The organism is Candidatus Protochlamydia phocaeensis (assembly GCF_001545115.1).
GTDB classification, from domain to species: domain Bacteria; phylum Chlamydiota; class Chlamydiia; order Chlamydiales; family Parachlamydiaceae; genus Protochlamydia_A; species Protochlamydia_A phocaeensis.
In genome coordinates this window covers 57,268-114,938 of sequence record NZ_FCNU01000010.1, presented here as the reverse complement: position 1 = coordinate 114,938, position 57,671 = coordinate 57,268, and the positions used below count along the sequence as shown (strand labels likewise).

The window sequence follows — 57,671 nt, the reverse complement described above, 5'->3', positions numbered from 1 at the left end:
GCCCCGGACAGTCAATCGCCGGGCAAGAAGGCAGATTTTCCTGCGGCAGCGCGACCTCTCCCTTTTTGGGGATATTGACAATGCCTTTGCAGTCAGGATAGCGGCTGCATCCCAAAAAGGCCCCATAGCGGCCATGGCGGATTTTCATTTCAGATCCGCAAATGGGACACGATTGATCCCAATTGAAATCGGCCGCATAATCATCCTTATTAAAAGTGATCTCTTCGATGGGAGCTGAATAATCGCAGTCCGGATAGCGGCTGCATCCGTAAAAATACTTGGAACGGGCCCAAATTTTTTGCAATTTGCCTTCTTTGCATTTTGGGCAATCAATATCCGTCATCACTTTGGGGACAAAGGCTTCTTTTAAGGCCGTTTCCAAGGTTGGGTTGAACTGGTCCCAAAATTCCCTGATCAGCGACTTCCAGTCTTTGGTATTTTCCGCCACTTGCTCTAAGTTATCTTCCATACGGGCCGTAAAGCCGATATTCATGATTTGTTGAAAGTTCGACTCGAGCATTTGGGCAATAATTTGGCCCAGTTCCGTTGGTTTTAGCCGCCCATTTTCTTTAATGGTGTACTCGCGGCTTTGAATTTTATTCATGATCGTCGCATAAGTCGATGGACGGCCAATGCCGGATTTTTCCAATTCCTTAACCAAGGATGCTTCCGTATAACGGGGCGGCGGACGGGTAAAAGCCTGCTCAGCAGTCAGTTCCTGCAAAAGGAGCGCTTGCCCTTCTTGCAAATCAGGAAGCATGCGGTTTTCTTCATCTTTGTCGTCATCATCCTGCTTTTCTTCATATACCGCTAAGAAACCTTGAAATTTGATGATCGATCCCGTTGCGCGAAGAAGGATATTTTCGCCGGCAATGATATCTGCGGAAACCGTATCATAAATAGCCGGAACCATTTGAGATGCAACGAAGCGGCGCCAAATAAGTTGGTAGAGCAAAAATTGCTCGCGCGTTAGATAGCGTTGAATTTTTTCCGGGGTATTATAAACGCTTGTCGGCCGAATGCCTTCGTGGGCATCTTGTGCGCTCTTTTGAGTCGAATATTGCTTGGCTTCCGAGGGAATGAAAGAATGGCCGAACTGCTTCTGAATAAATTGGCGCGCTTCTGCAATCGCTTCGGGAGCTATGCGGACCGAGTCTGTTCGCATATAGGTAATCAAGCCTTCCGATCCCTCTGCGCCTAAGTCAACGCCTTCGTAAAGGCCTTGGGCAATATTCATTGTGCGAGCCGAAGAAAATCCGTAATGGCGGCTTGCCTCTTGCTGCAAAGTTGACGTAATAAAAGGGGGAACGGGAAAGCGCCTTTTTTCTTTTCGCTCGACCTTGGCCACTTGATAGGGCCCTTGTTTCATGCGCGAGAGAATGGCATCAGCCTCTTCCTTGCTTGGAATAAGGATATAATTCTTGCCTTCCACCGCTTCTTTCTCGAAACGCTTGCCATCCACAGAATAAAGGGCTCCGCGAAAGTGCTTGTCCTCTTTATCAGTTTTAAAAATTCCCCCTAAGTTCCAGTATTCAACTGGTTTGAAAGCCTCAATTTCTTTTTCTCGATCGACGACTAGCTTAAGGGCGACGGATTGGACGCGTCCGGCCGATAAAGAATTTTCTTTTCCTCTTTGAATGCGGCGGTTTAAAAGCGGAGAAATTTTGTAGCCGACAATCCGGTCAAGCAGGCGGCGGGCTTGCTGCGCATTGACAAGCGCAATGTCGATGCCGCGCGGATTTTCTAAAGCCTTGAGAACCGCATCCTTGGTAATGGAATTAAAAGAGACGCGCTTAATATTCGTATGAGGAGGAAGAACCTGGGTAATGTGCCAGGCAATTGCTTCTCCTTCGCGGTCGGGGTCTGGAGAGAGATAGACAACGTCGCATTGCTTGGCGGCTTTTTGCAGCTTGGCAATCACCTCTTCTTTATCAGGCATGATGGTATATTTGGGCTCAAAGTCGTGCTCAATGTCAATGCCAAACTCTCTTTCGGGCAAATCGCGGACGTGGCCAATCGACGATTCAAAAATGTAATTGGGCCCCAAAAATTTTTTCAATGTCTTGATTTTCGCGGGCGACTCTACAATAATCAGCGCTTTTGCCATCTTTTATTCGCTCCATCATGTGAAGAATTTGCTTCTTCTATTAAATTTTTTTATAAATTTTGCCAGGATATTCTTTAATTATTTTTTTTAATACTAAACTCATCAGGAGAATGCTGATTTTTGAGATGGGAAGCTGCAGCCGCCGGGCTATTTCTTCGATCGATAATTCTTCAGTCGGAAGCTGGCACAGCAATTCCATCTCTTCTTTCTCTAAATAAACCGACGGCTGAGCAGGCGGCTTATCCTGTATAGGAAAGAGAAAATTGTCATAGCAGGCGATAATATCGCGCGCGTTTTCAATTAAATCGGCTTTTTTTTCCTTAATTAAGGCATGGTTGCCGCAAAAAGTCTCTTGATCCGCCCTGCCCGGTAAAGCAAACGTGCGTCGCCCTTGTTGCAAAGCCCTTTCCATGGTTAACATTGCTCCACTCTGCCGGGGAGCTTCGATGAGAAGCGTGCCCAAACTCATTCCGCTTACAATTCGGTTGCGTTGAGGAAAATGCGTTCGATCTGGGGGGGTTGTCAGAGGAAATTCACTTATGACGGCTCCCTGCTCGCAGATTTGTCGAGCAAGTTGCGCATTTTCGCCAGGATAAAGGCGGGCAATTCCAGAGCCCAGTACAGCGATCGTTCTACCGCCTTCTAGAGCGCCTTGATGGGCAGCCGTATCAATTCCACGCGCAAGGCCACTAATAATTGTAAAGCCGGCTTGCGCTAATTCCCGGCTAATCTGCCGGGCCATTTCCATTCCATATAAGGTTGCATGGCGCGTACCGACGACAGCAATGCACCGCTGATCGTCTCGGCGTACTTCTCCTTTATTATAAAGGATTAAAGGATAATCTGCAATTTCCAATAAACGCTTTGGATAGCGCGGATCATTAAAAGCTATCAAATGAACTTGCAAGCGCTCAGCCAATTTTAATTGATCTTTCCACTCTTCGGATTCCAAGGCCTTTTGCCAAGCCGATAAAATTTTAGGGCCAAAGCCGGGCAATTCTGCTAATTGGCCAAGCGGAGCTTGCAGGGCTTGAATAGCCGAGCCGAAACATTCGATCAGCAGGCGGATCTTAATAGAGCCCAAATAAGGGATACTTGTTAAAATGACTAACGCTTCTAATTCGTTCAAGCCGCTCTCCCTTACAGGATAAGATCAATCATGCAGATTTAAAGTAATGTGAGAAGTCTTGCAAAGAAAGAAAGGGAACAAGAGTGAGCGCAATCCCTAATGGCCTACATTCCTTTTACTTGAGAACACTCTAAATCCTTCAAATCTTATGACAGAAATAAGTTCGCAACTTTTTTTAACAGGATTTGGCCAAAGAAAGCAAATACTTGTTAAAAACGCTGATTACTTTGCCAATTTTTTTTAGAAGAATCAAGCTGATTTTATTGAAACCAACAATTAAATTTAGACGCTGGAGCAACGCATTGCTTAGCCATTGGATTGGCTTAAATAATTTACTAAAGAAACTCTCTCTAGATCGGAAGGACGAGAGGTCTGAGCTTGCACTGGAGAGGAAATTTCCTCTATGGGCGCTGCCTCTTCAATAGAAGGCGCTGCCTGGGCTTCATTCTTTTGTTTTAACTCTATCTCAAAATTCCATACCTGAACAGCCCCGCCTTTAATTCCAACAGTCAACTGAGGCTTGTCCCCCATTTCCAATTTAACTTTTTCGGCAGACCCTATAGTGGGGAAAGAATGCATCTTCTGTCCCGTTTCAATGTCCCAAAGCTCCACAGCATATTGTTCTTTTGACAGGTTGACTCCTAAGGCAACAATAGAGCCTTGAATAGAAATGGGATTTTCCGTTTCAGAACTAGCTACTATTTTTGATCCATCAGGCCGCTTAAACTCTTGAATGAGCTCTCCCGCTGCAACGTCAAATACTTTAAATGTTTCCTCTGCGAGAGTAAATATTTTTCCCTCGTGAAGAGCAAAGATATCTAACGTATTAGACCTATCATCCGGATGTTCCCAGCCGACCTGAAGCTTTAAATTATGCTGCTCTTCTAATGTATCCGGATCCAATATTTTGATATCATTGTTAGAAAAGAAGACAATCAAATGATTGTCATCGGCAACCATTTTATAAGGGTGGGATTCAAATAGCTTTTCGGCAATTTTGCTGCCCGCCGCATCATATACACTAACATAATTCTCATTCATCCGATTAAAAACTGCATAGCCAACGGCCAAACGCTCTCCTAAGAAAGTGAGGCCACCTAGGCAGCTCCGATCCCTACCGTTGCGCTCATCTTGAATTTCTAGCGTATTCTTTGTTGCCGCATCGTATATTTTGATACTATCGGAAGTAAGCCCCGTAAAAGCAATCCGTTGTTTATTGCCATTCTGAGCAAATATATGCTCAATATTGGGACCAACATTCAACACATCCTGAACAATTCTTTCATTATGGCCTGCCTCATCATAATACTCGATGCCATCATCCGTTCCTACATATAGCTTGCCGTCTACAAGTACAGCAAAACCACTGGTATTATAACCAAGTCTGATGTGTCTCGTTTCTTTTGTTAACAGGTTATAGACACATACACTCTTTGCATAACTGCTCCCGTATCCATAGACGATTTGACCATGAGAAGCGTCTAGAGAAGTTATACGCGTAAATTTACCTGCTTGCTCTCCAATAATTAAAGGGTGCGAGCATATACAAAGCGCTCTAAGAGCTGGATTCAATGTATGATCTCCTGCTACTTGATGCCACTGCCTATCGACTAAACAGGCTTTGCTAAGCGAATGCGGATCAGACTTCAAAAAAGAAAAAATATACAACAGCATTTCGTCGGAAAGAGAAAGCAATGGCAATGCAGAAGGTTCAGGCTCTACTGATTTAAAAGAATTAAGACCAGAAAAATCAATTTGATCTATTGCCATATCACTTATCTTTTTATAAATTCAATTTACTTATTTTTATTTTTAGCAATAATATCAACAAATTACATTTTCGAAAATTAAAAATAATAAAAAGAATTAAAAAAGTTAGATCATCAAATTCAAAATGAATTTAGAAAACAGATGAATAAAGTTAAATTTCAATTAACAACAAGTGATTTATAAAATTAAACTATTCAAATTATAGAAGGAATTTCCCCGATCTTGGATTTATAAGCCTTTGATATGTCCCTAGATTTAGCGCTCAAGTCCTAAGCAAGCATCCCAATACGCTATTGAGTTTGTAGACAGAAGTCCGTAGAAGCTGCCCAATAAGCGTCTCTAAGCCCGCAAGAAGACATTCGCTATTTCTACGCCGGTCTTCAATTGCAAGCAAAATAAGCAGGGAAAGTTTAAAATAAGAATAAAAATAAAGAAGGCGGCTAATCGAAGATTAACCGCCCCTTAGTTTTTCTTTCGCTAGAAAGAAACGGTAATGCTTCCACTCACTTTAACGACTTGGCGCAGCCGTTGGGAGTCAGTCGAAACACTACTGATAGATAGATGTCGCACTTGGTTGAGTAGATCAAAATTTGTTTCTACTTCTGCGTGTTCATTTATCTCTTCCAGCGCGAGCGAGCTATGATGATTGCTCACGTTTATTCTCCATCTACCTTCAGAAAGGTAGTTTAAGAGAACGACCAAGACTAAACGATCGGTATGACAACCTTCCTCCCGGTTAATACGAGGCAATTAAGTTGCTTTTTCATTCCTGAACAAGCTCCAAAATAACAACATATCCTTCCAGACAAAGATGGCTTTCAGCCCAATGCTTCAGCCCTATCATCGTCCTCTCAGATTGATTCCTATCTCGCTAAAAAGCGAGTCTTATTTCTATTTTTTCTAAAAAAAAGTTTCCCAATTATTGTGGTTTCGAGCGCTTAAATAGCCTCATGTCACCTCCCTTTTTGCTCTATCGTTCCACCGTTTGAGAAGCTATAAGAAACCTCTTTTGCCTACTAAAGCTAAGCAAAAGATTTTGATCTTATTTGCATTAACTCTCAAGGAGTTAAAACAAAGAAAGAACAAATTTTTATAACTATTTTTTATATCTAACAGGCTTTGATTAATTGCGCAAGGTTCTCGTTTTCATTTCTGCTTTATTCTCAGCCTGTTAAGCAAGCCTCCCTTTTTCCATCTGAATTAAGGAGACAACGCTTGTTTGCGTTCATCGATATAATGATTTAAAGATGTTTGACCTGTTTTAAAAAGCTGATAAACGGGCAAAACGTCTACTAGATGTTTTTCAGCTTGATTTTGCAGGGCAGCCCAAGCCTCGCTTTCCTGTTGCGACTGATTAAGCTGTTGATAGAGCATGGCCAAACGGATGAGATTGAACGTGTAAAGTGTTTGTCCGAAAGCTTCCGAATCAGTCTGCTGGTCCATCTTATCTTTTAGCTGTTTAGCTTGGGCTAAAGCGTCGGAATATAATCCTTCGCCAATTAATAAAGATGTTTTGGCATAGTCTTGATAAAATTCTAAGCGATCGGGCCTTGTGCGTTGAAAAGAAGATTGGGCAAAGGGTTTGGCTTCGGATGGATTGCCCTCGATTAAAAGGGTTTGAGCCAACGCGCCGTCATATTTCGCATGCAGCTCAGGATGGCGCGCCATGATGTCTTTCAATTCTTTTAAAAGAGTTGGATTGGCGGAAGGATCTTGATTTTGCTGAAATTGAAGAAAATCGGCTTGCGCTTGAAAGAAATCTTTTTCAGCCTGCAGCGTTTGCGTAGAAAGCAAACGGTACGCAAGGACTAAGAGGGCAAACAAGCCTACGCATCCCCCTATTAAATACTGCTTATAAGCAGAGAGCCATTCTACAAAAGGATGATCCATCCATCCTTCGGAAAAATCTGAAGAGTTTAACTGAGGAGAACCAATCGATTGTTTTGTCATAACTTGCCACTCAATTTGCTTTAAATATTTGCGGACTTGCTTTAATTTGATGTGAAAAAAATCATAAATAAATCCATAATATTTTTCAGCTTTTTCTTGTAAAGAACCATTCAAATAAGAAACGATTGAAAATATTTCTAATCCCCTAGATTTCCATTCCTTGATGAAAGAACAATTTTGTTATGGATAGCTCATTAATCGATCCTCCTTATAAAGATGAATTGCGCGAAGTCGCTCTTACGCAAATTAGCGTTAATCCTTATCAGCCGCGCCGTGATTTTAAACGGGAAGATCTAGAAGAGCTGGCGCAGTCTATCAAAGCCGTTGGCCTTCTCCATCCCCCTCTTGTGCGCCCGCTTCCGGATTCTGAAGGATATGAGTTGATTTCAGGAGAAAGACGCTATAGAGCGGCGCAACTGGCCGGCCTTTCTTCTATACCGGTTTTTATCCGCCAGACCTCCTGCTCCCTTTCCGCACAGGCGGCCTTGATCGAAAATATTCAACGCGTGGATTTAAATCCTTTAGAAATTGCCAAAGCCTTGAAGCGGCTCATGCTGGAATTTGATTTTAACCAAGACCGTTTAGCCCAGCGAGTGGGAAAGAAACGCTCCACAATTGCCAATTACTTGCGCCTGCTCTCTCTTCCGGTCGCCATACAAGACAGCATTTTAAAAGAAAAAATCACTATGGGGCATGCCAAAGCGATTTTAGCTTTGGAAGAAGAAGATAAGCAGCAGTTATTGCATGACTTGATCATACGCGACCAGCTCAATGTACGCGAAGCTGAACAAGCCGCTGCTCGCATCGGCGAAAAAGCCAAAAAGCAGCAACTGACCTATGTGACCAGGGACTTTTATTTGGAACAGCTGGCTGAAAAGCTTCAGCATCGCTTGGGAACCAAAGTCTCCATCCAAGGCAAGGGAAAAAAAGGCCGCATCAGCATTGACTATTATAACTTAGATGACTTAGACCGTCTTTTACATCTGTTCGGCCTCCAACAAGAACTATAGAACGGCAAGACTTCATTCCTTTGGTATTAAGCATTTTGAAATTGCCAATAGTCTCCAAAAAAGTGTATTAAAACTGCTAATGGCTCGGATTCGAAGTTATTTTCTCTCTAAGAGGCAATATGGACAAGAACAAACTAAGCATCGAAGAACTACGCCAAGCATGGATTAAAGAAAAACAAACCTCTTTTCGCTATTTCTTAATCGCAGCTCTTTTGTCCTTTCCCTTCTTCTTTCAAATGCTGGCAATGGGTTTAGGCTATTCCTTCCCCCTTTCTTCGGACTTGCAACTGCTCTTGGCAACCATGGTGCAGATAGGCTGCGGCTGGCAATTTTATCGTTCCTCTTATTATGCTTTAAGAGCGCTTAAGGGGAATATGGATCTCCTCGTGGCTTTGGGAACAACGGCCGCTTATGGCTTTAGCTTGGCCGTTTACTTTTTGCATATGCCTCAACCTTTATACTTCGAAAGCAGCGCCATTATCCTTACCCTTACGCTATTTGGGCGCTGGTTGGAGGCTTTAACTAAGGAAGGCGCCTTTGCTGCATTAGAGGCATTAATTCATCTGCAGCCAAACAGGCTCTCTTTGGAAAAAGAGTCCTTTGCCCACTTATTGAAAGAGGGCTTTGTTCAAAAATTAGCCGATCAAGCCTCGGCTATTTTTATTCCTATTATCCTGGGAATAAGCCTTTTTACTTATCTAGTATGGAGCCTTGGGATTGAACAGCCTGCAAGTGGCTTTATCAATGCCATTGGCGTCCTCATCATCGCTTGCCCTTGCATGTTGGGAGTGGCCCTTCCCCTCGTCATTCTCATGGCTAATAGCACGGGGGCTCAGCTAGGCATTTTTTTCAGACAAGCAGCCGCAATGGAGCAAGCTGCGCGAATGAACCTCCTCTTCTTAGGCTCTTTTCATGAAATAACAAGCGCAGCCATTCAACAATTAAAAGCACGGCATGTAACTCCTATATTATTCACCAACAGTCAGCAAGAAAACACATTGTCTCTTGCTACACAAGCGGGAATAGAAGAAATCAAAACGGCACTGGAGACAGGAGAAAAAGTACAGGCCATTCAGCAAGCAAAGCAATCGGGAGCGATTGTTGGAATGGCCGGCTATAGTGGCAGTGATGTTCCGGCTTTAATGGAAGCGCACGTAAGCTTTGCAATGGGGATGGAAAGCAATATGCTTAAGGAAGCCGCCAATATTTCCCTTATGCGCCATGATTTATCAAGCCTCGCTGCCGCCATAGATTTATCCCGCCAAACGATGCGGAAAATGAAGCAGAATTTATTTTTGGCTTTCATCTATAATCTTCTAACCATTCCACTTGCAGCAGCCGGATTGCTCAATCCCCTGATTGTTGCGGGAACAATGGCGGTAAGTTTCGTGTCCGTCATTGCCAATGCCCTATTATTGCGGTATTGGAGACCTAAGTCAGTAATTTTTTCAAACTAGGATGAAAGTAATGGGCAAGCAAGTTTTTATTACAGGCGCGGCAGGCTTCATCGGTTTTCATGCCGCTCTTCAATTGCATGCAAGAGGCGACCATGTCATTGGCTATGACAACTTCAATTCCTATTATGATGTCCAACTCAAACGCGACCGTGCAAGAGAATTGACCCGACGAGGCATCAAAATTTTAGAAGGAGACATCCAACAATTCGAGCATTTGCAAGCTGCCATTGCCAATCATAACACTACTCACCTTTTGCACTTGGCCGCTCAGGCGGGCGTCCGGTATTCCCTGCAAGCGCCTTTTGCCTATTTACAGGCCAATGTCGAAGGTTTCTTAAATATCTTAGAAATCTGCCGGCAGTCTCCATCCATCAAATTGACTTATGCCTCTTCCTCTTCTGTCTATGGCCTGAATAAAAAGGTTCCCTTTTCCATTGAAGACCGTACAGATGCCCAAGCCAGCCTTTACGGAGTGACAAAAAAAACCAATGAGCTGATGGCGCAAACTTACAATCACCTTTTCGGCATCTCAGTGACAGGCCTGCGCTTTTTTACCGTTTATGGCCCTTGGGGGCGCCCTGATATGGCTTATTTTTCTTTTACCAAAGCTATTTTGGAAGGCAAGCCAATTGAGATTTATAACCGCGGAAATATGCAGCGTGATTTTACCTATATCGATGATATTGTTGATGGCATCTTGGCAGCCATCGACCGCGAAATGCCTTCGGCCGCTGTTTTCAATCTAGGACATCATCATCCCGAGCAATTGCTCCATCTAATAGCCATTTTGGAGAGTGAATTGGGTGTTAAGGCACAAAAAATCCTTATGCCCATGCAGCCGGGAGATGTCGTATCAACCTTTGCCGATATTGAAGAGAGCACGCAACAATTGGGCTTTCTCCCCAAAGTCTCTTTAGAAGAAGGGCTGGGTCGCTTTGTCCGTTGGTATAAGGATTATTATAAGCCGTAAATCTGATCCGCATGCCCTTTTAACTGGATGGGATTTCCTTCATTTGATTTAATAAAGTTTCTCCAAACTCAGGTTAATAGAGTGGCGAGCTAAATTGTGGTTTATCAGGCATAATTTAAGGAGACAATAATGGGCTTTCACATTTCCGATTTAAAACCAGGCTCTGTCCTTGTCGTTCCCCCCACTATAGAACTATTCAATCACTGTATTTTTCAAAAAAGAAATAAAATTATTGATCAAATGGTGGATCAATTATCCCAAATTATAGACGCACAACCGAAAGAGAAACTAACTTCTCGGGACATCGCCGCCTCTCTTATTGAAGCGAAGGGGGATTCTTGGCAAAAACAAGCAGCCTCTTCTAATAATAAGAGGGAAAATTGCTTTATCGCTTACATGATAAATCAGGTTAAGGCTGTTCTTTCTTCCCTTCCTCCCTTTGACTTTAAAAGAGAGATCTTAGAACAAATGAAACCACATGGCGAAAGTTGGATTGCCTTTGAAGCCTCTGTTGCTGCCAAAAAGTTATTTAAGTACTTAGATGATAGGGATTCGAATCTTGTCAATCAAATCATGAACTTTGAAGAAGATTCATCCGAATCCCGGCCCTTATTGGTATAATTTTCATTTTTTTATTTTTTTATTTTCTTTCTTCGATTAACTTGCCATATCAATCAAGATAAAAAATGAAACGAAGCTTTGTAAGAGGTGCCCTACCATGCGTAGCCTAGCGATCTGGATAATATGTGCTGCCATCATGATATTGACAAGTTGCCAACCTAAAATCGTGGGAAAAGGCCCTTGGGTGAAAAAAATTGATTCGGAAGAGCTGTCCAAGCTCGTCATCAATTTTTCCACTAAGATGAAAATAGACAAGCATTTGGAATTAGAAGACTCATGGGCGTCTTATGATGACTACATTCTCAAAATTTGTCTGCAGTACTCTTCTCAACGTCTGTTGACTTTGTACGATGCCCGCTTGCTGCTCGTTGAGCTCGTCGAAGAATTCCTCTATCGCTTGAATAATCATACGATTTTAAGCTATGAGCTAGATCATTTTCCCTTTACCGCCAACGATTTGGATGTAAGAATCAGCTTTGAGAGCTTCTACGGCCTTTATATCGATGAGCTTTATATCGGTTTAGTTTGGTTGCAAGGAGGCTGCGTGCATTTTTATGCCTTTGATCGCAAAGATCAGAGATTCAATATTGATTGGTCGCATCAGCGCTTTGAACCTTATGCGAAAAGCCGCGAGCTTGCCTTGCTAAAAAGAGAGGCTGACCTTCCTTTTGTCGAGAATAAGGATAATCCTCCTCCAAGGCCAAATACCTATACCTATGAGCGTTATTTCTCGCCTATTCCTTAAGAAATAATCCATCTAGTAAAGCCAAATTGCTTGCCAATTTGGCTTTACGGTTAGCTTTTGTTTGATTCTATCCTAATTCTATCGCTTTCATTAAAGCAAAATTGTCCCCTCATTTTTTAAATTGCATTTGATAAATATCATAAATCTGGATCGCCATTGTGGCATAACGCTTGCTTTTAAGCAGTTCTCCTCGTATTCTCTTTCTTCTTTATGTAACGTGGTCCAACCCGTTTTCGTTTATAAATGCTCCTTATGCATGAGGAAGTATTTAAATTCCGAATTTGACATACATCCTAGGGCGTATCAATTAGCCAATGACCGGGATCCGAAGTCATTTTCTCTTAAGGAAAAGAATTCGAATATGGATCTTTGGATGATTGACGAGACGCTCTCAAGATCGATCGAATTCGTAACAGGTTGTCCCGCAAAAAGCACGATGTCTTCGACCCTGATCGGCGCGCAATGGCTTGGTTTCTTATGCTAAATGATCGAAAGCGATTACTTTGTCTCTTTAGTCTGCTTTTCTTAAGCATTTGGCATCACGTATTTTCCCAAGACTTTTTCTGCGATGAGGAAGATGAACAATCTAATCTCATGCAAGATCTCCTAGTTGTTGATTACTGGAACAAGCGCCTCAATGAACGGATGCCTGTTACTTACAACCATCTGTTGCTAGGAGGCTATTTCAGCATGCCTTCCGCCCGAATGAGCAAGGAAGGCGAGATCGGCGCGGGCTACGCTTATTTCCCCCCTTATTATTCTTTTAATTTGCGGTTTCAACTAGTTGATTTTTTGGAAGTTTCGGGCAATTACCGCGTATTTAAAGGCGTTGCAGACCCTGTTTTGACCCAGTTTGGATTCGGGGACTTCTCCGATAAGGGCGCCAACGTCAAACTTTCTCTATTTAGTCCTGAAGACAGCCATTACGAGCTTCCGGGTCTGGCAATAGGACTGGAAGACTTTTTGGGAACAAAAGCTTTTAAAGCCTATTATATTGTCCTCACCCAGGTCTTTTTAAAAGAGAACTTAGAGATCAGCCTAGGTTACGGTTTTCATCGGATCCGAAAATGGTTCGGTGGAATGAATTGGATGCCTTTTCTTCACTCCCGCTGGGAATACCTGAGAAACCTTTCTTTTACCCTCGAGTATGACGCCATCCCTTACAAAGATGAAAGGATTGAAAGGCACCCTAAAGGGCATGTGAAGAGAACGCCTTGGAACATTGGAATTAAATACCGCTTATGGGATTCCATCGACCTTTCCGTGTCTTATATTCGCGGCGATGCCGTTGCCTTTACAGCATCGAGCTATTTCGATTTTGGCAATACCAAGGGATTGATTCCCAAAATTAATGATCCATTGCCTTATAAAGCGCCTGTCAACACCCAGGCCATCTGTGAATTGCGCCCTGAAGATGTTTTCATTCAAGACCTCAATTATGCTTTGCGCGAGCAAGGAATTGATTTGATGGCAGCTTGGATCAGCTATGAAGGCGAATGCAAGTGCAAGACTTTGCGTATAGAAATTTTTAATATGGTTTACCGCGAGGAGCGGCGCTTAAGAGAGCGATTAAATGACCTTTTGGCTGCTCTAACTCCGGATGACATTGATCACGTCATTGTCACAATAGACGGCATTGCCGTTCTTATTCAGGAATACCATTATGACATGCGATATATTCGCCAATTTCGCGAACAAGTAATTGGAAGCTATGAGCTTGCCACTTTAACTCCGTTGACGGAAGTGAGTTATCCCAATCTTTATACGTCTAAATTAATCTTTAAAAAGAAAACAGATTATTTCAACGTAGAATTGATGCCGAAGGTGCATACCTTGTTCGGTAGCTCGCGCGGTAAGTTCAAATACGCATTGGGATTATCCCTCGCCTTCAATGGATTTTTATATGACAATATTTATTACTCCATCAGCCTGGGCTATTTTGCTTTTTCGAATCTTTGGGATGCACAAGATGTCGACCGCTTAAATCCCTCTCAAATCATCAACGTGCGCAGCGATTTGATCAATTACTTTAAGCAAAAAAGCATCACAGTCGATGAAGCTTATATAGAGAAAATATGGAATTGGGGGAAAGGCTGGTATACCCGCTTGGGCTTTGGACTCTTTGAGCCTGAATATGGCGGAGTCGCTACCGAGTGGCTTTATTATCCCGTCAACTCGGAATGGGCCGTAGGCATGGAATTTGCCGTCGTAAAAAAACGAACGCCGGAAGGAGTGAACTTTACTAGCCGCATCCGCAAACTGCATGGCTTCCATCCGACTTACCGCAAATTCTTGGGCTCTCAATACTTTCTAAATTTATATTACGATTGGAAATGTACATCCTTGGAATTTAAATTCAGCGCGGGAAAATTCTTGGCGGATGATTTTGGCTTTAAAACGCAAATCTCGCGCTACTTTCCCAGTGGCTTGAGAGTCGGTTTTTGGTACACCTATACCAATGCAAAGGATATCATCAACGGCGAAATTTATCACGACAAAGGCGTTTTCTTCTCCATGCCTCTCGACATCTTTTATACCCATAGCAGCCGCAGCCGCTGGGGTTACGGCATGTCGGCTTGGCTGCGCGATGTGGGCGCAAGCGCTTTTACCGGAACAGAGCTATACGATCTAATCAACCAATATAGGCAGTAAGCGAAGAATAAAGAATAAAACCGGCCGTCAGACAGTTCTTGGCAGGATAAGTAATGACAAGCTATTGAACCTTTATTTTTGAATTCTATGCCTTTAAGGTGTCTCATCAATTAACCAAAAGCTCATCGTCTAATTGGCAAGACACCTTTATTAACTACTTTGCAGCTACGTCTAAAGCCGCCTCCATTGAATGGACCTAGCGATTTAACGCTTATGCAAATAGTCGGCTATTTGGCGGGCTGCATAAGTTAAAATAAAATCCGCTCCGGCCCGCCGCATTGAAAGCAGGCATTCTTCGAAAATGCGGTTGGCGTCAAGCCAGCCATTTTGAGCAGCAGCCATCACCATGGCATATTCTCCGCTCACATGATAGGCTCCAACAGGAAGGTTTGTCATTTCTTTAACCTTGGCAATGACATCCAGATAGGGAAGGCCCGGTTTAATGAGCAGCAGATCTGCCCCTTCCTGCTCATCAAGCTGGCACTCGAGCAAGGCTTCGCGAATATTGGCAGGATTCATCTGATAAGTCTTTTTATCTCCAAATTTTGGCGCTGAATGCAAAGCCTCTCTAAAAGGACCATAAAAAGCAGAGGCATATTTAGCTGCATAAGAGAGAATGCCGACTCGGCTATGCCCCGCTTGGTCCAATGCCCGGCGGATATACGCGACTCGCCCATCCATCATATCGCTTGGAGCAACAATGTGCGCACCGGCGTCTGCCGCTAGAATGGACATTTGCGCAAGAACAGGCAAAGTCAGGTCATTGTCAATTTCTCCGCGCTCATTCACAATTCCATCATGGCCATGGTCGGTGAAAGGATCTAAGGCAACATCCACCATCAAGCACATATCAGGAACTTCCTGGCGCAAGCGCATCAGCGCTTGCTGCAAAAGATTGCCTGTACGAGTAGCCTCGGATGCCGCCGCGTCTTTTTTCTCGGTTGGCACAACGCAAAATAAATCGATGGCCCGTATGCCCATTTCGTATAGCTCTATCACTTCTTTAAGGAGCAAATCGAGCGAGTAGCGGAAGATGCCCGGCATGCTAGCAATGGGCAGCTGCCGCTCTGAACCTTCTAGAACAAATAGCGGAGCGATCAACTGGCTCGGATGCAAGTGGGTTTCTTGGACTAATCCGCGGATGGCCGCCATTTGACGATTGCGCCTAGGGCGGTGAATTAGGGCTTTTTCAATTGAGGGATGAGCAATTGAAAAAGAAGGAAGAGAAGTAAAAAGAGGCTGTTCCATAGACTTTTTCCTTGGTCATTAAATGGATGCAGTCTATGGACTTAGCCTTTCCCTAGCAAGTTAAAATAAATAGATCTCTTGCCTACCTGTCAGCGCCTCATATTCGGAATTATTCTTCAATTTTGAAAAGGCTTTCCTTATAAACCGTTCTATCTGTTGCCAATTCAACGGTCAGGCAATGCGGTCCGGATTGAGAATCAGGAAGATTTGTCAAGGCCATTGCTTGTTCATAGTTCTCCGTTCCGGAATAATTTCCGATATAATACACCTGAATGGGAGAAGCCAGCTGCTCGAGAGTAGAACGGAACTCATCCATTAATACTTTACCCAGCCGATCGCCAACAGATGCGCCCGAGGTGATATAGTAAAAGCGCTGGTTGAGCGTGGAATAGCCGGAAAGGGCATTTAAAAAATTAAGGTTCTTGCGTTCTTTTCGCGAATTGCATCCAAAAAAGGTCCCTGCAATGGGAATAATGGCAATTTTTGCCCGCTTGCATTGCTCATGAATGTTCGCATAGATGGGCCCGAGATCTTTAGCTAATTGTTTGGCTTCTTGAATATAATTCTTTAAAATAAAGCGGTCTTCGCTGGTTAACACATAATCGTCGGCATGCGCCTCTATTTTATAAAGAACCTGAATCGTTTGATCGAAGTCCTGCAAAAGAATGCTTCCTTTTGGGCCGGGCTTCATAAAGGTATCCAAATGATAATGGGCGTTGGGAACAATCACAATATCTTCTGCCTGAACCTCAAATTCAGACGGCCATAATACCTGCTTGACAAATTCCCTTTGCCCCACATAGTCTTTAACAATGTCTGTCAGTCTAGCTTTATCTGCAGAGGTCTTTGTGCTAAAGGCTTTAATTAATCCCATCGCATTCATCTCATAGCCTGTCTGAATGACCGCTTCTTCAGATAATTCGCCTGCCAACTGTCTGACTAAGGCAGGAATTTGACGATTAAGATACAGTGTATTGACTCTATCTTGCAAAGAGGCAAATGCACTTTGCGTCTCTTCTATATGAGCCAATGTGTTCTCTTTTTCAGGCAGCTGAAAATACTGATACTGCCTTAAGACCATATGAGTCACCGTCAAAGAATGCCCGCTTATGAGAACCTTTGTCTTTCCCTCCGTATTCGTTAACACAAAAACATTGCCCCCTTCCCAATAGCTGCGAGTCGGCTTAATCAATGTGTGAATATTAGTAGAAACCAGTTTCGGTCCCATCATCACATCAAAATAGTCCTTTCTTGAATCTGGAGAGTATCCTTCGGATGCACGAAAATGTAATTTGCTCGCTATGGCGCTTCCTTGCATCCTATTTTTAAAAGAAGGATGCTCGGTAGCAAACGTAGAGCTCTGATTTTTTAAGTAATTTTCTCGCTTGATTAATCTCTCCAGCGCCGTTAACAAAATTTTGGGGTTAGCATCCGTCGATTTTAAAATATGGCCTTTAGGAGTGCGAACCCGGCTATCGCGCGGATAATAAAACGTCGTTGTTGCATAAACCTCAAAGCCTTCTTTCTGTCCTATTTCCTCAAAATTTTTTAGAAAAACGGTGATGACTACCCCATTATCAAAAATCTTGTCTTTGGCAACCAATAAGGATCGAATGGCCACGCCAAAATCGTCAGTATGCGCTTGATAAGTCCAACTTGATTGAGTTTGCCCTTCGCTTTCCTTGTCAAAATTAAGCCTATTTTCCAGGTATTCCCCTACAGAAAACCTCTCTGTTGATGTGTCAATCATAAAAATTCGTTTGTTAAATTTTTATTTAACTTTTTAACTATAAAAATTAAACTTGAAGAAAAACAATTAAATACAAGTGTAAAACTACCAATTAACAAGTAAAAATTCCAATACAAATCAGTAAAATTAACATTTAACACAAATTATCTTCTTTTTAACCTGAATCTGGAGTTTTTAAAAGGTCATCTTCGAATTGCTATTGCCATCTTTTTGGCTTTTTATGCTAAAATGCCTGCCATTAATAAATGGAGGCTTATGTCATCCCTTCCGCTTATTGGACAGGCAGTGCCTGCTTTTCAGACTCGCGATACAAAAGGTCAACTGATTTCCACAAAGGACCTGCTCGGGCATCCTTACGTTTTATATTTTTATCCCAAAGATGATACGCCAGGCTGTACAGCTCAAGCTTGCAGTTTTCGCGACGCCAAGCCTCTTTTCGACCACAGCCAAGCGCGTGTGATTGGCGTCAGTCCCGACAGTGCGGCCTCGCATGAGAAATTCACGGCTAAATATGGACTCAATTTTACGCTTATTCCCGATTCCACCCATCAGCTTTGCGAGCAATTTGGCGTCTGGCAGGAGAAGATGTTGTTTGGTAAAAAAGGAATGGGAGTCATACGAACGACTTTTCTTATCGACAGCCAAGGAGTGATTCGCTGGATTGAGAGTCCCGTACAAGTAGAGGGGCATGAAGGGCGCGTAATCGAAGCTTTGCAACACCTATCCGCCTCCTAGCTATGCGTTTTCCAATTAGCGTCACCATTCTGACCAAAAATAGCAGCAAGTACTTGCCCGAAGTCCTGGAGGCTTTACAGCCTTTTGACGAGGTTATCGTGTGCGATACGGGATCTCAGGACGACACCTTGACCATCGCCGGTCAATTCCCCAATGTTTCTCTTTACCAGCGTCCATTTGAAGGATTTGGGCCCACTCATAATACAGCATCGGGCCTTGCCCGCCATGATTGGATTTTGTCTATCGATAGCGACGAGGTGGTTACCCCAGAACTCGCGCAAGACATTTGCCGGTTAACGCTCAAATCTGGGTGCGTATATTCGTTTCCGCGGCATAATGAATACCGCGGAAAATGGATTAAAGGATGCGGATGGCATCCCGATCGCCAAGTCCGCCTATATAATCGCCAAGAGACGCGCTTTACCGATGCGCAAGTGCACGAATCTATCATCACCGATCATTTGCAGGAAGTTTGCTTGCAATCGCCTCTGCGCCATTATTCCTATGCACAAGTCAGCGATTTTCTGACCAAGATGCAGACATATTCGTCTCTTTTTGCAACGCAGTACTGCGGCAAAAAATCCTCTTCCCTAAGTAAAGCCCTTTTACATGGCTGCTTTGCCTTCTTTAAAAGTTATGGTCTCAAGCGCGGCTTTTTAGACGGGCAGGAAGGATTTGAAATTTCTTTTTATAACGCCGTAACAGCCTTTTATAAATACCTTAAGCTGGCAGAGGCAAATCGAGCGCTTGAATTTGCTCAAAAAGGCGGCGATGGCCGGATGAAAAAGCCCGCTGTTTCAACACGTCCTGCTCCACCCACTCTAAATCCGCCACCGGCTTCTCTTCAGAGCAAGCGAACAGAACAGGATCAAGCCGAGCCTGATAACGCGTAAAGCCTTGCATGATCGATGGGAAATGATGCTTTTCGCAGACCATTAACCCCCACTGTTGCTGGATTATTTCTCTTAATTGCTGGGAGGAAAGTCTTTCTTTTTGAGTCGGAAAAAAGGGAAATTCATAAAGATCAGACATGATTTCTCCTTTCTTCCCGCGCTTGACTAAGTAGCGGTCTTGGCAGCGAATAACGGCGACAGCCCGGTAGAGATATTCCGTTTGCGCCCCTTTGCTTTTGACGGGAAAACGGTCGACGACGCCATTGCGATAGCTAAGGCAGCTGGACCGCAGAGGGCACTCCATACAGCGCGCTTTGCGCTGGCAAACAGTTGCTCCCAATTCAATGAGCGCCTCACTGATTATCCAAGGCTCTTCATCGGGCAGCAGACTCTCTGCCAGCAGCCGCAGCTTTTTAACGGTAGCAGCCTTGGCAATATCGTCCTCCAGTTGAAAATAGCGCGCCAATACGCGCAGGACATTGCCATCGACCGCAGCTTTTTTTTGATGAAAGGCAAAACTTAAAATGGCCCCAATGGTATAAGGCCCCAGCCCCTTAATTGTTTTAAGACGCTCTTCACTAGCCGGAAGTTGTCCATTGAAATGCTCAACTAAATATTTTGCTCCTTCATGCAAATAACGCGCGCGCGAATAGTAGCCTAGTCCTTCCCATACTTTGATCACCTCATCTATGGAGGCCGCAGCTAAATCGGCAATAGTTGGAAATCGCTGCATCCAGCGCTGAAAATACGGCAACACAACGGCCACTTGCGTTTGCTGTAGCATGACCTCAGAAATCCAAACGGCATAGGGATCAGCCTGCTCGCGCCAGGGCAATTCTCTTTTTTCCGCTAAAAACCACGCTTTTAATTTGTCAGTTTCCAAACATTTCGTCATTTGCCATTCACTCGTCTGAATTCTACTAAAATTGATTAAGTTCAAAAGAATAAAGAAGACCCGATTAAAAAGGCAATCTTCGACTTTACAATAAATAAAATCAAAAATGATAATAAATTAATAAAATTTTAATTGAAAATTAATAAATTTATTCAAAAATTAAAATAAAGTTAAATGATTAATTTAAATAATTAGATAGGTATTTATGGATCCCTTACATTCTTTGGCTGTTAATTGGCACATTCTGCAGACTAAATATACTAAAGCTGTAGAAGCGATAGGATCTAAATTTGGTCTTGTAAAGCTAAGGCCGGGAGTTAAAGCCGAAATCAATCAATTGGCCACTGAGGCAATGCAGGCTATTTTGAATAATGAGCCCATGCAATTAGGCTTATTAGGAGCCCCCAATCCCAATGCGGATAAGGAAAAAAAACTGAATAAGCTTGCCCATCACACTGTTAAAGATGCCGTTAAAGATGCAACCATTCAATCGATGAAGGCCATAGCAGAGCAGAAGGGCATCGCTAATCCAAGCGAAATTAAGTTTTCCGACGCAGTAAAAACGGATACTTTCCGCCAAGTGTTGAAAGAGAAACTGGAAGCGCCTCTCCAGCAAGGCGTCGCCGACGTTCTGGAAAAAGGAGCGACGGAAGAAGACAGAAAGAGTTACAGGAATATTTCCAGTTTATATTTAAAGCTGCAGGGCAGTTATGAAGACACAAAGACGGCTATAGAAAACTTAACTATTCTGGAAAATCAATTTCCAAATGAGAATTTGAGAGGAAAAAATATTCAAGACCTCATCAGCTCGCTAAGAGGGCAAATCGAGGAGCTTAATACCAATGCAACGATGTTAAACTCAAGATTTACAAACGCTGAGGGACAGGTAAAACAAAGGCTCAAAAGATTCTATCCTGACATTCAAGCAGATATCCAGAAATTTAATTCTATTCCCCAAGAACAGCGCGCACGCGGATTGAGCCATTTAGCGGGTCAGATTAAAGAGGCTCATGAGGCATTTAAAAAAGAAAAAGAAGCCTCCGGCTCTGTCGACACGAATTCTAAGGAATGGAAGTCATTTGAAAAAAATATCACTGCCTTTATTCAAGGAATGAATAGCCCTCAAACGGCTCTATATAAGCGCGAGTATAGCGACGAAAAAAATGAAATTTATTCAATCTGCGATGAGTGGAAAATAGATTATAAATAATTGTATTTCAATTCTTGTACAAGCGAATTAAATGATAAGCGCGCTTTGCCTTTTCATTGATTTTGCTTGTGCAGGAAACTGTTAAATCCTCCTAAGAAATCGGAAAAGGTGGATTAAAACCGCTCATCACTTAGATTTGGGTGCTTTTTTCACCAAGAAAATCATCTCAACTATTGATTATTAGCATTTTAATCGCCCTTGAACGGCTTTGCGTCTTTTTTAAGAGGCTCCCCCCTTTAAATCCATCCTAATGATGGATTCATCGCTTCTCCGTTTGCCATGGCAAACGTGCTCTCAATCAAAAATTGATCGAAAAAGTAATTATTAATTAATTAAATAGTAAAATGTTATAATAAAACATAACAAATCTGTATTATTATCTAATTAATTTCAAATATTGGTTATTTTCTTTAAAAATTAGGTGTCTTATGGATTCTTTAAGACCATCTTCTTTTCCTTCTCCTTTTAAATGGCAGGGTTTGACAGACATTAAAGACAAGTTGGGCAAAGTCGCAGGAGCAATAGGAGCCAAGCTTGGCATTGTCAAGTTAAAGCCAGAAGCAAAAGCCCATATTGAGCATTTGGTCAATGAGACCATGAAATCTGTTTTAAACGAGGAAACGCTTAGGCGGCAGAGAGTCATTGGCAATCCCTATTCTGCTCCGAATGACGGAAAGAAATTTATTAAATCTGTCCGCACTATGCTCAAGGACGCGCTTACAGACGCAACGATTAAGTCTATGAAAGGCATAGCAAAAGAAAAGGGCATTTCCCGTCCCGGCGAAATCGCATTTTCACAAGCAGCCAAAACGGATAAATTTAACGAAGTCTTACAGAGCAAGCTAGGCGATACTTTCTTTCAAGAAAATATTTCCGGTCTTCTTAAAGAAGGGGCAACACCAGAAGAAAGAAGAGATTATCGCTTTCTTTCCAACTTATATCAGGAATTGAAGAGCAGTTATCCGCAAGTCCAAAATGCCTTACATCAATTAGCCGAACTGGAGACGAAGCATCCAGAAGAAAGCACGAGAATGGAGGCAGTCAAACAAGAAATACAAGCCCTTAAAGGACAAATCAGCGATTTTAACGACAAGGCAACCCGCTTGAATATGAGATATGCAAGCGTAGATCCCGAGGTCAAAGCCTCTCTGCGCAAAGCCGATAAGGATATTCAAAAAAACATCGAAGAATTTGTTGTCATTGCCCAGGAACAGCGCGCACAAGGCTTGCTTAATTTAGCACACAGAATTTTCAATGCCGATGAATTATTCAAGCAAGAGAAGGCAAGCAAAGGGCGGGTAGATAAACAATCAACCGCATGGAAGGAATTCGAAAAAGATGTAGCAGCCTTTGTACAAGGAGTAGGCAAATTGCAGGCCAAGCTGTTCAATAACAATTATGGCTCGGTTAAATTGCAAATATTTGACATCTGCGATAAGTGGGAAATCGAGTATAACAAGTAAAACAATAGAATGTTTCCGAATCTATAAAGCGTAGTAACCAGAGCGTGGAGTTTTTTTAAACTCAAATCTAGGCCATTAGCAGCTTTAAGAAGCCTCTTAGCTTGCGTCAAGAAAAGCCTTGATCTTTTCCAAAATGGGCGGAAGCTCTTTAATCAACGTCTGCGCTCGCTGATCCCAGGTATGATGCTGGAGAACTTTCTCTCTTCCTTTACCAACAAGATTATTGCGCTTGTTTTCATCGTTTAAATACAGATTGATTTTATGATTAACCGCTTCCCAGTCCCGGGGCCCATATAGCAAAATGTCCTCTTCATCTTTAAATTGTTCACGCATATAGGGCGTATCTAATGTGAGAACGGCTGCTCCGCTGGCCAATCCACTTAAAATTCTTTCGTGCGCGCCCTGCTTGATCTCTGGAGTACTATTCAACAAAATTTTAGCCTGTTTCATGAGATTAATGGCTTCGCTGAAAGGCACAGGAGGATGAAGGTGGATATTCGATTTATTGCCTAAATATTTTTTCCAGCCTCCCGCTTCGGGTTGGGAACCGAACACGTGAACTGTCGCGTCTTGAATGGACATCAGGAGCTCGGTTCGGCTTCTTCCACCTATATAAGCCTCAAGTTCGTCTAATAGCGTTTCATAATCGATTAAGCGGGGGTCAATGGGCTTACCGGCTCTCAAGTGGCGATCCAGCGTCTGAATGAAGGCCTGCATATAGGGAAGCTGATAATCGCTTAAGGTCATTTCCGCCGCTTCTTCTAAGACATCGCTGAGGGCGACAGAATACTTATTCGCCCATCCTTGACGAATAGCCTCATAATCAATAAAGGAATTCAGCATTAAAACGTCATATTTAAGAGCAGCGGTTAAATCCGGACTTAAAGTTCTACTGGCCGCATGGGGCAAAAAAATGACATGGGGACATTGGAAGTCTCTAAAAACTTGGCAAAAGTTGCGGTCTACACAAGTAATAATCGTCAAAGGGCTTTTGACAAGCTGAAAGAAGTGATTGGGAGCATCGGTTAAGCAAGCAACATGCGGAATTTTAATCATATCGCAAAGAAAACGTCCCTCTTCATCGGGAAGCAGCCCGTTGAAAGAGAGCGTGCAATCAGGCGGATCGCTTAAAAGTTCGTTGAGAAACGTGCGTGGATCGTCTCGCTTTGCTTCGATGATGCGGCTAATTACCCCCTGACGATTAAGGGCATTATTCAATTCGCGAATAAAATTATCGATGACGCCATATTGATTGGACACCGAGGCAAATAAATAAACTTTTTGCAATTTCATATTCCCTCTTTTATTTCCCTCATGATTAATTAAGCTTGCCCCTAGAGAGTCGCGCCCTTATTCTTTTATTTTAAAATACTTAGCGTTATTTCTCCATTAAGAGACCGCTCCAAATGGCTCCACGCCTTAGCAGGAAAAGACGAGGCTAATTCAGCCACAATAAAAAATAAAAAGAAAGAATAAAGAAAAAAGACAGGCTTGGCAAATCTTGCCAAGCCTCTAACTCGGATCTAGATCACCGGCGGTTTTAATCCACCCTCTTAGCGCATAGAAATCCAATTGCGACGGGCACCAAGCATTTTTCCGCGGCGCTCTTTCCCCATCTTAGAAGAATCAGCAGGCGGGGTGACAGGTTCTTTAGCTTTTTTAGCCTCTTCAACCTTCTCTTCTTCGGTTTTAAGGGTATTCATAAGAGCTCGACGCTGTTCTTCAAGGCGTCCCCATTGCTTAGCAGTAAAGTTATTTGGATTGTCTAAATAATCTTTAATATATTTAGGCGACCAACCGGATTTTTGATAAACTTCATCTAACTTGCGGTCTAGCTCATCATGCATTCTTCTCACTTGAACAAGCATATCGGCAACATCTTTTAGGGTCATTGTAGAAGGATTGAATTCGCTCAGCTCTTTTGCCTCGCTTTGTTGAGCAAAGAAAGGAGAGGGCTGAGGAGCGGGAGCGGCATTTTGAGAAGTGGCTTTAATTGGAGTTCTTGATTTGCGAGCGGCTTCATCAAAAATGTTACTTTGTTGTGCCATAATTACCTCAAAAATATGCTTTTTGTGATTTCTATTTCTCCTAATTACTATTATATCAGAAAAAAAATTATTTGGAATATTAGTAATCGCAGATTAATTCACTATAAACTGACATTGAAATTAATAAAGTGAAAAGTTATATTGCTTCACACGGAGCTTATAAAAAATTTACAAAACAGTAGGTTAGGGTTGAAAAGACATCTTTATTTCAGTCTCCTAGCTAATAAACGTTGACAAACAACTAAAGGTTTGATGATGGGCTATTTAAAGGAGTTTCTGACGCAAATCAACAATCGAGATTTTCACAAATTTCTAGTGTTATGGGAAGAATACTGTACAAGTGATACAGTTGACGCGGAAGAATTTAGTCAACTATTGAAGGCGGTTAAAGCCTCTGATTTAGCAAAGCATTTTGGACAAATTATCGAAACAGCGCTTCCTTTATGGAAAACTATTGAAGATCCACAGCAATCCTATGAGATCGTGCGTCTTTTAATTGATCTTCAAACAACAAATAGCCCTATTTTAGCCGATCTTACAATGGAGACTCTGCAAAAATATCACGGCCAAGATCCCAAATTTAACGAAAGGCTGCGATTAGCCGGACTGCGCAATAAGGAAAACTTTCAAGGAGCGATTTCCAAATATGATTTACTTGCCCACATGGTAAAAGGCAATGCCGTTTTTCATACAGGTGGGTGGGGAACAGGAGAAATCATGGACGTTTCCATGGTTCGCGAGCATTTAATGATTGAATTTGAAAATGTTTCCGGCCGCAAAGATTTATCTTTCGCCAATGCTTTTAAAACCTTAATCCCCCTTCCACACACTCATTTCTTAGCCAGACGCTTTGCCGATCCAGATAAATTGGAAAAAGAAGGACGGGAAGATCCCGTTGCCCTGATTAAGCTCCTTTTGCATGATATGGGTCCCAAAACGGCAGCTGAAATTAAAGACGAGCTATGCGAGCTTGTCATTCCCGAAAAAGATTGGACCAAATGGTGGCAAGCTGCCCGTGCAAAGATTAAAAAAGACCCCATGATTGAAACGCCGGATTCACTGCGTGAGCCTTTCTATTTGAGAAAAGCCGAATTATCGACTGAAGAGCGTTTGAAAAATGCGATGCACAACAAGACAGACGTCGGGCAAATTATTCAAACAACTTATAATTTTGTCAGAGATACGCCCGGGGCCTTAAAAAATCCGGATACTAAGCAGTCCTTACAACAAAAGCTAACCCAATTGCTGGAGCTTCGCGATCTCGCCGATGACCAGCTTCTCCAAATTCACCTGCTCCTTGAACAATTTTTTGGATATAAGCCATCCGAAAGCCAAATTGCTCAAATCATTAAGAGCAATTCTGCCATCGAGCAGCTCATTCAACATATCGATATCATTGCGTTTAAAAAACGCGCCATGGTCGCCATAAAAGAGTATCGAAAAGATTGGTCCCAGCTTTTCCTTTCCCTTCTTTTTACTATTCCGCAATCTCAATTGCGCGATTATCTGTTAAAGGAGCTTAATCAAGCAGAAACAAGGAAGCTATTGGAAGCCAAATTAAAAGATCTGCTTTATGATCCGGCTTCAGCACCTGAAATGTTCGTCTGGTATTTTCAAAAAATCATCCATGAAGATGATGAAAACCTGCCTTACCAAAATAAAGAAGGCCAAGGCCTCTTCTTTGAATCCTTTTTCATTCTCTTCCATGCGATTGAAAACCACGGGGAATACAAAGAGCTGCTTAAGAAAATTTATAATCTCTTATCGGGCAAACGCTATGCTCTTGTGCGCCAGATCCTTCAAGGAACAAGCTTAGAATTTACTAAAGAATTCTTGCTGCTTGCTTCTAAGTGCCAAACGTTGACCGATCATGACATGAAGATCCTGCGCTCGCTCGCCGAGGTCGTCCATCCTTCTTTAGCGGCGCCTAAGGGACGCAAAGGAACAGTCAAGGAAGAGGAAGATCACGAAATCTGGACAACAGAAGAAGGCTATCTCAAAATTCAAGATAGGATCAAGCAGATCGGGACGGTGGAAATGGTCGAAAATGCCCGTGAGATTGAAGCTGCGCGCGCATTGGGAGATTTGCGTGAAAATTCTGAATTTAAGTTTGCGCAAGAAAGGCGGGCCAGGTTACAGTCTGAGTTAAAAACTTTATCGGAACAGCTTAACCGCGCGCGCATTATTACACCTGACGATATTCATGCTGATGAAGTAGGAGTCGGAAGCGTTGTCAATGTTGTCGATCCGCAGGGCAAGCATACCCAATACACTATTTTAGGGCCTTGGGACGCCAATCCCGAACAAAATATTCTCTCCTTTAACTCCAAGCTGGCTCAATCTATGATTGGCAAGAAAAAGGGAGAGACTGTTAGTTTCAGAGATGAAAAATTCCAAATAGTGGGGTTGGGAAGTTATTTGAAACAATAGGATTTATGGAACTGCTTTTGGCGACAACAAATCTGCATAAAATCAGAGAATTTAAAGATATGCTCAAATCTAAATCTCTCTCTCATTTGGAGGTGCTCTCCCTGCACCAATTCCCAGATTATGTTGCGCCAGAAGAGACAAGCCTGACGTTTAAAGGAAATGCCATTTTAAAAGCCGAGCATGCGGCCAAGCAGCTAAAAAAATGGACATTGGCAGACGATTCAGGCCTTGTCGTTCCAGCCTTAGGCGGCGAACCAGGCATTTATTCCAGTCGCTATGCCGGCTCCCAGGCAACAGATGCGGATAACCGGCAAAAGCTGCTTCGCGCCATGCAAAACCTAGAATCGCCTGAAGAACGGGCAGCCTACTTTGAATGCTGCCTGGCTTTATCTAGCCCGGACGGTTTAAAAAAATGCGTTCAGGGCATCTGTGAAGGGTTCATTGTCAAAGAGCCTAAAGGCCGCTACGGCTTTGGCTATGATGCTTTATTTGCCAAGCATGATTATGGAGAAAAAACGTTCGCTGAATTGACCGAGGGCGTCAAAAACCGCATTTCGCATCGGTGCAAGGCATTCGAACGCATGGCTGTCTTTCTGGAAAACCTTAGAGATTAAGCATGCATTATTTCATCGACGGATATAACCTCCTATTCCGCCTGATGCATGGAAGCGACGATCTGCAGCAATCAAGGCAGCAAATCATTTTAGATCTGAATAAAAAAATCTCCTTAGTCAAATTAGATGTGTCCCTTGTTTTTGACGCCGCCTTCCAAGAAGGAGACCGGACGCGTTCGCATTTTGATGCCTTGGAAATTTTATTTACAGCCGAAGGGGAAACAGCCGACGAATTTATCCTGGAAGAAATTAAAAATTCTATTTTCCCCCAGCAAGAAACCGTCGTTACATCGGACAAACGCCTAGCCTGGCAGGCCCGCCACCGCAGTGCTCATACAGAGAGCATAGAAGAGTTTATGGTGTGGCTTAATAAGAGCTATAAAAATAAACTCAAACAGCTTAAAAATCCACGCCCTCCCCCCAAAAAAACCGTTGCGTCCCCCATTCCAGCCACCCTTAAGCCTCTCCTTCCCTCTCCTTCTCCCGCTCAACAGGCAAAGGCGGAAGAGTGCGGAGATTATTATACACGCATTTTTGAAGAGCGCTATCAAGAGCTTCTCAAGCAGGAAAAGCCGCGCAAACTCAAAGAAACGGCCAGACCGCCTTCTAAAAAAAGGAAACGAGCCAAAGATCCCTTCAAAGAAGAGCGTCCTTCGGTCGAAGGGCCAACTGAAATGGAGCGCTGGCTAAAGACATTCGAAGAGCGTTTGAACCATCCCGATCCTCACGCGAAACATTAAACTCTCAGCATAAAATACTTAATAACCTGAGTTTGGACATAGGTTCAAAATTCAGTTTTTGAAATTCTTTAATCCTCTTTTACGGGATGAATTAACCTCATCATAACCTATATTTGAAATTATTCCCCTTAGAACAAGATCTCAACTGCGCCATTAGCAGTTTTAATTTCTTCTCTTAAGCCTTATCCCTTGTCTAAATTGAAAACTCTATTTTTTTCCAACTTTGCCTGTAATTAGAGATGGTGATATGCTAACGAATTTAATCTATAAGGAATAATTATGAAGAAAATCGGCTATTTGGGAATGGGAGCCTGGGGCTATTGCCTAGCCTCTCTGCTCGCTGCTAAAGGAGAATACGAGCTCGTTTGCTGGACAACTAAACCGGATCTTGCCAAACATCTAAATCAGACACACGAGCATCCGCTGCTGCCCGGCCACCGCTCAAAAGGGCAGATGACCTTTACAACCGACATGGCCCATGCGTTGCACGATGCAGACATCATTATCGAATCTGTGACATCGGCCGGCTTGCGTCCCGTCTTTGAACACGTACGCTCGCTAGGGCTGCCTAGCTGTCCCATTATCATCACCTCTAAAGGCATTGAACAGGATACAGGAAATATTCTACCTGAGGTTGCCATTGAAGTGCTTGGAGAAGAGTTCCGGCCTTTAATTGGCTGCTTGAGCGGCCCGAGCTTTGCGCAAGAAGTGATTCGAGGCCTTCCCACATCAGTGGTGGGTACTGGCTACTCCATGGAGGTCATCCAACGCGTATGCGAAATTTTTATGACGCCCACTTTCCGCATTTATCCCAACAGCGACATTTTGGGCGTAGCCTTTGGAGGAGCGCTGAAAAATATCATCGGAATTGCCTGTGGAATTTCAGAGGGGCTTGCCCTGGGATGCAGCTCTAAAGCCGCCTTAATGACAAGAGGGCTGCACGAGATCCGCAAATTGGCAGTCGCTTGCGGCTGCAAGCCCGAGACCATTAATGGGTTGGCCGGGATGGGAGACTTATGCGTCACATGCAGTTCGCCGATCAGCCGCAATTTCCGCTTCGGCATGCTTCTTGCGCAAGGCCTATCTTCGGAAGAGGCTCAACAGCGCATAGGGATGGTTGTAGAAGGTGCATATACATGCATCTCGGCTCTTCAATTAAGCAAGCAATACCAGGTGAAGATGCCCATCGCCGAAACAGTATACGATATCCTGCAAAACTTTATCCGCCCCACTGATGCTGTCAGCGCCTTGATGCAGCGCGCCATTAAAGAGGAGCATTTATAGCCATTATCAATTGGAAAAAGCACTCTCAGGCATGAGGTCAATTTATGAAAGTCGTTTCCGCCAAAGCCATGGCCCAATTGGAGGCAGTCGCCTATAAGCAAGGGTATACCGATCAGGATTTCATGGAACAGGCAGGAAAAGGCATTGCAGCCGGGATCCATGCCTTTACCGAAGAGCAGCGGCTTCCCCAAAAAGCCATCCTTTTGTGCGGTAAAGGCAATAATGCCGGAGACGCTTTTGTGGCAGGCTGCCATCTCATCGATCAAGGCTACTCCGTCTTAGCCGTTCAGCTGGATGCCTTAGAGCACTGCTCGCCTCTTTGCCAGCAGAATGCCAAGCGCTTTATGAGCAAGGGCGGCCGCTTGTCTTCGCAGTTGCAGATTGAAGGCCAAGGCGTCCTGATCGACGGGCTTTTCGGAACCGGCTTTAAAGGAGCGGTCAGAGAGCCTTACGCCTCTTTAATCGAGGCAGCCAACCGCAGCTCTTGGCCCATTCTGGCCGTGGATATTCCCTCAGGACTCGACGGATCGACCGGACAAGCAGAAGGAAGCGTCATTCAAGCAACAGCCACCTTCTTTCTGGGCCTTCCCAAAACAGGATTTTTTCTCAAAGACGGCTGGAATGCCGTCGGCAAGCTGCGCGCTGTCAATTTCGGCTTGCCGGACGCCATTATCGAGGGAGTCCAGCCAGATTTCCTCTTGCTCACGCAATCCACCATTGCCCCGCTCCTGCCGGCAATTAAGCGCTGCCGCCACAAATACCAAGCAGGCTATGTTATTGGGCTGGCCGGCTCTCCCGACATGCCGGGAGCCGCGCTCCTCTCTTCTTTGGCCGCTTTAAGGGGTGGGGCGGGCATGGCGCGCCTTCTGCACCCGGAAGGGATGCAGAGCATCTTGTCCAACAGCCCTTATGAGTTAATCAAGATCCCCTATCAAATGGACAAGAGCGAAGACGTGCTGACATTGATGAAAAAGGCAGGCGCCACTTTTGTGGGGCCTGGTTTAGGGCGCTCTTCGCAAACAGCCAGCCTCTTGCAAGCCGTCATGCCCCATTTGGAAAAGCCCTGCGTCGTCGATGCAGATGCATTGACCCTCTTTGCCGATCAAGCCTTCGAATTACCCTCTCAAGCCATCTTAACACCACACACGGGCGAGATGCAGACCCTTCTGCACCGGACAGAGCGGCTCTCAATCGATCTGGAGACCCTCCACACTTGCCAGCAATACGCCGATCAGCATGGCATTACGCTCATTTTAAAAGGCGCGCCGACCTTCATTTTCCATCCCGGTTCGCCCATTTTGGTCAACCCGACAGGGGATCCGGGCATGGCAACGGCAGGCAGCGGAGATGTATTGACAGGGCTGCTCGCCTCTTTGCTCTCCCAGGGGCTTAGCCCCCGCGATGCCGCAGCAGTGGGCGTATATGTGCATGGACTGGCCGGAGAATACGCAGCGCAGGCCCGCGGCACATCGGCCGGAGTCATGGCTACCGACCTCATTGCGCATTTTGCCGATGCCTACCGCGCCCTCAAGCCCGCGCTATTCCTGTCTTCTTTGTTTTAATGTCTATAGGCCAGAGAATTAATTCCTTTGACAAGCATGCGTAGAAAGGAATAGTAGCCTGCAAAAATTATTTGAAAAATATATTTAATTGATAGATATCCTCCTTTAAGGAGGATAAGATAAAAAATTTACTAAGTTTAGTAGGATGCATATTAAGACTTCAATGCTTTGCAAGCGCAGTACAAGAAATAGATGGCAAGCTTTATGTATCGACAGGCTGTATTTATGTCGCTCCTCAGGCCCTATATATTAATCTAGATGATCAGCTTATTCCGGTTGCAGGCCTAGCTTGCGATGCGAATGGCATTTACATCCAAGATCATGAATGCAGGATGATAAAGTGTTTAAGAGGTGGAAAAATTCATGATAGCCACAAGCCATGCCCGCAATAGTTTTTTATCTATTCTTATTTTTCGCTAGCCACTTATGTGCTAGCGAATCACTTCCTCCTCCCCTTTCTGCTTGGAATTCCATTCCTAAAAAAGATCAAATACAAATTCAAGAACTATTTAAAACCCTATTTAAATACGAATCATTTGCCTATTCCCTGTATGGAGATAAACCCATCACATTCTCGGATTCGTTACTTAATGAATATTCATCAAATCAACTTCTAGAAGTTGTCTCCTTAGAAGATTACTGTCAATCTACGATTGGAATATTTATTATGGAAATTATAAATATTGAAAGCTCTTGATAAAGAGCTTAGGGCAAAAATTTTTTAGAGATGTTATAGGATATAACATCTCCATATCTCCTATGAAATTTTTAACTCTTAAAGAGAGTAAAGCGATCCTCTTTGGGAAGAAAAACTTTAACTTGTCCTGAAAAATATACTTCATCTCCAGTTAAATTAATCTCTGGCACCTGTTTAGGATCAATGACAATTGTCACTTCTTGAGCATCAGACCAACCACCACAGAGATCCGCATATTCGCTGCTTTCCACCACCATGAAAATTTTTAATACATATTCATTCGTTCCTTTTTTCGAATTTCTGGAATTTAACTCAAGGAATCGAATTTTAGTATTGCCTTTCAAGCTTGTTAATAGGATAGCTAATTGACCATTCGGATCAATCTGAGACTGGCATTGTATTTTTCCTGAATTAAAGGAATAAATTACATTTCCTTTAGTTACTATAGTAGGGCCGGTAGCTGAACCAAAAGAACACGTCGCTATTAATAAGCAGGCCGCCAAAATAAATTGCATAACAGATTTCATAAGATTTCATAGTCCATAATAAAGTGTTAAACGAAATAATGAATTGAGAAATAATAAGTTAAAGACAAAGCAATTCTTTAGTGATTTCAAGATTCTTATAAACAGAACATTTAATACCAGCGATTGCTTGCCAAACTAATCCCTGATTCTTAAAGCTGTGATAATAGAAACTTTCCACGATGCCTTTTACTATGATTTCTAACTCATAGTAATACCAAATTTTCCACGTACAAATGGTTTAAAGGAAAATTAACGCCACCGTTATAGATAATATTAGCAAATCCTGCTACTATTTCTTTAAATCCTCGCTTGCTTTTTCTTTCACCAGATCTTTGATAAAGAGAATCAAGCTCTAAAATTATTGAATTTATATCCTGTAATCCAAAGAAATAAGATTAAACTTTACGTTTTCTATTTCGAAAAAACTCGCTCTTGCATACGTGAACTTGCCTTTTTTTAGACTCATTACAACGAATTTCTAGCTTATTTCCGATCTATTTTGAAACGCAGAATAAATCACCATAAATCAAGCTTCGTAAAAAACTTCTATGTTTTCTATAAAAATAGGAATCTCCCTGCATATGTAAGAAAAAGGAATCGTCGTTTTCAATGAATTTCCCCTAAATTAGAAAACAATTCTACACAGGTAAGGAAGCGTTGATAAGCAGCTCAAGCAAACTTGCCAAAGCTGATCTCACAAAGCGACTCAAACCAATTATTGCTAGCTATTCATATATGGCCGGAAAGTATGGGAGCCGACCGGATATCCCAAAGCGGCAAAAAGAGCTTTGGTGCGCTTTAAAGGTATGAAGTGTTGTTATTTTTATAAAATTTGGGATTAGTGGAAGGTTTTTTCCAATCCAATTCAGCAAGGTCACCTTGTAAATGCGAATAGCATTCCTATAAGCGCCAGGAAGGCCGGCGGAGACGCCTCTTCGCTTTAAAAACTCAGCAAACCAAGAACGACGGATTCTTAAGCGCATCTATCTAAGCAGGATTAAAGATCTGTTGACAGGCCAACGCGCAAAAGATAGCGACCTCCTTTATTCTGCCCAATAGCCGGATAGCTTAAGCGGGCAACAAAGTCCTGGGTTAAACAGTCCGCCGCTTGTAATGCCAATAAAGTCTTTAAGGAACTAAATTCATTTAAGCCATTCCGCTCGTCTCAACTTTCCCTTTTTCCTCCCTTTGCGTTATTCTGCGAATGACCCGTCCTAAATGCCAATCCCGGCTTGTTTCTCAATCTTACCTTGATAAAAATGGACCATTAACAGGAATAGAACAGAAAATGGGAAAAGAATTTAAATAAAACAAGAAATCATTATTTTAATAAATCAACAAGATTTATTAAAACAAAATAAGGTATAAACAACAATTCACCATCTTAAATTTTTTATTAATAGACAATAACATGCTTAATTTTATGGAATCATTTTAACTAAATTTGCTAGTATCTCAAACTAATCTTAAAACCGGTTAATATATATGAATGTGACAACGCCTCTTTCTACCAACGAAATAGCGAGAGGGTCTTTCCCATCAGATAGGCAGCGTATTGCAGTCTGGGCGAAATCAGCTGCAACAGTTACACTCTTAGCAGCTGGCGTATTGGGATCTATGGCTCTTTGTTATTATTCTCCTGGTCAATGGATTTTATCTACCTTAACGGTGTCGATCATCAATTTATATGCGGTTCCCAAGATCTTAAGGCATGGAAATGCATGGATGATTAAAACAGCCGTAGTGGCATCACTTGTAACTTTCGGTTGTTTGGCCTTGGGAGGCATCAGCGTAGGAACATTCTTATCCGGTTCGGCGTTTATTCAATGCCTACGGGTTTATTCGGCATCCGGCGCTCTTTGGTCCGCTTTTGCTTTTACCACTTTGACAGGATATGCGATGCCAATTGGCTATGAGCTTCTTCGCAAAGCTCATAGCATGCTCAATCATGCTTATTGGCGCGAACGCTTCGACTATTTACAGCAACGCTTTCACGAGCTGCCAGAAGTTGGCCATGGCCTATTGCAATTGAATTTGATGCCCAATATCGGGCTTTTATCGACTCTCGCACTTCCCGATTATATGCAAGCCTTCCTCAATTACTTTCATCTTTCTTCTTCTCCTGCGCTATCAGCTGCTTTTAATACCTCTTCCAGTCCTGGCCTTAGGCCATTGCGGATGATTTTAAATCGCGTAGACGAAGAAAGTACTGCTATTCAAGCGACCCATTTAAATGAAGACGAAAGAAATGAGCTTCTTTGCCAAAGAAGAACTGAAGAGGCCTTTTTCAATCGCATTAAATGCACATTGGACTGCCAGGGAGAAGAGCTGAATGCTGTCATCAATCTCTTGCTGGATTACTCCGTTCGCTTGGTTCCGAATTGGATGACGCCTTCGCAACTGATAGACCTTTTGCAAGGCCCAAAATTAAGAATAATCAATAGCAGAATTGATCGATTTTTAGATCAGATGGCCGGCCTAGAAAGGTTGGAAGCCCGCTATGCTGCACTTTCGGAGGCGGTCCGACAACTCGGACAGGAAATTAATGGATGCCAGCCGGAGCAAAAACAGGCACTTTCCCGCCGCCTAGAAGAAATTAGCCAGCAGCTGAACCAACTGAGGCGTGAAGGAGAAAATCTTTACCAAGAAAAGCAGCGCTGGAGAAACTTTTTTGCAGCTATTGGGGCAAGAGACTATCAAAATCTGGCTAATTTCTCGCAAATTGAGCGTCTCATCCATGTCGTGGATGATCAACTCTTACTTACTCGCTTGAATAATTTTTACCATTCTTTGTTCGGTCTTCAGGTCAATGAAGGCAGAGTAAATTTATCTGAGCAAATTCAACATCTTTCCAGCCTCTTAAATTCCCAGGAAGGCGCAGATGACGAACAAGTTAAAGCTTGGTTATTTTTGGGCGCCGAGCGATGCAACTTTAGAGTCGGAGATTATGAAGAAGTCCAGCAATGGCTTCGTATCGATTCCCTACATGATTTAGAAGCTAAATTTGACGAAATTGGATTGCACACAGAAAACGATCTTTATGATAAAGGCATTCTTCCTCGACAAGAAGTCATTTCTAAAGATCAAATTAAAGAAAACCTCAAGCGATATATTGAAGAGCAGACAAGCGGCCAGCGAACCATCAGAAAACGCATTTATAGTTTCCTCCTACAAACCTCTAAGACATCTTTACAAGCTGTTGGCCAAAAAATAGCGGAATTCGTTTATCGCATCATTACAATGGGACTCATTCTAGTTCCCGTTTTTATCCATCCGATTGCCTCTGGTATAGGTTTTGCTGTAGGCGTCGTTTTCTGCATCTTTAAGCAATTTGGATTTAGATTCACTCATGCTGTTGAAAACATTCTCATACGCGGACAAGAGCAGCACATTCTTAGCAGCGCACTCAGCTTTGCTGTCGGACGCAATTTTTTTTCCTTAACTCCGGCTGCAAGGGATAACATGACAGCGTTTGCTCAAACCAATGTGTTTGGCCGCATGCGCATAATTAATTTTGAGATTTTTGCTACCCTATCCTTGATATTCATTGGGCCCAGTTTGGAAACGAGCGAATTGGGATTGGGCAGCTTCATCCAAGGAGCCGCATTGGCCAGGGAAGCGTTTACCCTTATTTAAGTTGGAAAAGACAATTGCAAACCGGCTGCAAAGCAGCATTGGTCGAGGCTGGATTAAAAACGGCTCGGGAATACGACCTAAAGCAATTTTAAATTTATATTGAGAGATTTGCAAAGCATCCGGCTATTTCTTGCAAATTTCTCCTCCGTTCTCTGTAGTTTTTATCTTTTTGGCAAAGAACGCACTCAAGAGGTAGTTAGTAAATATCCCTCTCAGAGGACGCAGAGGAAAAAAGAACGGAACCTCCCAGAGCATTGGCGGTTTTAATATACCGGCTAAGGCTTTACGGCAAAAAAAATGCCATACCGCCATAACCCTTTTTTCAAGGTTTGGTACTGGCAGCGCGCGCCGTACAAATTTTCCGTTTGCGAAACGGTCCTTTTTCCCATCAGTTCACCCAGCTTAGATAAAATAATCGCTGGCCACGAGTATATATAAAGCCGCTTGGATGAAGGCATGACATGCGGGGTCACGTCTCGAAAAGCGATATTTGAAAATCCTGCTTCTACAAGCTTATCTTCAAATTCAGAGGCCATATCCAATTCCTTGACTCCCCATCCATTCAACCATCTTTCCATGCGCGCTCGATCCGCTCCCTCATAGTCGGGCTGCGCAGCAAAGCCATCGGCTAGAATCAAGCGTCCGCCTTTTTTTAATAAACGGAATGCTTCCCGGATAAAAAGCGCTTTATCTTCCACATGGCAGACGCTTTCAATGGCCCATACGACATCAAAAGATTCATTGGGGAAAGTGGTACGCGTATAGTCCATCACGGCAAAAGTAGGAAGCGGTTTGACCTTGGCCTTTTCAGCATTGCGGCGGGCCGATAGCACTTGCTTTTCGCTTAAAGTGATTCCCACAACGTCGCAGCCATAAGTCTGCGCTAAAAAAATAGCACTTCCTCCCACCCCGCAACCGGCATCTAAGACGCGGTCTGTTTTCTTGATGGAGGCCCGCTGCGCCAAGATTTCATTTTCACGCCTTAAGGCCTGCCGCAAGTTCTTGGTTTTCTCATCCCAATAACCAGCATGCATGGCATGGCTATAGTCCAAATCCCATAGCAGACGGTAATCCGCCTCGCATGTATCATAATAGTGAACAATTTGCTCTTTTTTCATATGATTTTCTAAGAGGGTATATGACAACTCATAATAGCTTATTTGAGATGATTTTCTCCTAGAGCTTATCGTCAATTACCAATCGCCGCATTCGAAAAAGGATGAATCCAGGCCATTAGTCGTTTAATATATTCTCTAAAAATAATAAGCCAAGCCTAATTTAGCTCCTTTGCCTCGAATGCCATGCTTTTCTTTGGAAAGGGTAATATTGTACCCAACTCCAAAAGTCAAGGACCAATTTTTATTCAAGCTATAGTCCAATCCCAGCGAATAATTGGGACCGTTTGAATGACTTTTATCGGATATAATGGGGCTGATTTTGGTATGCGTGCGGCTCCACGCATATTGAAACAATCCCACCAATGTCCATTTTTCGGAAAGGGCATAAGAAAACTCCAGTCCTAAAAAAGGACTGATCGAGCGAAAACGCTCTTTTAGGTGAAACAGTCCCAACTCCTCAAAGCTCACCCTTGTGCGAAGATAGCTGAAAGTCACGCCAATACTCGGGAGCAGGCTGAATTTTTTTGTAATAGGTGTATAGTGACCAATCCCAATGCTAAAAGACGCAATATCTCCATGCCCGGTCCCCACAATAAACCCCGGTTTTACACATAGGCCGGCAAGACCGACTAAGATATTGGCATCTCCTTTAAGCGCCTTCATGTAGAGCGTTTCAACTGTCTTACCGGACTCTAAAATATCGACATCCAAAAATGTCGGCCCCAAATCTATTTTACCACGCAATTCAGCCAGCAAGGGACTGCTGATGCAGCAACAGATAAGGAAAAGAAGGGCTTGTCTAAGCAAAATACGCATGATCAATTTCCTATTATTATTGATTTACATTAAATTACCATTTAGCAAGCGGAGGCATCGAGCACAAGATGGCTTCCGTATTGCCGCCTGATTGAAAACCGAACTTTGTCCCTCGGTCATATACTAAATTGAATTCTGCATAATGGCCGCGGTAAAGCAGCTGCTGTTCCCGTTCCTGATTGGTATAAGGCTGATGCAAGCGCTTGCGATAAAGGGGGAGAACGGCCTTGAGAAAGGAGCGGCCAACAGCCATCCACAACTGGTAATCGACATCGAAATCGCCTGTATTGAAATGGTCAAAAAATATTCCGCCTATTCCCCTTTCTTTTTTGCGATGAGGAATATAAAAATAGTCCCTTGCTTGCTGGGAAAAGACAGGATAAAAGTCCGGCCCGAACGGATCCAGGGCTTCTTTGGCTACTTGATGAAAATACTGCGTATCTTCTTCGTAGGGAAATCCCATAGGGGTTAGATCATATCCTCCTCCAAACCAATACTTTCCTTGCGTTTCTATAAAGCGGATATTAAAGTGGGTTGTCGGAGCATGCGGATTGGCCATATGCGTAATCAGACTGACGCCGGTAGCAAAAAAAGGCCCCAGCCCGTCTGCCATGGGAAAAGAAGATCCGCCGACTCCCGACCAGTTGACAGCCGCCTTTTCGAAACGAGAGCCTCGTAAAACAGCCATTTCGCCCCCACCTTCTTGGTGGTGCGTCCATGTCTTTCTTTCAAATGTCTTTCCATCTTCCAATTCCTCGAAAGCTGAAATGATGTCTTCTCGCAAGGACCTTAAAAAATGGATGATTTCTTCGCGCTTAGGATGTGGAGAAAGCATATAAACTCCTCTCTTTTATTCAAGGTAGGAATCGATTGTAAAAACCCATTTGTTTTAGAACCAGAAAAAAAGCATGCCGGCCCCATAGCTTTTAATGATTTTGAAAAATTTGTAGAAAAGATTGGACAGCATTGCCTTTCCTTTTTAAAATCTTCAACCTTCACTTCAAAAAGAGAGGTCCGCATGTCAATCCACAAAGGCTTCTGGGGCTTGGCCATTACACTAGCGCTCAGTTTGATTTTCTCCGTCTATCTCGTCACATCGACGTTGCAAACCATCATTCTTAAACAAGGAAAAATTAGCGTTAAAGGATATGCCGAACGCAAAATTACGTCCGACTATGCAAAATGGGAAGGCAAGCTGAATGCCCGCGCAGATAAGCTGCCGGATGCCTATAAGCAACTCGAGAGTAATTTGGAAAAGGTAAAAACCTATGTTGCGCAACAAGGATTCGACAGCAAGGAATTTTCCATTTCTCCTGTCTATACCTCTTTGAATTATAAGCAAGATGAGAAGGGCTATACCTCAAACATCATTGAAAGCTACCATCTTTCCTATAATTTGACGATCAATTCACATAAAATCGATAGCGTAAAAACCCTCTCAGAGCAGATTGCAGAATTGATGAAAGACGGAATAGAAATTAACTCATACCGCCCCGAGTATTTCTACACAAAATTTGACGAATTGAAAATCGATCTTTTGGGCGAAGCGGCAAGAGATGCTCTAGTGCGCGCCTCTCAATTAGCGGCGAACAGTAAAAGCCAAGTCGGTATTTTGAGATCGGCCACCCAAGGCGTTTTTCAAATCACCCCTCTCTATTCGACAACTGTCTCTGACTATGGCGAAAATGACACATCGACGGTCGAGAAAAGCATTAAAGCAGTCGTCACAATGGAGTACGGAATCTATTAAAGGCTAGAGCTTCTTAGCCTGTCCGGGCGATAGGCATCCGCGTGCAATTTTGCCGTCGATGTATAGCCAGGCCAGGCCTTGCTTCTTAAAGCGGCTCTTTTCCGTAAAGCTCAAATCGGTTTTGTCTTTGCTCAAATGGGCAATAAACGTGACAAAGGCTTCTTCTTCCCCCGGCTGATAGTCGAGTATTTCCAGCTTATCGAAAGATGTTTGAGTAGAGAACGCTTCGATTTGCTTCAACCACTGCTTTCTATTAGAGACAAAATAGGGACTCTCCGGATGAGTCGTGGCGATCAAGTAAGGGGCCAGATGAAGCGCATAAGCCGAATAGCGCGAACGCATAAGCGTTAAAGCATTCTCTGCCAGCTCTCCTCGATGATAGCGTTGACAGCAGCTTTTATAAGGTTTACCGCTGCAGCAAGGACAGGGGCTTGATTTTGATTCATTCATATGAGCCTCTTTATGGATTGACCAATCGATTTGGCTTTGCATTCTAGCGACCTTTTAAGTAATCTTGCGAATAAAATCTTAAATAGTTTTATATTTCATACGCATGATTTTATCTTACCTAGATCCTATTGTTAAAGGCGGCCTTAAATGATTTCTCCTGATTCCCTCTCTCAATGGATGAGAACTGTAGTCGGCATTGCTCAAGAAGGAGGAGAAGTGCTCAAAAAATTTTGGGGGCACTTGCCAGCTATTCAAGAGAAAAATTTTCCGGGAGATCTGGTCACCGAAGCAGATAGGCAATCGGAAGAGCTGATCTTACGCGCTCTTCAGCAAAATTTTCCCGCTTATCCCATTTTGGCCGAAGAATCGGGACTGTCCTCCCAGCTTTCATCCGATTTTATCTGGATTGTTGATCCTTTAGACGGAACAACAAACTATGCCCATCAATATCCCATGGTTGCCATCTCCATCGGTCTGCTTTATCAAGGAGAGCCTATTTTAGGCGTCATTTATAACCCCTTGACAGCCGAGCTTTATACGGCCGCTAAAGGGCTGGGATCTAAACTCAACGGCCGTTCTATTCAAGTCTCCGCCATCCCCTCCTTAAAAGATAGCCTTCTCGCAACAGGCTTTGCTTACGATCGCCGTGAAACCCCTGATAATAATTATGCTGAATTTTGCCATTTCACGCATTTGACGCAAGGTGTGCGGCGGGCAGGCGCTGCCTCATTGGATTTAGCTTATGTCGCCTGCGGAAGACTCGATGGATATTGGGAGCGTGGGTTAAAACCCTGGGATATGGCTGCAGGGATTGTTCTCGTTCGCGAAGCCGGCGGATGGGTCTCCGATTACGACCTAAATCCTGTCAATTTGCAATCCGGACGCATTTTGGCGACCAATCCTCTCTTGCAACAAGCCATAAGCCAAGAATTGCTTGCTTTGCGGAGTAAGAAACCGTCATCGAATTGCTAATTACCTAAAATTTCAATAAATCTAGCCCTATTCGTTTTAAACATTAAATAATAATTGCTATTATATTTGTTTTATTAAATAATATAACTATTATTTTTTAAATAATTAAATACATTATTAATATGACAGCTATTTTACCTGTTTCTTCTCTTACTTCATTAGATTCAATTCCCCTGTATATCGGCCAAGTCTCCTATCAAGGGAGAACTTATCGGATCGAAACTCAAGTCAAAGAACCCGGAACCTGGTGGAGGATCCAGCAATTTACCATTGCCTTTTTTCTAAGTCTTGCCACGTTTGGGATAGGCCTGGCTTTCTCTTCCGTCCGAGCTGCATTGAAAAATAGGTGGGAACAAGCTTTGACTGGCAGATTAATTTCCCGCCATTTAATTGAACAGCCATCTCCTCACCCAATAGAAAGGCCTAATTCAGGAGCTGCTTTAAAAGAAAGCGCTCAGGTAGAATTAGAGCGCCTTTACCAATCCTATACGCAAGAATATGAGCAATCCTGCCAATCCACCACTCTCATAAGTAGTCTCGAAACCTTAAAATCCGATATCGAAAATGATGATTCTCCTCAATCGAACATTCTTTCCGATATGAGCTTAGGTAATCTTTTAAAGCAATTGGATGAGGATTCTAAGGCTATTTTTATTCCCAATCCTCAATTCATAAATCCATACAAAGGTGAGAATTCAAATCCTGATACAGAAGAAGGATTTAATGTATTAAAAAAATATTTATCATCCGCCTTCGCAATTGGAAAAGAATTTGTTGTTTTCCGATTTACAAATAATGTTCATACCATTGTAGGGGCTTTTCGTTCGGATGGCAAATTTAAAATTATTGATTCCCTATTAGATAATACGGTTGATTTAAACCGCTTGACTGATGCTCTCAACCAAGCACAAATTAAAGATGCTGCCGGAAATCCCTTGACTTTCAGAGGAAAATACATCAATACGCACCTTCAAAAAGGCGGGCATGAATGTATACGCTTTGCCACTCTTTATGGCTACCAGATGGCCAAAAGACAGAGTTTTAAAGGATACAAGGAAGTCAATGGCGCTTTAGCAGAGGGCCGTCTGCGCAGTTTTGAAGATATTTTTCGCATTAATGAAGTGCCTTTGATTAAAGATGCCTCCTCCGTCCCTTCTCAAAATTACAAATCCTTTATGCATTCTTGGGCTTATCGCACCCAGGGAATTAAAAAAAATTCTTGGAAAGATCTAACCTTGGCAGATATCAGAAATTACGAAGATGACAACATACGTATACGCTATATTTTTAAATTGACTGCTTCCGAATTTATCTCAGCTTACGGCGTATCTATGAATCGATCTTTAGGAATGGAAGACGGCTCTCTTCCTCATTCTCTGCCCCTTCCCGAGAATTGGAAACAAACCCGCTTAAGCTCTCTCATCCCAGAAGGATCGGAAAAAGTCATCATTGCCGTGGAGCCCAATAAAGATCCCCTTATTTTCCGCTTGTCTAGGGAACAGAAAATGCCAAATATAGGGATAACCTAAAATCTGTTAAATAAATTTTATACCCTCAACGCTTAATATATTTTAGGTTGATAATATTTTCTTTTTCGAATAATTGGAATTATTTGGAAAAGAAAATAAATTTTTAAACCATTAAAACACCACTAAATTTTAAATTAAATTTAATATTGTTTTAATAATATTTTAATCATGGTAATATAAACCCTATTTTATTCTACTTTAAAGGCAATGCCGCAAGATGGCTGTGATGAATAGCGTGAATACCCTTACGCCACTTTCTATAGATCAGGAAAACCGTTTGCAGCGGCATTCCATCCCTCCTGCTTTAAAATCAGCGGCGGCTATTACCTTGTTAGCGCTCAATGTTCTGGCATCGGGCCTTTTGGCCTATTACAGGCCAGGTGAATGGATCCTTACCACGGTCGGCATATCTTTGATCCATTTTTATACTCTTCCGCTTTTTTTCTCACAGGGTAAGGAGTGGATGATTAAGGCTGCTTTAACCGTCTCTTTAGTAAGCTTAGGCTGCCTTGGACTAGGAGGAACATGCGCCGCATCGGCTACATTTGCCAGCCGCTTGCTAGCCTCTATTGGAAATGGCCAAATAGGAGCGGCTCTTTTTCAGACTTTTATATTAACAAGTTTTATTGGTTACGCATTGCCCGTCTGCCGGAGCTTGCTTGAAAAGGCTTATGCGGCGCTGAATCAAGTGTATTGGCATTCTCAGCTAAGACATCTCCACATGCAGCTACAGGCGCTGCCTGATTGGCGGGCTAATTTTGGCCTATCCAATTTATTGCAAGGAAGCCTTCTAACAGCCGCTTTTACGGCTCATCCTTCTATTCAATCCTTCCTCCTTGCCGGCTGCTTGGCTCTTAGGATAAAATTTTCGGCTTATTTGATCGCCATTTGGAGCCTTTCTCCCGCCACAGGCATTGAACGCATCCGGCATTTAATTAATCAATGCTCATCCTTAAATGCGACAGCCTCTTTTTTTCATACATCCCTTCACGAAGAGACGCACAGAGCCCTCTTCAGCTTATTTAAAGACGCCTTAAATGAATTGAACGAAGAAGATACCCTTAAGGCCTTTTTTCTCATTCAAACCAGCCTTCCTCTTTATGTTCCCTCTTGTTTATCTGTAGAGCAGTTTGTTAATCTCTTTCAAGGCCGCTTATTAGCTACAACTAACGCTAAAATTGATCAATTCATCCAAGATATAGAAGGGGAAGCAGGAGCTTTGCAAATCCTCATGCGCGATTTCGAGAGCTTTAAAATGGATATAGAACAGTTCGATCGAGATCTGGATCAATCCAGAGAGGGCCTTTCAGAACGGCTTGATAATTTAAAGATCGAATGGAATAGAATGAAACAAATCGTTGTCCATTTGAGTCAATCCAAGCAGATTTGGAATGATTTTTGTTCAGTATTGAGAAGGGCAAATGAGGAGCTTACGGCCAGTTTCCCGCAATATGGCCATTTGAAAATTCTTCTTGGAGAACAAAACGGTCGAATTGAACAACTGAATGAGGGTTATCTTTCTCTTTTGGGATTGCCGACCGATTCCCATAATATAACGGAACGCTTTCAAAGATTTTCCAATCTTGTTAATCGGGAAAATAATCAGGAAGATTCTACGCCAGCTTGGCTGTTTTTGGGAGCAGAGCGCTGCAATTTTAGAATCTCTGATTATGAAGACATTCAACAATGGTGCGGCATTGAATCCTTGACCCAGCTCGAGGAAAAATTTAACGAGATCGGCTTAGCAACCGAAGAAGACCTTTATGAGAAAGGGATTATCCCTCGAAACGAGCAGGTTTCGACCCAAGAGATTAAAAATAATCTTCGACGTTATATTGAAGAACGCTTGCAAGTCCGCCAAAGCTTAACTAGTCGGCTTTATACGGCAGTCACCCATCTTCCTTCTCTGCAAGTCTTAGCCCAAAAAGTTTCCCGCTTCATATATGTTTTGGTTACATCCGGGCTTATTGCCGTTCCCGTCTTGCTTTATCCCATTCCCACCGCCCTCGGCTTTGCGACAGGAATGGCCTGGTTTGCTTTAAAGCGGTTTGGAGGAGAGGTATTGCAAGAGCGTTTAGAAATCGTTAATGACGGAATGGAGATATTGAATCGCATTAATCTTATTTCCTTAACCTATTCTAACGAAAATCAACGGCGCTTTAGACAAGCCTCTTTTATCAATCAAGTTAGGATCATTCATGCCTATGCTTTAACAACACTGCTGATGTCTTTTGCTCCCCTTTTTAGAATGGGAATAGGTGGATTCCTGCAAGGGCTGGGAATAGCTAATAGTTTATCCGGTTATTTCCGCTAGATTTTCCTCTTTCCATCATTCATTGATTATCAACAGGCTTGCAAACAATTCGCTCGATTCTCCATAGTATCGGCTGTCTTAGGGCTTTGACGCAGTCGAAAGAGCAAAAAAATTCCATACTTAGGTTATATTCAAGATTATTTCTCAGCCAGATTGCAATGCGGATGAATAGGCTGTATTGATTTAATATTGCCCGTCCATCGGCATTGCAACCTGACTGAAAAACGTGAATCTAGGGTATTAGCAATGTGAATACAAGCCCTTCGAGGGTGTATTAAAATGAAATTTTAAAATTATTTATTGTATTTTTTTTACAAAGGATAATCAAAATGAACTTTTTTCGCTCTGCGTTCTTAGGAATGCTATTATTAATCTCCGGTATGCTTTCCGCTCAATCTTTTTCCGATCGCGAATTCAATCAAGACCGCATGATGGCCACTTCTTTTAACATCATGATTTTATCCTCTTTTGAAACAGAAGACCACATCACAGCTTATAGCGATTATGGCACCTTGCAATGGGATGTCGCCTTCCGTCCGAAAGTCATTTCTTGGAAATTAAAGGATAATTATCTATTTGTGTTTTCAAAGTCCCGCTACGCAGAAAAAACCTATCTCACTTGCATTGATCCTCTCACAGGCCTAATCGCCTGGGAACGTCCCTAGACCTTCTAGCTCAGCCGGGTTATCCTCAGCTGGGCTTTTTTTCATACTATTACTTTTTCACTTAGGAGGAAGGGAATGATTTCTCCCTACGCAATTTCTCAAGTTGAATATATTCAATATAAACATGCAATAGAAGATCTGCACGTTGCTTATAAATGCTATAAACATGACGAAACAGAAAGGTTGCAAGAAGAAGAAGGTCGCTTAAAATATTCTCAAACCCATTCGCAAAGCGCTGAAGGATTAATAGCCAAAATTAAACAGTGGATAGCTCATTTTCTCCATTCTTTAACCCGCTTGTTTGCCCCTTCTGGACGCGAAGCCTGGAAGAATTCCTTGATGGATTCTGATCCGTTATTCCTCAAGCAACGCGTGGAAATCATCAACCGCATGCATGTAAAATTGGGGCAAGCCCATTTTGACCAAAACCTGGCATGCAATGCCGTCGCCATCGATTTTTACAACTCTTCACTTAAAACGATCCAAGCATGGAATCGCGTCTTTTTCTCTTCTCGTTCTTCAGAATGGACGATTAGCGCTCCTCGGATCTGCGCCCCTTTCCAATTAATGCCTTTGAGCAATGCAATATCAACGGAAGATGAAAGAGCTTTAAGCCGCTATTTTGAGCTTCTAAATGCCTATCCGGAAAAGCTCAAACGAATGGGTTCTTTAAATGACTACAAACAAGGAACCTATGAGATTGCCTATGATCCAAATGAGATCCGTACCATTCAGCAGCTGACTTATGATCGCTTATATGCCAGGCTAAACTCGCATGAATTAGCTGCAGCATGGAGCCGGCCTGGCGTTGTATGCGAGGACTCTTTTTGGATATGGATTCGCGATGCCGTGATTTCTCCACATGGATTTAAGCATATGTATAATCGCTTGATTTGGAAGAGTCAATTAGATGGCATTGGCGGCGCAGCTGTTATTCCGCTTTTCAGGCTTCCAGATGGACAAATAAGAATTGGTTTGATTCTGGCCTACCGCCATGCGACCAGTTCATGGGAATTCGAGCTGCCGCGAGGCGGATCGAAAAAGGGAGAGACGGCTGAAGAGACGGCCAAAAGAGAACTTCAAGAAGAGGCAGGTTTATTGATCGATCATCCTGAGTTGCTCGGTTCTATAACTCCCGATTCGGGGGTCATGCCTTCGATCGTTCCCATTTTTTCGGGAGAAGTCACTGTCGAGCAAGCCCCTGCCCATGAAGAAACAGAAGCCATCGCAGGCAAATATTTCTTTTCCTTAGACGAAATCGAGCGCGGCTTAGCGGATGGCTATTTGACTGTCGAGCAAAAGGGCGAGAAACAGTCATTTGCCTTGCGCGATCCTTTCCTGGCTTATGCGCTCTTGCTTTACTGCATTAAGCATCCAAGAGTGAATTGATTGGCCTATTTTGATAGACTCTGAGCTTGTGGCTGATTAAACACTGGTTGGCCACAAAGCACAGAGTCCCAAACTAGATTAATTCAAAGGAATGGCATCGAACAGGCTTTGAGCCTTTTCAAATGCCAAATGAGCCTCGTTTACTAAGGCTTGGATATCGTTTGCAGTCAGCGGCAAATCATCCAACTTGTCTTTATAAGATTCTTTGAATGAAAAGGCTTTTTGTTTGGCTTTTTCTATAAGCGCGGAAAAATCATAGAAATGGACAGCATCCGGCCATTTCTGTTCAATGCGTTTTTTTAGGATCATGCCTCCGGATAAATCTCCCAGATAACGCACATAAGCATGGGCAAGAAGAAGAAGGGGATGATGGGTTGCTAAATAATTCAAATGCTTCACATATTCCTGCGCTGCCGGAGAAGGAGAAGCCTTAAGAGCTGCAAAGGTCGCGCTTTGAAGGTCTTGCTGAATAGCGTCCGCTCTTTCAAGCTCTTTAACATATACAGTGGAAAGGTTGGACTCTTTTTTAAGGCTCTTTCTAATCCCTTCTTCTAAAGCGCGATAAACGCTTTCCAAGTCGATCAAATGTTGGTGGTAACATTTTTCATCAAGCGAGCCATCCAGCAATTTTTTCATAAATGGGTGACTTTCAACGGCCGTATGAATGCTCGATGTGGCCTCTTTTAATTGTTTAGAGAAATCGGTTTTTATTGGCATCCGAGATGTACGTCCTCCCAAAAAACTTGAAATAATCCACGCGCCTTTCTCCTTATTGACCAAAGTTCGGATGAGCTTCTGCTCATCTAACGGAGTTGTCGGTTTGCTCTTTCAGTTTTTTTTCTTCCGGAAGCATGTTTTGATTTTCAATCGGAAAGGTTGTATTAGCCGCAATTTGAAGCTCATGCCAAGATCCGCGGTCAAACCAGCCGTAGCTGCCATTCCAAAAATAGTAAAAAGTAATGATTCCCCAAATGGGCAAAATAGTATAGGTCCACAGCAAAAACTTAGGCACCTTGGCATCAAAGGTCGCAATTCCCGGATCACCGTATAGTTCAATTTCTCCGGGAAAATGGGAATCTTGAATTTTGTCCTTACCTTCGTGGGCCATGTATATCCTCCGCTTGCTTAGCCTCTTCTTCTTGCATCATTTGAAACTTTGGCTCTTCGTCCATATCTAGGCGACCTTTTCGCCAAAGATATAAAAAGACAATAAAGGCGCTTCCAACAAAAAAAATGACCAGGGCGGAATGCAGCATATTTCCGTAAACGCCAAAACCGTCAATCACTGCCAAAGCTTTCATTTTAATTTACGCTGTCCTTCTATGATTTCTTTAGTATTAATAGGATCTTTTCCCAACCACCAAGCCTGCGTGGGAGGGGTAATGCGTGTCCCTTTAGTCATCAAATACTGATAAATAGCCTCAAATTGATGGTTCGGAATACCGATTGTGCTTTTGCCCGTGCCTCTTGGATCATTGTCAAAAAAGTGTTGGAAAGCCGGCATGATAGATCCCGCACTGGCCGTACGCGGAGCCCAAAAGTGGGCCTTATGCCAATCACGGCTGGGCCTCTTTACCCCCACCCTCGATATGTCCGGCCCAATGCGGCGCGTTCCAGCAAAAGTAATTTTTTGATAAATATATTCATTGGCCGAAGAAGGGGGAGCTGGAAACGAATCCGAACCGTTTAGGACAACATCCTGGATTAAGGTACGCGTCTGATCGGTATGGCAGTACCAACAGCCTTCTATGGCATAAATATGCTCTCCTAGATAAATCAGCTCTTGCCTAGAATGAAAATTGAGCTCTGGACGCTTCAGGTCGGCAAGGTCCTTAATAGGTTCGCCATTTGGATCATAGCGCCACTTTTGCATGGATCCAAAGCGCACAGGACTAATGCGAAACTCTTGCGGATTTTGCGCATACACAACCCCATAATTTTGATGATAGGGGTGCTTGACGGTCTCGTCCAGGATCACAAAATCTTTATCGACCCAATTTTGCAAAATTCCTCCTGCCGGTTCTAAGGAAAAGGCTTCTTTAAGCTGAGGATCGTACAGCTCTAGAACCTGATAGCTGATTTTTTCAGGTTCTTCCTCATTATTATCTGGCTTCTGGCCATTATTCTTATTGGCTTCCTGCAGTTTCTTGCGCAATTGGTCCGCTTTTTCTTTTGCCTGCCCTTGGGGCTCGCGCAACATCAACAACCGCGAGGTCAGCTTTAGCTGCTCATCATCTGCTCGCGTAATATACTTTTCAAGCTCGGGAGGAGCAATCAGGCGCATGTTTTCCGATTCTTTAAAGGCCAGCAGGGTCAGGTCCTGCTTAAGATGCCGCACATACTGCAAATCGCTTCCCCCAGAAGATGCGCTACTGATGTAAATATTCGGGTCTTCAATCTCATACATCTGCACTTGATAGGGACTGGAAGGGCTTGTCCACGTCGAATCAACGTACCTAGGGGCAACCAAGACAATGATGATCGAAGTGGAGAAAAGCAGGATAATGCCGACAAGTGTCAAAATAGCCGAACGGTCAAGCTTATGGACAAAATGCGTATGAGCAGGCTCATGCTTGGGAGGAGTGGGTTGATTGACTTTTTCTGTCATGTTGCCGCCCTCACTTCTCTTGGAGTATCTGGTTGGGAAGCAGGCTTTAGGACAATTGTATTGAAAATATTCACGGCGAAAAGAATATTGCCAAGCAAGATAATGACGCCCCCAACTCCACGCATGATCCACCAATCTCTCATATCCGCAACCGTTTGCAAGAAGGGTAGCCTGGTCAAATTGTCATGGAACTGGGCATAAGATGCCCCTTCCGCCCAATTCGCCCACATCAAGCCTTGCAAGAATCCTCCTACCCACAGCGAGAATAGAAATAATAGGCTGCCCCACAGGTTAAGCGCAAAGTGCCAATCGGCGAGGGAATTCGACCAAAGGGGCTTTTTAACCATGGCAGGGATAGCTTGATAAATTCCGGCAATGGCAAAAAAGGTAAACGTCCCATAAAGGGAAATATGCGAGTGGCCAATGACCCAGTCCGTTTTAGAAGTGATTTCATTGACATTGCGCAGAGCCATTAAAGGCCCTTGGATGCACGTTATAAGGTAAAAAATATTGCCCATCATCAAAAAACGGATCGGAGCGCTTTGCAAGTATTTTAACCAATCCTTCTGTAGCGTGGCAAACAGATTGTAAACAACCGTCCAAACGGGAATAAAGAGCCAAATCGAAAAGATAATAGCCGTTGTCTGCAGCCACTGTGAGATAGGCCCATGAATCATATGATGGGCTCCGATCCACGCATAAACAAAGGCAATCGACCAAAAACCGATCATCGACAAACGGTGGCTGTAAATGGGCGTATTGGCCAGCTTTGGCAAGAAATAATAAGCTGTCGCCAATCCCATAGGGGTATAAATGAGTCCAACAAGATTGTGCACATAGAACCAGCTGATATTGACGCGCGAAATGCCTTCTGGCACCCAGTTGACGGCAAAGTTTCCAGCCACGACGGTAAAAGTCGTCCAAATCAGCGTTCCCATGCTATACCAAAGAGACACATACAATTTTTCGAATTTGCGGTTGGCGATGGTCATCAAAAAGTTGAAGACAATCATCAACCAGCTGAGGGCAAAAATAAATTTAAGAGGGAACCACGAAATCCAGGTCGGCAGCTCGGCGTATTCCCAGCCAAAATTGGTTCCCCACGGAAACGAATTCACCCCTATCGATAAAGTGATCCACCACAAGATACCGCTAATAACAGCCAATTTGGAGCTCCACAAGGAAACGCCGCAGAGGCGGGGAATAAAGTACAACATCAAACCCACGTCTACTGATAAAAGCCAAAGCAGCGTGACGGTAGCGACATGAACGGGGCGAACCCGGCCAAAATGGACATATTCGCCTGAAAAATAGTCCGGAAAAATAAAGGTGTTAAAGGCAATGAAAACGCCGACGGTCATACCTATGATCATATACACGATCGCAGGGTAGATAAATAACTTAGCGGCTCTATCGTCGTAGGTAACCATGTCTGTCTGACCTTCTTTCTGTTTAGAACAAGCTTCTGTTATACCGAATGAATCGGTAGGCAGTTCTTTGGTTGGAAAAGTAAATTAATTCATGTTTATAAAAGTCTTTGCTTTCCTGCAATGATATTTCATTGATTCTTTGCCGAATGAGGAGCTTGCTCCCGATTCGATTGCCCATCATTTGCCTTTTTAAGCTGACCGGCTTCGTTAGATTTATTCTGCTGCGGTTCGCTTTTTTCTAATTTATTGAATTCTTGCAAAAGGCTCTCTTGCTTGGCAATTGAGCGCAGGGCTTCTTCCGTATCGGCAATCAGCTTCGCCTTCAATTTTTTTATGGACTCTATTTCAGCTTGATTGGTCGCTAATTCCTCTGTTCGCTCTGCAGAGTGGATCTTTCCTTGTAGAACAAGCCTTTGCCTTTCGAGCGCAGCCACCTGATCATTCAGTTCTTGTTCAATTGCCTTGCGGGCCTTGCGGATCTCTTGATCGGTTTTTGGATCATGGGAGAGCGTTAACTTTTGATCGTCACTGGAATAGCGATTGGCATTCAATCGAATTAAACCTAAAAAGCGGTTGACCGTGTCATCGCTGATTCCCTTGGCCGTGATTAAGGCCACGCCCAAGTTGAAGTAGAGTTCGCGCTCGCGCTTTACTTCTGATTTAAGCTCCTGCAACTTTTTATCGCACTCTTGCAGCAGATTGATTTTTCTTTCAATTTCCAAATGCCTTTCATACAGCTTAATGGCCTCTTGCGGGTCAACCTTGCCTTCAGTGATTCGGCGCTCGATCCCAGTCTGCTTCTCTTCTACTTCTTTGCTTTCTAATTCCGCGCTCCTAAGCTGTTTGCTTATGCCAATGCGGGCATCTTCAATAGCCATTTGGTCATTTTCATAAGTTTGGTAAAGCGCTTGCTCCAAGCCATTGCGTTTATCATGCTCTTCACTAAGCGTTCGGATGAACATGACAAGCTGCAGGCGCTGCAATGAATTGGTAAAATCCCCCCACGGCGTCATGGATGTTCCCGGAACGCCATACTTAATCGAGCGCAGTAAGCGCATGTCATCGCGCGATTCAATCCAGTCCAAATTGGTAAGCATGCGAGGCTTGGCATCTTGCATTGCCTGGCCCCTAATTCCGCTTCCATCCGCTTCATTGCCATGGCAAACCGCACAATTTAAAAGAAAAAACTTTTGCCCTTCTTGAATATTGTGGGGGGTATAGTATTTTTTCTTGATGTAATAGCTATATCCTCCCGGCATCTGTTGATTGGGGAGGACATCGAAGACATCTTCCACTTTATTCTCTTGCTGCACGTTTTGCGGAGCAGTTCTGGGATAGACCTCCGGACGGATAGAGGCATAATACCCTTCTCCCGTTGGAAGGAAAGAAATGGCGGAGGCATCCGAAGGCGGCGGATTATTTTCCTCCGGCAGATTCTTCTCCGGAAGGAGCTCTTTTTCTTGAAGAGATTTCCTGCTTTTTTCCGGAAGAGGAATTAGATGCCCTCCTTCGTCTTTCAATTCTTTTAAAACATCGTGCGGCTGATAATGCCATTTCGGAACGCCTTCTAATTCCCTCATGACTTCTCCACCAGGCAGCGAAGAGAAGAGCCAATCGACAAGGTAGCGAATTTCAGCCGCCGTCAGGACCGGCGTCTTTTTCCCGGCTTTTTGAATATCTTGTGGCTTGTCCTGGGCGATTTCTCCCCAAGGCGGCATGGGAGTGCCATGAACGCCGTGCGTAATGGAATAAATGGCCTGTTCTTTGGTCAAGTTGCGTAGGAAGTCCGAATTATGTAGGTTTTTGGGAATGGGATAAATCCATTCAGCAATCACTCCATTGCCCTGCATGGCAATTCCATGGCACTGGGCGCAATGCATGTCATAGGCTTCTTGCGGATTAAATCCCTGCAGAGACCAAATTTGCCTGACCGCATTGCGATTGCGAATGCCCAATTCATCCAGCATATAAGTTAATGCATAAAATTTGGTATCATCAAAAGGCATCACAGGCATGATTGAGCGAGGGACATGTGCGGAAGGATTGCGGAAATGCTCCATCAGCCATTCATCGGTACGATAAATTCCTGACCAGTTTAAATGCGGCCCGATCAGCCTTCCCAGCCCATACACTTGAATGTAGGTCATGAGAACGCGATGAACGCGATCTTGCCAGGCTTGATGCTCAGCTTTCAACTGAGCAATCTTGCTCGGATCGCTTTCTTTTTCAATCAATGTCTCATAGTAGTGGTTTTTGGCACGAGAAGCATAGCGGAAATTGGAATAGAGGGATTCAACTACTTCAGGGTGTTCTTTATTAATCTCTTCCAAAATTCCATTTTGACGGACATTGTCAACAATGTACTTATCTATTTCTGCCGCATGCTTTTCAATCTGATTGACAATTTCAGATCCAGGAAGCTGCTCGTCATAAGTAGTCAAGTGAATGACTTCGGGGAATAACCGCTTGAACCACTCCTGTTGCCGATAGAGCTCTTCATTAAAGTCGGAGGAATCCTTCTCTCCCTTAAAGCCGATATTGGAATCAAATCCCTGCAAGCGATGGCAGCTGGCACAGCCTTGGGTGGCAAAAACCGTCATGGCATAGCGTAAATCATGCATTTTAGCGGGCGGGACTGGCTTTTCCCAATTCATTTTACGTCCAGCTTCCCACGCTTGCAAATAAGCCTGTTGGCTAGTCTGCGATACAGCTCGATTCCCCCCTCTTTGCGCCAATAAGAAGGTCATCAAATCTTCGATCTCCTCATGATCTAGCCGCATATTGGGCATAGTTGAGGTTTTAAGATCGGCCTGCGGCCATACAATCGATTCTTTGATATACCAAGGATAGCTCTCTCCAATACGCGTCAGCTCAGGCCCCACGCCGCCCCTGGCAAACCCGGAAATGCGATGGCAAGCATAGCAAGCCTGCGACATATACAGGTCCTTTCCTCTTTGATAATTGCGTGTCAATTCATCCACATCCGACATTAAAGCCGATAGGACTTTTTGGTCGCCGACAGCGGTTTCAAAAGATTGCGCCGTATCTTGTGCATGCTGGATCAAGTCTTGGTTCAAATCCAGGGCTTCGCCTTTATCAAATAATGTTCCCTTGGCTTGAGGGTCTTTTTGATGCTGTCGCAAAAATGCATCAATAGCCTCCTCCCCCTTTTGATCATAAGCTTGCTCAATGGAGCGAACCAATCCTTCGCTTCCTAAAAGGGCAATTAGATCTTGATTAATGCGCTCGGAGGCCAATTTACGGCGCTTATCTTCATCCGGCTGATTTTTAATTGCCTTTTCCAAATAATTGATCTGCGAACTTACATGTTCGAGAGTAGAAGGCGGCAAGGTATAATCAGTCAGCTTCTCTTTAAGCTCTTTCATTAGTCCTTCATAGCCTTTATCTTGAATGACTTTTTGAAGGCGAAGCAGATCGCTTAATGCTTGCTTATCGCTGTTATAAGCATTCAATAATACCTGCAAGCGTTTTTGACGCTGCTGCGCTAGATCTGAAGTTGAAGTTGCAGCACTTTCTAGCTGGCGTTCGCTGGTCTGATGGCATTGCATACATTTGGCTTGAATCAATGCCCCCACGAATAGAGGCTCTGTCTGAAAGAGCAGTTCATGACCAGGTTTTTCATTAAACACATGAGCAAAACGCGGATCATTTTCAGGATCGGATTCTGTAAATTGCGGAGTGGGCCCACGATATTCTCCCTCATATTGGCCATCAAAAACCGGCCCATGGGCTTTATTTGTTGTCAGCCCTCTTCCATTTCCATTATGGCACGAGGTGCAGCCATATTCCTCGATGGGATGGTATTCAAACGGCCTCGTCTCATGTCCCATTAAAGGATGCATGGCAAGCACTTTGGTCACATCATAGACTTGATCGCCAACATGAGCTGTTTTGAGAGATTCATATTTTTCGGCTTCGGCCAAACGCTTCTTGACCTCTGCTTCTTGCCCTTGGCTTTTCAGCTGCTGGATGACCTTCTCATCTTTAAGTTCGGCAATTTTATCGTCCAGCTTTCGCCAAATATAGTCTTCATTGGCTGTAAGGACCGGCCGGCCTTCGTCATCGCGGACAATATTTCCGTTAAGATCGTAAGCCAGTTTAGTTGGAGAAAAATAAGGAATTTGCAGCGCGACATGGCAGGAGGTGCAGCGGTCAATGACTGGCGGCCCCTTGTTTTCTTTTTCTAGGACAATTTGCTTTACTCCCGTTTTAAAGGGTGGAACCGGCTGCTTGGTATAGGTTGTGCGAAACTCTTCCAAGGCCAAATAGTCATCTTGATAAATGCGGTATTCGGGGAAAATCTCTCGATAAAGAAAAACTCCAAATAAGGCGGTAACCAAGACGCCTGAGGCAATCAGAAAAATTTGATAGAGATCCGCGCGTTGCATGTTTTATATCCTAAACTCTTAATCGCATTTCAATGTCGGGCAAAATTCTCTGTCCAAGGCCATATCCATCCCCAGTTGGCCCCCCTAAAATAAGTTCCAATCACAATTAGAATTCCCTGCCATGTCATAAACAAGGTGTAAAAGAAAATGGCCAAATAACGGCTGCGGTGGAACCAATAGCCTTCTCCGTGGGGATTGCGGTCCAAATAGGGAATGGCCATTAATCCCAAAACGATGAGGGTCGGAATTCCCACGCCGCCCCAAAAAGCATTGTAAGCGACCATTTCTTGCAGCCCCAAGAAATACCAGGGCGCTTTAGAGGGATTAGGGGGCTTACTGGGATTGGCCGGCTCTTCCAAAGGAGCGTCAATAAAAGAAAGGACCAAAACAAGCGCCGTTGTCAACATAAAGACAAGTAATTCAGCTCGTAAAAGATGGGGCCAAGTAAAAACAAAATTATAAGGTCCTTTGTCCACTGTCGGGCAAGTTCCGCGGACAAGCTCCATCAAGCCATAAGTGCGCTTTACGCCGGGAGCAAAGGACTCCTTTGTGTCCGACCGCTGCACCACGCGATAAGGATCGGGACGGAATTTATCCGGCGGACGCGACAGGCCGCCGTCTTTTCGAATGCGCCAAAAATGCACACCGATCAAGGTGCCGGCCAGCAAGGGGAGCACGGCGACATGCAAAACGTAAAAGCGGATCAAGGCATCTTGGCCGACATTGGTCGAGGCCAGCAGCATGACGCGGTTGACATTGTACTCGAATCCCGGCAGGTTCGGCACATAGCCGGCAATATTGGTTCCAACCGTGATCGCCCAAAAGGCAAGCTGGTCCCATGGCAGCAAATAACCGGTAAAAGATAAAATCAGCGTCAAAACCATTAGCATGACGCCGATCACCCAATTAAAACGCCGCGTTCCTTTATACGAGCCTGTATAAAAGACGCGCGACATGTGGAGAAAGACGAACAGCACCATCAAATGCGCACTCCAGCGATGCATATTGCGGTACATCATGGCAAAAGGAGTCGTATCCTGCCAGTCCTTCATGATCTCATACGCCCGATCTTCGGCCGGAATATAATAGAACATTAAAACGACGCCGGTAAAAGTCAGCAGGAGGAATAAACTTGTCGTAATTGTTCCCAATCCCAACGTATAGAAAGGATCGAGCGAATGCTTATGGCATTTAACGGGATGAAAGTGGAGAAAGAAATTCTTAAAAACAATTTCAGAGCGATCCACATCGTTATTGGGGTAATTATGGCGAAAAATGGACCGGACAAAAAGGGAAGGCAGATTCGCCAAATACTCGGCCCAAGATTCTCTTCTTTTTCCTTTAAAGACTGCCATATCAGATCAGACTCCTTCTAAACTTTTATACATTCGGCCTATACCACGCAGCTTCAAAATCAAGAGTGGTCTTGGCTTTATCGACCATTAATTCCCCGGAAGCAGCTTTGAAGACCTGAAAATAAACCAGAGGCAAAGGGGCCGGTCCCCCCGTATTTTTTCCATGGCGATCATAGGTAGAACCATGGCACGGACAGGCATACCCTGTCTCAACCATATTCACCGTACATCCGAGATGCGTGCACACAGCCGTTTGCACGCGGACTTTGCCGGCCTGGGTTTCAATAAAAACTTTTTGTTTGGGATAAAAGACCTTTCCATCGCGGGCCAGCACTTCCTCCGGCCTTCCAATGGAAAATACGCTTGGAGGCACTTTCATGGCATTGGGATAAAGAAAGCCAAGAAGGGAAGCCCCCACCATCTGGCCTGCCCCAATCAGACAAGCGCCAACGCCCATCAAGGCAAGAAAAGAGCGGCGGGAAATCAAAGGGTCTTTATCATTGGGATCAACATTTAATGAATTGCGATATTTAGGCATGATTCCTTCTCATTTTCAGCTATCAGGATTTTCTTCTCGGAATAATTGATATTTAACAGATTCGGGATCTTCGAATTGTCCTTTGCGCGAATAATAAAGATAGACGGCCAACCCCGCTAGCGAAGCAATAATCGAACTGATAATGGTCCAAAACACCATAAATCATCCTATCCAGCGAAATGAGT

General features: G+C 43.6%; 46 protein-coding genes and 1 pseudogene (2 of these 47 only partly in view). 22 read left to right on the top strand and 25 right to left on the bottom strand.

From position 1 onward, the window contains the following. The 4 genes from topA to BN3769_RS03705 all read right to left on the bottom strand — a co-directional run. Window positions 1–2,107 carry the 5' portion of a type I DNA topoisomerase gene (gene topA, locus BN3769_RS03720; RefSeq protein WP_068467713.1) on the bottom strand. 506 nt of this gene lie to the left of the window's left edge, so the window shows 2,107 of its 2,613 coding nt (coding positions 1–2,107); it begins with the start codon at window positions 2,105–2,107; the stop codon falls past the left edge of the window. Window positions 2,108–2,147: 40 nt separating this feature from the next. Next, the gene (dprA, locus tag BN3769_RS03715) at window positions 2,148–3,236 is read right to left on the bottom strand and encodes a DNA-processing protein DprA (protein WP_068467711.1); all 1,089 of its coding nucleotides are present in this window, start codon (window positions 3,234–3,236) and stop codon (window positions 2,148–2,150) included. 306 nt (window positions 3,237–3,542) lie between these two features. Next, window positions 3,543–5,006: an F-box/WD repeat-containing protein gene (locus BN3769_RS03710; RefSeq protein WP_068467710.1), complete on the bottom strand. Its 1,464-nt coding sequence runs from the start codon at window positions 5,004–5,006 to the stop codon at window positions 3,543–3,545. Between the two features lie 1,200 nt (window positions 5,007–6,206). After that, window positions 6,207–6,956, bottom strand: a complete 750-nt coding sequence (locus BN3769_RS03705) for a hypothetical protein (protein ID WP_154017811.1) — start codon at window positions 6,954–6,956, stop codon at window positions 6,207–6,209. A gap of 182 nt (window positions 6,957–7,138) precedes the next feature. On the opposite strand from BN3769_RS03705, the gene BN3769_RS03700 reads away from it, so the two are divergent. The 6 genes from BN3769_RS03700 (at window position 7,139) to BN3769_RS03675 (ending at window position 14,411) form a co-directional block, all read left to right on the top strand. After that, window positions 7,139–7,966: a ParB/RepB/Spo0J family partition protein gene (locus BN3769_RS03700; protein WP_068467705.1), complete on the top strand. Its 828-nt coding sequence runs from the start codon at window positions 7,139–7,141 to the stop codon at window positions 7,964–7,966. A gap of 119 nt (window positions 7,967–8,085) precedes the next feature. Continuing rightward, the gene (locus BN3769_RS03695; protein ID WP_068467703.1) at window positions 8,086–9,423 is read left to right on the top strand and encodes an HAD family hydrolase; all 1,338 of its coding nucleotides are present in this window, start codon (window positions 8,086–8,088) and stop codon (window positions 9,421–9,423) included. A 10-nt stretch (window positions 9,424–9,433) separates the two neighbouring features. Then, entirely contained in the window at window positions 9,434–10,393 is a 960-nt protein-coding gene (locus tag BN3769_RS03690; RefSeq protein WP_068467701.1) for an NAD-dependent epimerase/dehydratase family protein, read from the top strand. Window positions 10,394–10,522: 129 nt separating this feature from the next. Further along, entirely contained in the window at window positions 10,523–11,014 is a 492-nt protein-coding gene (locus tag BN3769_RS03685; RefSeq protein ID WP_068467699.1) for a hypothetical protein, read from the top strand. 97 nt (window positions 11,015–11,111) lie between these two features. Further along, on the top strand, window positions 11,112–11,759 hold the full coding sequence (locus BN3769_RS03680) for a hypothetical protein (RefSeq protein ID WP_068467697.1): 648 nt from the start codon (window positions 11,112–11,114) through the stop codon (window positions 11,757–11,759). 477 nt (window positions 11,760–12,236) lie between these two features. Continuing rightward, the gene (locus BN3769_RS03675; RefSeq protein WP_068467732.1) at window positions 12,237–14,411 is read left to right on the top strand and encodes a YjbH domain-containing protein; all 2,175 of its coding nucleotides are present in this window, start codon (window positions 12,237–12,239) and stop codon (window positions 14,409–14,411) included. 204 nt (window positions 14,412–14,615) lie between these two features. On the opposite strand, the gene hemB is transcribed toward BN3769_RS03675, so the two are convergent. Beyond that, entirely contained in the window at window positions 14,616–15,659 is a 1,044-nt protein-coding gene (hemB, locus tag BN3769_RS03670; RefSeq protein ID WP_079989394.1) for a porphobilinogen synthase, read from the bottom strand. A 109-nt stretch (window positions 15,660–15,768) separates the two neighbouring features. Further along, window positions 15,769–17,409, bottom strand: a complete 1,641-nt coding sequence (locus BN3769_RS03665; RefSeq protein ID WP_068467695.1) for a hypothetical protein — start codon at window positions 17,407–17,409, stop codon at window positions 15,769–15,771. 255 nt (window positions 17,410–17,664) lie between these two features. Between BN3769_RS03665 and BN3769_RS03660 the strand changes: the two genes are divergently transcribed. Next, complete coding sequence (locus tag BN3769_RS03660) at window positions 17,665–18,144, top strand: peroxiredoxin (RefSeq protein ID WP_068467693.1); 480 nt, start codon at window positions 17,665–17,667, stop codon at window positions 18,142–18,144. A 2-nt stretch (window positions 18,145–18,146) separates the two neighbouring features. Further along, window positions 18,147–18,497 (top strand): annotated as a pseudogene (locus tag BN3769_RS14990) (glycosyltransferase family 2 protein); the annotation flags it as partial. Between the two features lie 367 nt (window positions 18,498–18,864). Here BN3769_RS14990 and mutY read toward each other — a convergent pair. Beyond that, the gene (mutY, locus tag BN3769_RS03655; RefSeq protein WP_068467691.1) at window positions 18,865–19,932 is read right to left on the bottom strand and encodes an A/G-specific adenine glycosylase; all 1,068 of its coding nucleotides are present in this window, start codon (window positions 19,930–19,932) and stop codon (window positions 18,865–18,867) included. Between the two features lie 205 nt (window positions 19,933–20,137). On the opposite strand from mutY, the gene BN3769_RS03650 reads away from it, so the two are divergent. Beyond that, window positions 20,138–21,142 (top strand): hypothetical protein, encoded by a 1,005-nt coding sequence (locus BN3769_RS03650; RefSeq protein ID WP_068467689.1) that lies wholly within the window; start codon window positions 20,138–20,140, stop codon window positions 21,140–21,142. Window positions 21,143–21,570: 428 nt separating this feature from the next. Next, window positions 21,571–22,605 carry a hypothetical protein gene (locus BN3769_RS03645; protein ID WP_068467686.1) on the top strand — a complete coding sequence of 345 codons (1,035 nt, stop codon included), beginning with the start codon at window positions 21,571–21,573 and terminating at the stop codon, window positions 22,603–22,605. 96 nt (window positions 22,606–22,701) lie between these two features. On the opposite strand, the gene BN3769_RS03640 is transcribed toward BN3769_RS03645, so the two are convergent. Then, on the bottom strand, window positions 22,702–23,898 hold the full coding sequence (locus BN3769_RS03640; protein ID WP_068467683.1) for a glycosyltransferase family protein: 1,197 nt from the start codon (window positions 23,896–23,898) through the stop codon (window positions 22,702–22,704). A gap of 260 nt (window positions 23,899–24,158) precedes the next feature. Continuing rightward, complete coding sequence (locus tag BN3769_RS03635) at window positions 24,159–24,653, bottom strand: hypothetical protein (RefSeq protein ID WP_068467681.1); 495 nt, start codon at window positions 24,651–24,653, stop codon at window positions 24,159–24,161. 252 nt (window positions 24,654–24,905) lie between these two features. Here BN3769_RS03635 and BN3769_RS03630 point away from each other — a divergent pair, with 252 nt between their 5' ends. From BN3769_RS03630 to BN3769_RS03610, 5 genes are all read left to right on the top strand, one after another. Then, window positions 24,906–27,083 carry a GreA/GreB family elongation factor gene (locus BN3769_RS03630; RefSeq protein ID WP_228840609.1) on the top strand — a complete coding sequence of 726 codons (2,178 nt, stop codon included), beginning with the start codon at window positions 24,906–24,908 and terminating at the stop codon, window positions 27,081–27,083. 5 nt (window positions 27,084–27,088) lie between these two features. Continuing rightward, window positions 27,089–27,697, top strand: a complete 609-nt coding sequence (rdgB, locus tag BN3769_RS03625) for an RdgB/HAM1 family non-canonical purine NTP pyrophosphatase (protein ID WP_068467677.1) — start codon at window positions 27,089–27,091, stop codon at window positions 27,695–27,697. A gap of 2 nt (window positions 27,698–27,699) precedes the next feature. Further along, a complete protein-coding gene (locus tag BN3769_RS03620) occupies window positions 27,700–28,437 on the top strand; it encodes an NYN domain-containing protein (RefSeq protein ID WP_068467675.1) in 738 nt (245 codons plus the stop codon). A 279-nt stretch (window positions 28,438–28,716) separates the two neighbouring features. Further along, on the top strand, window positions 28,717–29,721 hold the full coding sequence (locus tag BN3769_RS03615) for an NAD(P)H-dependent glycerol-3-phosphate dehydrogenase (RefSeq protein WP_079989393.1): 1,005 nt from the start codon (window positions 28,717–28,719) through the stop codon (window positions 29,719–29,721). A 44-nt stretch (window positions 29,722–29,765) separates the two neighbouring features. Further along, complete coding sequence (locus BN3769_RS03610; protein WP_068467671.1) at window positions 29,766–31,283, top strand: bifunctional ADP-dependent NAD(P)H-hydrate dehydratase/NAD(P)H-hydrate epimerase; 1,518 nt, start codon at window positions 29,766–29,768, stop codon at window positions 31,281–31,283. 768 nt (window positions 31,284–32,051) lie between these two features. On the opposite strand, the gene BN3769_RS03600 is transcribed toward BN3769_RS03610, so the two are convergent. Together BN3769_RS03600 and BN3769_RS15125 are read right to left on the bottom strand one after the other, a co-directional pair. Next, complete coding sequence (locus BN3769_RS03600) at window positions 32,052–32,507, bottom strand: hypothetical protein (protein ID WP_068467667.1); 456 nt, start codon at window positions 32,505–32,507, stop codon at window positions 32,052–32,054. Window positions 32,508–33,504: 997 nt separating this feature from the next. Then, window positions 33,505–33,627: a hypothetical protein gene (locus BN3769_RS15125; protein ID WP_255354177.1), complete on the bottom strand. Its 123-nt coding sequence runs from the start codon at window positions 33,625–33,627 to the stop codon at window positions 33,505–33,507. Between the two features lie 365 nt (window positions 33,628–33,992). Between BN3769_RS15125 and BN3769_RS03595 the strand changes: the two genes are divergently transcribed. Beyond that, window positions 33,993–36,143 carry a cell division protein ZapB gene (locus BN3769_RS03595; protein ID WP_154017809.1) on the top strand — a complete coding sequence of 717 codons (2,151 nt, stop codon included), beginning with the start codon at window positions 33,993–33,995 and terminating at the stop codon, window positions 36,141–36,143. A gap of 275 nt (window positions 36,144–36,418) precedes the next feature. On the opposite strand, the gene BN3769_RS03590 is transcribed toward BN3769_RS03595, so the two are convergent. From BN3769_RS03590 to hemF, 3 genes are all read right to left on the bottom strand, one after another. Continuing rightward, the gene (locus BN3769_RS03590) at window positions 36,419–37,261 is read right to left on the bottom strand and encodes an SAM-dependent methyltransferase (RefSeq protein WP_068467662.1); all 843 of its coding nucleotides are present in this window, start codon (window positions 37,259–37,261) and stop codon (window positions 36,419–36,421) included. 135 nt (window positions 37,262–37,396) lie between these two features. Beyond that, window positions 37,397–38,077, bottom strand: coding sequence for an outer membrane beta-barrel protein (locus BN3769_RS03585; RefSeq protein WP_068467660.1), 681 nt, complete (start codon window positions 38,075–38,077; stop codon window positions 37,397–37,399). A 34-nt stretch (window positions 38,078–38,111) separates the two neighbouring features. Next, a complete protein-coding gene (hemF, locus tag BN3769_RS03580; protein WP_068467659.1) occupies window positions 38,112–38,912 on the bottom strand; it encodes an oxygen-dependent coproporphyrinogen oxidase in 801 nt (266 codons plus the stop codon). A gap of 183 nt (window positions 38,913–39,095) precedes the next feature. Here hemF and BN3769_RS03575 point away from each other — a divergent pair, with 183 nt between their 5' ends. Next, a complete protein-coding gene (locus BN3769_RS03575) occupies window positions 39,096–39,827 on the top strand; it encodes an SIMPL domain-containing protein (RefSeq protein ID WP_068467657.1) in 732 nt (243 codons plus the stop codon). A gap of 3 nt (window positions 39,828–39,830) precedes the next feature. On the opposite strand, the gene BN3769_RS03570 is transcribed toward BN3769_RS03575, so the two are convergent. Continuing rightward, window positions 39,831–40,277, bottom strand: coding sequence for a YchJ family protein (locus BN3769_RS03570; RefSeq protein WP_068467728.1), 447 nt, complete (start codon window positions 40,275–40,277; stop codon window positions 39,831–39,833). Between the two features lie 147 nt (window positions 40,278–40,424). Between BN3769_RS03570 and BN3769_RS03565 the strand changes: the two genes are divergently transcribed. The 5 genes from BN3769_RS03565 (at window position 40,425) to BN3769_RS03545 (ending at window position 47,146) form a co-directional block, all read left to right on the top strand. Further along, on the top strand, window positions 40,425–41,249 hold the full coding sequence (locus BN3769_RS03565) for an inositol monophosphatase family protein (protein WP_068467654.1): 825 nt from the start codon (window positions 40,425–40,427) through the stop codon (window positions 41,247–41,249). Window positions 41,250–41,371: 122 nt separating this feature from the next. Next, window positions 41,372–42,778: a hypothetical protein gene (locus tag BN3769_RS03560; protein WP_068467652.1), complete on the top strand. Its 1,407-nt coding sequence runs from the start codon at window positions 41,372–41,374 to the stop codon at window positions 42,776–42,778. Window positions 42,779–43,004: 226 nt separating this feature from the next. Continuing rightward, window positions 43,005–45,092 carry a hypothetical protein gene (locus BN3769_RS03555; protein ID WP_154017808.1) on the top strand — a complete coding sequence of 696 codons (2,088 nt, stop codon included), beginning with the start codon at window positions 43,005–43,007 and terminating at the stop codon, window positions 45,090–45,092. A gap of 329 nt (window positions 45,093–45,421) precedes the next feature. After that, window positions 45,422–45,757 (top strand): hypothetical protein, encoded by a 336-nt coding sequence (locus tag BN3769_RS03550; RefSeq protein WP_068467649.1) that lies wholly within the window; start codon window positions 45,422–45,424, stop codon window positions 45,755–45,757. A gap of 75 nt (window positions 45,758–45,832) precedes the next feature. Further along, window positions 45,833–47,146: an NUDIX hydrolase gene (locus BN3769_RS03545; protein WP_068467647.1), complete on the top strand. Its 1,314-nt coding sequence runs from the start codon at window positions 45,833–45,835 to the stop codon at window positions 47,144–47,146. 78 nt (window positions 47,147–47,224) lie between these two features. Here BN3769_RS03545 and BN3769_RS03540 read toward each other — a convergent pair whose 3' ends face one another. The 10 genes from BN3769_RS03540 to BN3769_RS03500 all read right to left on the bottom strand — a co-directional run. Continuing rightward, complete coding sequence (locus BN3769_RS03540) at window positions 47,225–47,863, bottom strand: biliverdin-producing heme oxygenase (RefSeq protein WP_068467645.1); 639 nt, start codon at window positions 47,861–47,863, stop codon at window positions 47,225–47,227. Window positions 47,864–47,945: 82 nt separating this feature from the next. Beyond that, window positions 47,946–48,254, bottom strand: a complete 309-nt coding sequence (locus tag BN3769_RS03535) for a hypothetical protein (protein ID WP_068467643.1) — start codon at window positions 48,252–48,254, stop codon at window positions 47,946–47,948. Beyond that, window positions 48,238–48,447, bottom strand: coding sequence for a hypothetical protein (locus BN3769_RS03530; RefSeq protein ID WP_068467641.1), 210 nt, complete (start codon window positions 48,445–48,447; stop codon window positions 48,238–48,240). The genes BN3769_RS03535 and BN3769_RS03530 overlap by 17 nt, the downstream gene beginning before the upstream one ends. Next, on the bottom strand, window positions 48,444–49,754 hold the full coding sequence (locus tag BN3769_RS03525; protein ID WP_068467639.1) for a cbb3-type cytochrome c oxidase subunit II: 1,311 nt from the start codon (window positions 49,752–49,754) through the stop codon (window positions 48,444–48,446). The genes BN3769_RS03530 and BN3769_RS03525 overlap by 4 nt, the downstream gene beginning before the upstream one ends. Beyond that, window positions 49,751–51,184 carry a cbb3-type cytochrome c oxidase subunit I gene (locus BN3769_RS03520; protein WP_068467638.1) on the bottom strand — a complete coding sequence of 478 codons (1,434 nt, stop codon included), beginning with the start codon at window positions 51,182–51,184 and terminating at the stop codon, window positions 49,751–49,753. Before BN3769_RS03520 ends, BN3769_RS03525 begins: the two co-directional genes overlap by 4 nt. Before the next feature lie 128 nt (window positions 51,185–51,312). Beyond that, window positions 51,313–55,593, bottom strand: coding sequence for a c-type cytochrome (locus tag BN3769_RS03515; RefSeq protein ID WP_068467636.1), 4,281 nt, complete (start codon window positions 55,591–55,593; stop codon window positions 51,313–51,315). A gap of 29 nt (window positions 55,594–55,622) precedes the next feature. Next, window positions 55,623–56,948 (bottom strand): cytochrome b N-terminal domain-containing protein, encoded by a 1,326-nt coding sequence (locus BN3769_RS03510; RefSeq protein ID WP_068467634.1) that lies wholly within the window; start codon window positions 56,946–56,948, stop codon window positions 55,623–55,625. Between the two features lie 25 nt (window positions 56,949–56,973). Beyond that, on the bottom strand, window positions 56,974–57,486 hold the full coding sequence (locus tag BN3769_RS03505) for a QcrA and Rieske domain-containing protein (protein ID WP_068467631.1): 513 nt from the start codon (window positions 57,484–57,486) through the stop codon (window positions 56,974–56,976). 15 nt (window positions 57,487–57,501) lie between these two features. After that, window positions 57,502–57,645 (bottom strand): cbb3-type cytochrome oxidase assembly protein CcoS, encoded by a 144-nt coding sequence (gene ccoS, locus BN3769_RS14660; protein ID WP_228840607.1) that lies wholly within the window; start codon window positions 57,643–57,645, stop codon window positions 57,502–57,504. A 3-nt stretch (window positions 57,646–57,648) separates the two neighbouring features. Next, window positions 57,649–57,671, bottom strand: the end of a protein-coding gene (locus tag BN3769_RS03500) for an FAD-dependent oxidoreductase (RefSeq protein ID WP_068467629.1). Its footprint extends 1,822 nt past the window's final position; 23 of the gene's 1,845 nt are visible here — the last part of the coding sequence; its start codon lies beyond the right edge, outside the window; the stop codon is at window positions 57,649–57,651.

What these genes read in the sequence shown, in the direction of transcription:
- BN3769_RS03710 (WP_068467710.1), bottom strand. Translation starts at nt 5,006, where the DNA reads ATGGCAATAGATCAAATTGATTTTTCTGGTCTTAATTCTTTTAAATCA.
- BN3769_RS03705 (WP_154017811.1), bottom strand. Translation starts at nt 6,956, where the DNA reads ATGACAAAACAATCGATTGGTTCTCCTCAGTTAAACTCTTCAGATTTT.
- BN3769_RS03700 (WP_068467705.1), top strand. Translation starts at nt 7,139, where the DNA reads ATGGATAGCTCATTAATCGATCCTCCTTATAAAGATGAATTGCGCGAA.
- BN3769_RS03695 (WP_068467703.1), top strand. Translation starts at nt 8,086, where the DNA reads ATGGACAAGAACAAACTAAGCATCGAAGAACTACGCCAAGCATGGATT.
- BN3769_RS03690 (WP_068467701.1), top strand. Translation starts at nt 9,434, where the DNA reads ATGGGCAAGCAAGTTTTTATTACAGGCGCGGCAGGCTTCATCGGTTTT.
- BN3769_RS03685 (WP_068467699.1), top strand. Translation starts at nt 10,523, where the DNA reads ATGGGCTTTCACATTTCCGATTTAAAACCAGGCTCTGTCCTTGTCGTT.
- BN3769_RS03680 (WP_068467697.1), top strand. Translation starts at nt 11,112, where the DNA reads ATGCGTAGCCTAGCGATCTGGATAATATGTGCTGCCATCATGATATTG.
- BN3769_RS03675 (WP_068467732.1), top strand. Translation starts at nt 12,237, where the DNA reads ATGCTAAATGATCGAAAGCGATTACTTTGTCTCTTTAGTCTGCTTTTC.
- hemB (WP_079989394.1), bottom strand. Translation starts at nt 15,659, where the DNA reads ATGGAACAGCCTCTTTTTACTTCTCTTCCTTCTTTTTCAATTGCTCAT.
- BN3769_RS03665 (WP_068467695.1), bottom strand. Translation starts at nt 17,409, where the DNA reads ATGATTGACACATCAACAGAGAGGTTTTCTGTAGGGGAATACCTGGAA.
- BN3769_RS03660 (WP_068467693.1), top strand. Translation starts at nt 17,665, where the DNA reads ATGTCATCCCTTCCGCTTATTGGACAGGCAGTGCCTGCTTTTCAGACT.
- mutY (WP_068467691.1), bottom strand. Translation starts at nt 19,932, where the DNA reads ATGACGAAATGTTTGGAAACTGACAAATTAAAAGCGTGGTTTTTAGCG.
- BN3769_RS03650 (WP_068467689.1), top strand. Translation starts at nt 20,138, where the DNA reads ATGGATCCCTTACATTCTTTGGCTGTTAATTGGCACATTCTGCAGACT.
- BN3769_RS03645 (WP_068467686.1), top strand. Translation starts at nt 21,571, where the DNA reads ATGGATTCTTTAAGACCATCTTCTTTTCCTTCTCCTTTTAAATGGCAG.
- BN3769_RS03640 (WP_068467683.1), bottom strand. Translation starts at nt 23,898, where the DNA reads ATGAAATTGCAAAAAGTTTATTTATTTGCCTCGGTGTCCAATCAATAT.
- BN3769_RS03635 (WP_068467681.1), bottom strand. Translation starts at nt 24,653, where the DNA reads ATGGCACAACAAAGTAACATTTTTGATGAAGCCGCTCGCAAATCAAGA.
- BN3769_RS03630 (WP_228840609.1), top strand. Translation starts at nt 24,906, where the DNA reads ATGATGGGCTATTTAAAGGAGTTTCTGACGCAAATCAACAATCGAGAT.
- rdgB (WP_068467677.1), top strand. Translation starts at nt 27,089, where the DNA reads ATGGAACTGCTTTTGGCGACAACAAATCTGCATAAAATCAGAGAATTT.
- BN3769_RS03620 (WP_068467675.1), top strand. Translation starts at nt 27,700, where the DNA reads ATGCATTATTTCATCGACGGATATAACCTCCTATTCCGCCTGATGCAT.
- BN3769_RS03615 (WP_079989393.1), top strand. Translation starts at nt 28,717, where the DNA reads ATGAAGAAAATCGGCTATTTGGGAATGGGAGCCTGGGGCTATTGCCTA.
- BN3769_RS03610 (WP_068467671.1), top strand. Translation starts at nt 29,766, where the DNA reads ATGAAAGTCGTTTCCGCCAAAGCCATGGCCCAATTGGAGGCAGTCGCC.
- BN3769_RS03600 (WP_068467667.1), bottom strand. Translation starts at nt 32,507, where the DNA reads ATGAAATCTGTTATGCAATTTATTTTGGCGGCCTGCTTATTAATAGCG.
- BN3769_RS03595 (WP_154017809.1), top strand. Translation starts at nt 33,993, where the DNA reads ATGAATGTGACAACGCCTCTTTCTACCAACGAAATAGCGAGAGGGTCT.
- BN3769_RS03590 (WP_068467662.1), bottom strand. Translation starts at nt 37,261, where the DNA reads ATGAAAAAAGAGCAAATTGTTCACTATTATGATACATGCGAGGCGGAT.
- BN3769_RS03585 (WP_068467660.1), bottom strand. Translation starts at nt 38,077, where the DNA reads ATGCGTATTTTGCTTAGACAAGCCCTTCTTTTCCTTATCTGTTGCTGC.
- hemF (WP_068467659.1), bottom strand. Translation starts at nt 38,912, where the DNA reads ATGCTTTCTCCACATCCTAAGCGCGAAGAAATCATCCATTTTTTAAGG.
- BN3769_RS03575 (WP_068467657.1), top strand. Translation starts at nt 39,096, where the DNA reads ATGTCAATCCACAAAGGCTTCTGGGGCTTGGCCATTACACTAGCGCTC.
- BN3769_RS03570 (WP_068467728.1), bottom strand. Translation starts at nt 40,277, where the DNA reads ATGAATGAATCAAAATCAAGCCCCTGTCCTTGCTGCAGCGGTAAACCT.
- BN3769_RS03565 (WP_068467654.1), top strand. Translation starts at nt 40,425, where the DNA reads ATGATTTCTCCTGATTCCCTCTCTCAATGGATGAGAACTGTAGTCGGC.
- BN3769_RS03560 (WP_068467652.1), top strand. Translation starts at nt 41,372, where the DNA reads ATGACAGCTATTTTACCTGTTTCTTCTCTTACTTCATTAGATTCAATT.
- BN3769_RS03555 (WP_154017808.1), top strand. Translation starts at nt 43,005, where the DNA reads ATGAATAGCGTGAATACCCTTACGCCACTTTCTATAGATCAGGAAAAC.
- BN3769_RS03550 (WP_068467649.1), top strand. Translation starts at nt 45,422, where the DNA reads ATGAACTTTTTTCGCTCTGCGTTCTTAGGAATGCTATTATTAATCTCC.
- BN3769_RS03545 (WP_068467647.1), top strand. Translation starts at nt 45,833, where the DNA reads ATGATTTCTCCCTACGCAATTTCTCAAGTTGAATATATTCAATATAAA.
- BN3769_RS03540 (WP_068467645.1), bottom strand. Translation starts at nt 47,863, where the DNA reads ATGCCAATAAAAACCGATTTCTCTAAACAATTAAAAGAGGCCACATCG.
- BN3769_RS03535 (WP_068467643.1), bottom strand. Translation starts at nt 48,254, where the DNA reads ATGGCCCACGAAGGTAAGGACAAAATTCAAGATTCCCATTTTCCCGGA.
- BN3769_RS03530 (WP_068467641.1), bottom strand. Translation starts at nt 48,447, where the DNA reads ATGAAAGCTTTGGCAGTGATTGACGGTTTTGGCGTTTACGGAAATATG.
- BN3769_RS03525 (WP_068467639.1), bottom strand. Translation starts at nt 49,754, where the DNA reads ATGACAGAAAAAGTCAATCAACCCACTCCTCCCAAGCATGAGCCTGCT.
- BN3769_RS03520 (WP_068467638.1), bottom strand. Translation starts at nt 51,184, where the DNA reads ATGGTTACCTACGACGATAGAGCCGCTAAGTTATTTATCTACCCTGCG.
- BN3769_RS03515 (WP_068467636.1), bottom strand. Translation starts at nt 55,593, where the DNA reads ATGCAACGCGCGGATCTCTATCAAATTTTTCTGATTGCCTCAGGCGTC.
- BN3769_RS03510 (WP_068467634.1), bottom strand. Translation starts at nt 56,948, where the DNA reads ATGGCAGTCTTTAAAGGAAAAAGAAGAGAATCTTGGGCCGAGTATTTG.
- BN3769_RS03505 (WP_068467631.1), bottom strand. Translation starts at nt 57,486, where the DNA reads ATGCCTAAATATCGCAATTCATTAAATGTTGATCCCAATGATAAAGAC.
- ccoS (WP_228840607.1), bottom strand. Translation starts at nt 57,645, where the DNA reads ATGGTGTTTTGGACCATTATCAGTTCGATTATTGCTTCGCTAGCGGGG.